This window comes from Microbacterium sp. A93 (genome assembly GCF_051842835.1).
The window spans coordinates 286,272-343,126 of sequence record NZ_JBPXMT010000008.1; the positions used below are offsets into that span (position 1 = coordinate 286,272).

Below are 56,855 nucleotides of genomic sequence, written 5' to 3' on the forward strand. Positions count from 1 at the left end.
GCTGCCGCCACCCCAGACCCCCGGAAGGCCCGTCAGGGCTGACCGGTATCCCCACCACCCGACCAACCCGACCGACACGACCGAGCAACCAACCCTGTAGGAGAACGTGATGACGGAAACCACCCCGCACGCCACCGGTTCCACCACCCAGGCCGGCATCCCCGCCGTCAGCGACCGCAACTCGCTGACCGTGGGCGCCAACGGCCCCATCGTCCTGCACGACCATCACCTGGTGGAGACCCTCGCGCACTTTAACCGGATGAACGTCCCGGAGCGCCGTCCGCACGCCAAGGGCGCCGGCGCCTTCGGCACCTTCGAGGTCACCGAGGACATCTCGCAGTACACCAAGGCGGACTTCCTGCAGCCCGGCAAGAAGACCGAGATGCTGACCCGCTTCTCCACCGTGGCCGGCGAGCTGGGCTCCCCGGACACCTGGCGTGACGTGCGTGGCTTCTCGATGAAGTTCTACACCGAAGAGGGCAACTTCGACCTCGTCGGCAACAACACCCCCGTCTTCTTCCTGCGCGATCCGATGAAGTTCCCGCACTTCATCCGCTCGCAGAAGCGCCTGCCGGACTCCGGCCTGCGTGACGGCACCATGCAGTGGGACTTCTGGACTCAGAACCCCGAGTCCGCCCACCAGGTGACCTACGTGATGGGCCAGCGCGGCCTGCCCAAGACCTGGCGCCACATGAACGGCTACTCCTCCCACACCTACTCCTTGGTCAACGCCGCCGGCGAGCGCTTCTGGGTCAAGTGGTCCTTCCAGACCAACCAGGGCATGGAGCACCTCACGAACGAGGAGGCTGAGCGTCTGGCCGGCGCCAACGCGGAGTACCACCGTCAGGACCTCTTCGAGGCCATCAAGCGCGGCGAGCACCCCTCCTGGGACGCCTACATCCAGGTCATGCCCTACGAGGACGCCAAGACCTACCGCTTCAACCCCTTCGACCTGACCAAGGTCTGGCCGAAGGCCGACTACCCGCGCATCAAGGTCGGCACCATGACCCTGAACCGCAACCCGGAGAACTTCTTCGCCCAGATCGAGCAGGCCGCCTTCTCCCCGGCCAACATGGTCCCGGGCACCGGTAACTCCCCGGACAAGATGCTGCTGGGCCGCAACTTCGCCTACGCGGACGCCCAGCGCTACCGCATCGGCACCAACTTCCAGCAGCTGCCGGTCAACCGGCCGATCAACCCGGTGCACTCCTACAACTTCGAGGGCAACATGTGGTACGAGCATTCCGGTGCCCGCAGCTACTACGCCCCGAACTCCTTCGGTGACTCCTGGTCGGATGAGACCGGCCCGGTGGACAACGGCTGGGAGGCCGACGGCGAGCTGGTGCGCAGCTCCTATGATCTGCGTGCCGAGGACGACGACTTCGGCCAGCCCGGCACCCTGGTCCGCGAGGTGTTCTCCGACGCCCAGCGCGACGAGTTCGTCCAGACCGTCTCCGGTGCCCTGGACGGCGTCCAGGAGCCGGTGCTCTCCAACGCCTTCCAGTACTGGAAGAACGTGGACGCCACCATCGGCCAGCGGATCGAGGACGCCGTGCGCGCCAACATGGACGGCACAACCGTCCCGGGTATGGGCGTCGACAGCGACCAGTAGTCTGCGGTAGCCCCCGGTTGACACACCACGGGCCCCGTTCCTGCCACGGCAGGAACGGGGCCCGTGGTGTGTCGGGACGGGTGAGAGCTCAGAGACGCCGGCGGAGTCGGTCGATGAGCCCGTCTCCATCCTTGCCGTCTTCATCTCGGCCGTCAGCGTCTGCGGGCTCGGCACGGTCAACGGGCCGGTCATCGCCAGGTCCCGGCTCCACCGGATGAGCCTCCACCGGATGAGAATCGGCCGGGTGGGAGCCGGCCGGGTGGGAGCCAGCAGGCCTGGAATCAGCCGACTGGGAATCAGCTGGCTGGGGGTCAGCCGGCCGCGAGTGGGCCAACCGCTCCTCGGGAGACGGGGAGCCGGACGCGTCGGGTGCGTCGGGCGTGACCGGCGCGGCGTGCCGACCCGAACCGGAGCCGGTGTCGGTGCTGCTACTGATGCTGGAACCGCGACCGGCCTGCGGATCAGCGACCCGGCCGGCATCGGGTTGCCCCAGGTCTTCACGGATGACGTCCTCGCGGGCCTCGACCCTCCGTGTTTCGGGGCGCTCATCGCGCCGGCCGGCCGGGGCGTGCTCACCCGCAGCAGGAGATCCTTCGTGGCCGGTCTCGGCGTGCGGCGCCGGCTGGGCCGGCTGAACGGGCTGGACCGGCCGGGCCGGCTGGACCTCGTCCACCCGGGCCGTCTGCGTGGCTTCCTCACGGTCCGGCTGAGAACCGCTACGACGAGCGCCGTCGGGGCCGTCAGGGCGGTCAAAGCCATCGGAACCGTCGGAGCCGTCGGAGCCGCGGCCGGTGCGATCCGCGGTCAACCGGGCGTCCGGGTCATCGACCGTTTCGGCATGCTCCTTTCGGCGCCCGGTACGATCTGTCGGCACCTTCGGATCCAACCGATCGGCCTCGCGCAACTGGGTGTCCAGGGCACTGCGGGAATCGCCGGCGGAACGCTCACGTTCCTCTGCCTCGGCGCGCAGCTGTTGGGCTTCCTCCTCCGCGGCCCGGGCCTCCAGGCGCGCGGCGGCCGCCTGCTCCTCCTCGGCGCGTGTCCGTTCCTGCTGCCGGGCGGCGTCGTCGCGGAGCTTCTCCGCCTCACGGTGGTCAGCCTCCCGGCGCTTGGAACGCCGCCTTCTCCCTACGGCGACGGCAACCGCAATGATGATGAGGAGCACCACCACGCCGATCACCAACCACAGAATCTGCTGGTCATTCATCGCGTGTCCTTTGCTGTAGCGGGCAACGTTCGGGCCGGCCGGTCGCCGACCCGTTGGTTCCGCCCACTGTGCCACAGGGCAACGCTGAGACCGAGGGCTCCGGCCCGCGACTCTGATGGTCTCCGTGGCGCCAGTCGCCCCAGCCGGGCCAGCGGTGCCCGAGAGCAACCCTCTGTGGCCAACGGTGCCCCACAGCAACCAATTCGGCGCCGGGTGATACTAATCACTATGGAGATAGGTATGCTTGAGCCATGAACGTTCCTGCCACCCCCTCAGCCACCGCGTCCCCGGCCGTCTCGCAGTCCCCGGCCGGCCCCACCGGCAACGCCATGGTGTTGTCCCTGTCCTGCACGAACAGCAAGGGAATCGTGCACGCCGTCTCCGGCGCCCTGCTCTCGATCCAGGGCGATATCACCGAGTCCAAGCAGTTCGACTCCCCGGACACCGGGACCTTCTTCATGCGCGTGGAGTTCAACACCCCGGAGGACCTGAAGGCCGTCGAGGCCGCCCTGGCTCCCGTCCGGGACGAGTTCTCCATGGAGCTGGGACTCTGGGAGGCCTCGCGCAAGACCCGGACCCTCGTGATGTGTTCCAAGGACGGCCGGACCCTGAACGACCTGCTCTACCAGCAGCGCGCCGGCACCCTGGCCGTGGAGATCCCCGTGATCGTCTCCAACCACCTGGAACTGCAGCCGATGGCGTTCTTCTACGGCATCCCCTTCATCCACATCCCCGTCGCCACGAACGCCGAGGGCAAGTCCAACAAGGACGAGGCCGAGGCCAAGCTGCTCGACCTCGTCAAGGAATACGACATCGAGCTGGTCGTCCTCGCCCGTTACATGCAGATCCTCTCGGATGACCTGTGCCGCAAGCTCGAGGGCAAGGCGATCAACATCCACCACTCGTTCCTGCCGTCCTTCAAGGGTGCCAGGCCCTACCACCAGGCCCACGACCGAGGCGTCAAGCTGATCGGCGCCACCGCCCACTACGTCACGGCAGACCTGGACGAGGGGCCGATCATCGAGCAGTCGGTCCAGCGTGTCACCCACGCCCAGACGGCCCGCGAGTTCGTCATCCGGGGACGCGAGGTGGAGGGCTCCACCCTGTCCCGCGCCGTGAAGTGGCACGCCGAGCACCGAGTACTGCTGGACGGCAAGCGCACCGTCGTCTTCGACTGACGCTCATCGGTGCGTGGTGGTGCCCGCTGGATCCGGCGGGCACCACGTACGCTGGGGCCATGGCACACCTGATCACGATCGCCGGTGCGACGCCGGCCGCCCACGAGTCCTGCTTCCTCGCCCCGACCGCCACCCTGTCCGGTGATGTCGCCCTCGGTGCGGACTCCTCCGCCTTCTACGGAGTCTCCGCCCGAGGGGACTCCGCCCCGATCCGGGTCGGGGAACGCACCAACCTGCAGGACAACGTGGTGTTGCACGCGGACGCCGGATTCCCCTGCACCCTCGGCAGTGACGTCTCCGTGGGCCACGCCGCAGTGGTCCATGGGGCCACCGTGGAGGACGGCTGCCTGATCGGGATGTCCGCCACCGTCATGAACGGGGCCGTCATCGGCGCCCGGTCACTGGTGGCAGCCGGCGCCCTGGTCCTGGAGGGCACCGTGGTCCCGCCCCACTCCCTCGTCGCCGGCGTCCCCGCCAAGGTCCGCCGCGAGCTTACCGAGGAGGAACTGGCCTCCCTCGCGCAGAACTCGGCCACCTATGTCCGGCTCGCCGCAACCCATCGCGAGGCGACCGCCTGAGCCGAGCGGCCGCCGTCGCCCCCCTCCCTGGGTCTTGAGGGCAGCGTTCAGGCGTCCTTGGCGGCGGCGAGCTCGATCTCCCGCTCCCGCTCCTCCGTGGCCATCCGTGTCAGCTCGGCGCCGGCCTCGGCGTCCCGCGTGAGGTTCTCCCCGGACTCCGGATCGAAGATATGGACGCGCGAGGTGTCCACCCACAGCTCCGTGGGCTGACCGGGCCGCACCCGGGACTCCGCGGACAGGGTCGTCACCACCTGCGGCCGCAGTTCATCCGCGTCCATCTCCGCCGCGAGGTCGGCCAGCAGGCGGCGGACCTTCTCATCCGGCTCGAACTCGATGTAGCCGTACTGCTCATGGCCCAGCCACTCCAGGTGGGACAGTTCTGCGGTGAAGACCGAGCCCTTGGACATCTTGGCCTCGTCCACCAGCTTGGCGTCCTCGAAGAACTCGGGCCGCAGGCCGATCATGAGCAGTTCCCTGCCCTCGGCCACGGCCGCCTTCTCCGCCGAGATGGGGATGTCCCCGATCGGGGAGGACAGCACCGCGCCCCCGGCACCTGAACCGGAGTCCTTGAGCGTGGCCGGCAGGAAGTTCATGGAGGGGGAGCCGATGAACCCGGCCACGAACAGGTTGACGGGCTGCTCATAGAGCTCGCGCGGGCTGGCCACCTGCTGGAGGATGCCCTTCTTCAACACGGCCACCCGGTCGCCCAGGGTCATGGCCTCGGTCTGGTCGTGGGTCACGTAGACGCTGGTGACGCCGAGCCGCCGCTGCAGCTGGGCGATCTCGGCGCGCATCTGCCCGCGCAGTTTGGCATCCAGGTTGGACAGCGGCTCATCGAACAGGAACGCGTCCGCCTCACGCACGATCGCCCTCCCCATGGCCACCCGCTGGCGCTGGCCGCCGGAGAGGTTGGCGGGCTTGCGGTCCAGGTGTTCGGTCAACTCGAGCAGGTCCGCGGCCTTGCGGACCCGGTCGTCCACCGATCCTCCCCCGACCCCGCCACCGGAACCACCGTTCTTGTCCTTGGCCAGACGCAGCGGGAAGGCAATGTTCTCGTAGACCGTCAGGTGCGGGTACAGCGCGTAGTTCTGGAACACCATGGCCAGGTTGCGGTCCTTCGGGGCGGCCTCGTTCATCCGGTTCCCGTCGATCTGCAGCTCCCCGGAGGTGATGTCCTCCAGCCCCACGATCATCCGCAACAGGGTCGATTTGCCGCAGCCCGAGGGGCCGACCAGGATGACGAACTCGCCGTCGGCGATATCCAGGGACACGTTGTTCACGGCCGGGAAGCCGTCATCGTACTTCTTGACGATGTTGTTCAGGGTGATGGTGGCCATCGGTGCTCCCTTTCCTTGGTTCTCGCTGACTGGTGCTGGCTGCCTAGCCCTTGACCGCGCCCGAGGTCAGGCCGGCGACGATTTGCTTCTGGAAGAACATGACCAGCAGCACGATGGGGATGGTCACGATGATCGCTGCGGCCGAGATCGCTCCGGTGGGTGATTCGAACTGGGAGGCGCCACTGAAGAACGCCAGGGCGGCAGGCACCGGTCTCGCCGCCTCGGTGGAGGTCAGCGAGATGCCGTAGACGAAGTCGTTCCAGGCGATGAAGAAGGCGATGATCGCCGTGGTGAACACTCCCGGCAGCGCCAACGGGACGATCGCCTTGCGAAACGCCTGCAGCGGGGTGGCCCCGTCCACCTGGGCGGCCTGTTCCAGTTCCCACGGGATCTGCTGGAAGAACGCTGTCAGCGTCCAGATGGAGATCGGCAGGGTCAGGGACAGGTACGGGATGATGAGGCCGGGCCAGGTGTCATACAGCCCCAGGGTCCGCCACATGTTGAACAGTGGCGTGACCAGGGAGATCACGGGGAACATGGAGACCATCAGCGAGACGGTCAGCACGACCCTCTTGCCCGGGAAGTCCAGCCGCGCGATCGCGTAGGCGCACAGGGTGGCCAGCACCACGGCGATCGCGGTGGCGATCACGGAGATGCCGATCGAGTTCCACAGAGCCGTCAGGAACAACTCCCGGGAGTCGCCGACGAGGATCTCCGAGTAGTTCACCCCGGACCACTCGGTGGGCAGGAACTGACCGTTGGACAGGTCCCCCGGCGTCTTGAAGCTGGTCGCCAGGATCGAGGCCACGGGGAACAGGCACCACACGGCCACGACGACGGTGAGCACCCACCAGCCGAGGGTCGTGTTCCGCTGGGCCCGGCGGGCCTTCCGCTGACCCTCGCGCTCCTGCTCGGTCAGCTCCTCGTCGTGCGGGGCACGGGAGGCCCGGCTGTCGTTCGACGCGTCGATACTCATTTGCGTCCTCCCTTTCCACCGGCCAAGTCGACGTTGAAGACCTTGATCGCCGTGAACGCGATCAGGGCCACGCACAGGAACAGCACCACGGAGATGGCCGAGCCGAGCCCGATCTCCAACCGGCCGATCGAGGTGCGGTAGGCCAGCAAGGAGAGCACCTCGGTCCCGTAGGCGCCGTTGGTCATGATGAAGATCGAGTCGAACACCCTGAAGGCGTCCAGGGCCCGGAACAGCACGGCCACCATGATGGCCGCCTTCATGTTCGGCAGGACCACCTTGCTGAGCCGTTGCCACCAGCCGGCGCCGTCCACGGCCGCCGCCTCGGAGAGGTCCTCCGGGACCTGGGCCAGCCCTGCGAGCAGGAGCAGTGAGATGAAGGGTGTGGTCTTCCAGATCTCGGAGAACATGATGACCACCAGTGAGGTCCCGCCCTGCGCGAACCAGTTCATCTCGTCGTTGAACCCGGGCAGCCAGCTGAACCAGTTGTTCACGTACCCGGAGTCGATCGAGAACATGTAGTACCAGGCGTAGGCGGAGACCACGGTGATGATGCCGTAGGGCACCAGGATCACGGTGCGGACCAGGCCACGGGTGGACTTGATGGCCTTGTGCATGATCATCGCCAGGATGAAACCGAGGATGAGCTCCACGAACACGGTCACCACGGTGATCAGGGCTGTGACGCCGAGGGCACTCCAGAACACCCCGTCCGTCATGATCGTCCCGTAGTTCTGCAGCCCGATGAACTCCCGGTCGGCCGGAGCCGTCAGGCGGTAGCTGAACAGGGAGTCCCAGACCGCTTGGGCGACGGGATAGAAGATGACGGCCACCATGAGGACGAAAGCCGGCCCGGCGAGCCACCAGCCGAGTCGTGCCTCGGCACGGGCCCGCTCAGACCTCGGGGCCTTGCGGCGGCCGCGGGACCGTCCCGGCGAGGCGGCATCCCGGTCGGGGGCCTCCGGGTCGACCGCGGGGACATTCGTTGGGACGGCACTCACAGCAGCGACTCCCCTCGCAGGACTTCCATGATGAATTGGCCGGTCTCGGCCGGTGTGGTCTCCGGGTTGACAGCGCCCGGCGGGGTGAACCGCTGCTGGACCGCCGTGGAGACCTCGTTGTAGTAGGGCGTCTGGGGCCTCGGCGCCGCCAGTTCAAGGGATTCGCGGATGGCGGGGGCCATCGGGAACTGCTCCTCCACCTCCGGATCCTCGAAGGCGCCCGCACTGGAGGGCGGGTTGCCGTTCGTCACGAAGTACTGGGTCTGATGCTCGGGGGTGACGATGCACTGGATCGCCTCCCAGGCCAGCTCGGGGTGTTCGGACTGCGCCCCGACCCCCAGATTGATGCCGCCGAGCGGCGGTGCCTGCTCCTGGTCCTCGAAGACCCGTGGGTACAGCGTCCAGCCGATGTCCTCCGACAGGTCCTCCGGCAGCGACCCGTCCTCCACCGCGGCGTTGGTGGCCGGCCAGACGAACGGCCAGTTCACCATGAAGGAGCCGGTGTCCCCCTGGAAGAGCAGCATGGCCTCGTTCTCCTGCTGGGTCGCCAGACCGGGCCCTCCGAGCCCTTCCTTGCCGATGGTGGAGATGATCTCCGCGGCCTTGATGCCGGCCTCCGAGTCGAGCCCGGTCCTCACGTCCACGGCGGAGGCCTCCGGGTTCTCGAGGATGTGTCCACCGCCGGACTCCACCAGGGCGTTGAGCCACACGGTCATCGACTCGGCGCGGGCCCCCTGGACGCCCAGGTTCTTGTCCTGGTCCCGGGCCACCTCGATCAGCTGATCCCAGGTGACGGGCTCGTCCATGTCCAGCCCGGCCTCCTCCGCCACGGACTTGCGGTACCAGAGCAGCTGGGTGTTGGCCCAGAACGGGACCGTGACCAGGTTGTCCTTCCAGGTGGCTCCGGCCAGGGCGCCCTCCAGGGTGTCCTGCGTGGTGGCGTCCGCCACCTCCGCCGGGACCGGCGCGAGGAATCCCGGCTCCGCAAGTTCGGGGATGAACGGCGGGTCCAGGGACATGATGTCCATCGAGGTGTCCCCGGCGGCCAGCCGCCGGGTGAGCTGCTCACGCTGGGAGGCCGCGTCATTGGGAAGGACGGAGGTCTCGATCCGGTAGGCGCCGTCCGCCGCCTCCGTGCACTGCTGTGCGATCGTGGCCTGGCCGCCGTCGTCCGGGTTGGTGTACCAGGTGAGCACCGGCACGTCCTCGGCAGGGCCGCAGCCGGCGAGCACGAGGGCCGCGGTGACCACCACCGTCGCGCCGGCCAGGCGGCGGGAGCGCCGCGGCGAGGCGTTGGCTCGGGAATCCGACATCAGGTGCGTACCTCCGGTCCGTGTCCCAACAGGCCTCGCCGCGAACAGACGCGTGAGGCAGATCACTGTGACGTGAGCCTATGCGCGCCGGAAGTGTTTGACCAAGAGCTCCGCCCCGACGGGTCGGATGCCCTACGCTTCAATCCATGGGCACCGAGGTCGAGTCGAGCACCTATTCCCGTTCCGAGCGAACGCGCTACCGAGAACGCCTGGAGTCCTCCCTGCAGGAGTTGAAGGCGTACTTGGCCGACCATGAGTTCGCGCCGGCAGGACGTATCGGCCTGGAGCTGGAGTTGAACCTCGTGGACGGCCAGTCGCAGCCGGCCCCCCTGAACCGGGAGGTGCTGGCGGCGATCGACAACCCTGCGTTCCAGACCGAGCTGGGCCGGTACAACATCGAGCTGAACCACCCCTCCTTGACCATCCGCGGCCGAGGGTTGACCGAGCTCGAGGAATCGCTCAAGGCCGAACTGGACCGCGCGGATGAGCGGGCGGTCCGCGCCGGCGCACACCTGTACGCCGTGGGGATCCTGCCGACCATCAGCGGGGAGGACCTGGCCGGGGAGGGGTGGATCAGCGAGGGCAACCGCTACACCGCCCTGAACGCGGCCATCCTCGAGGCCCGCGGGGAGGACATCCTCATCGACATCACCGGACCCGAGCACCTCTCCTACTACGCCCGGGACATCGCCCCGGAGTCCACCTGCACCTCCATGCAGTTGCACCTGGAGGTCGGCCGCGAACAGTTCGGCCCGGTGTGGAACGCCGCCCAGGCCATCGCGGGCCCCCAGGTGGCGCTGGCGGCCAACTCGCCGCTGTTCCTCGGCAGCCGGTTGTGGGCCGAGACGCGGATCCCCGTGTTCCAGCAGTCCACGGACACCCGCGGCCCGGAGCTCGCCCGCCAGGGGGTACGGCCCCGCGTCTGGTTCGGCGAGCGGTGGATCGATGGGATCGAGGACCTGTTCGAGGAGAACATCACCTTCTTCCCGGCCCTGCTGCCCGAGCTGTCCAGTGCCGGCTCCAGCACCGCCGCCGGCGCGCCGCGGCTGGCCGAGCTGCTCCTGCACAACGGCACGGTCTACCGCTGGAACCGGCCCATCTATGATCCCGGCAAGGACGAGAAGACGGACGACGGCGGCACCTCACCGGCGCTTGCGGCCAGCCCGGCCAATCTGCGCGTGGAGAACCGGCTACTGCCGGCCGGCCCCACGGTGGTGGACATGGTGGCCAACGCGGCGTTCTTCTTCGGCCTGGTCAAATACCTCGTGGAGACCGAGGAGAACCCCTGGGAGCGGATGTCCTTCGCGGTGGCCCGCACCAACTTCTACGAGTGCGCCCGGCAGGGGCTGAACGCCTCCGTGTACTGGCCGGGTTACGGGGACCTACCCGTCACCGAGCTGCTGGACCGGCACCTGCTGCCGGCAGCCCGCCACGGCCTGGAGCTGCTGGAGGTGGAGGACGAGGTGGCCGAGCGCTACCTGTCCGTGCTCACCGGGCGCACCCGGACCGGTCAGAACGGCGCCACCTGGATGACGCGCTCCCTGGCCCGTTTCGAGGAGTCCGGGCTGGACCGCGGGCGGGCCCTGGCCCGGCTGGTGGACACCTACGGGGGGCACATGCGCGACGGCGAGCCGGTGCACACCTGGGCGCTGCCCTAGGGCCCGACCACAGATTGATTGTGGTTTACAAATATTGAGAATTGCATATGATCGTCCTATGACTTCCGTTGCGCTGCCCCGCCCGATCTTCGATGACTCCCACGACGAGTTCCGGGACGTCGTCAGACGCTTCGTGGAGCGGGAGGTCACGCCACACCTCGAAGCCTGGGCTGCCGCGGGCCGGGTAGACCGCAGCCTGTTCCAGAAGGCTGCCCAGACCGGGCTGATCGGCATCAATGTGCCGGAGGAGTTCGGGGGTGGCGGTGTCGAGGACTTCCGCTTCAACGCCATCGTCATCGAGGAATTCGCCCGCGCCGGTGCCAGCGACGTCTCGATGTCGATCAGCGGGGAGAACGACCTCGTCGCGCCATACTTCTCCGCCTTCGGCACCCCCGAGCAGAACGAGCGCTGGCTCACCCCGATGATCGAGGGTGAGAAGGTCGGCGCGATCGCGATGACCGAGCCCGGCACCGGCTCAGACCTCGCCGCCATCACCACAACAGCTATCCCCCAAGGCGATGACTTCATCGTCAACGGCTCCAAGACCTTCATCTCCAACGGCCTGCTCGCCGACTTCTTCATCGTCGCTGTCCGCACCGATCCGGACGCGGGCCGGCAGGGCATCAGCCTGCTGGTCATCGACGCCGACGCCCCCGGGTTCACCCGGACCGGCCCGCTGAAGAAGATCGGCCTGCCCGCGCAGGATACGGCTGAGTTGTCCTTCGCAGACGCCCGAGTGCCACGTGCGAATGTGCTCGGCGGCGAGGGCAAGGGCTTCCTCAACATGCGTCGGAACCTCGCCATCGAACGTCTCAGCATCGCAGTGACCTCCATGGCGCGCATGCGCGCGACCTTCGAGCAGGCCCTCGACTACTCGAAGGAGCGCCACGCCTTCGGTCAGCGCATCGCCGACTTCCAGGCCAACCGTTTCTATCTGGCAGAGCTGGCGACGGAGATCGAAGTCACCCAGACCTTCATCGACCGCTGCATCCTCGACGCCTCGAGTCACCAGCTCGACGAAGTCACCGCGGCCATGGCCAAGTGGTGGGCGACCGAACTGCACCAGCGGGTGATCCAGCGCTCCCTCCAGCTCCACGGTGGTTACGGCTTCATGCGTGAGTACCCCGTGGCGCATGACTACATGGACTCCCGCGTCGCGACCATCTTCGGCGGTACCACCGAGATCATGAAGGAGATCATCGGCCGGCGGCTCACCCGCTGAGAGCCCGGTGCCGCGGTGCCGCGAGATGATGCTCAGAGTCCGGCGGTCAGTTCCCGCAGGGCCGCCACATGCGCGGTGAAGGCAGTGCGCCCCCCGTCCGAGAGGGCCAGCCAGGTGCGTGGACGCTTGCCGACGTAGCCCTTGCGGATGCGAACGTGGCCGGCCGCCTCGAGCGCCGTGGAGTGCTTGGACAGGGCCGAGTCGCTGATGTCGAGGACCTCCTTCAGGCCTTTGAAGTCGATCTCGTCGACTCCGGCCAGGGTCGCCATCAGGGACAGCCGGATGGGGTTCGTGAACTGGTCGTTGAGGCCCTCGCGTGCCGTGGCGCTCATGTCCGACGCCACCACCCGGCGATCACCAGCGGGGCGGCGATGACGAGCCCGACCAGGATCGCTGCCGGCCAGGTTTCCCGGCCCATCAAGGCCATCGATGCGGCATACAGCACGAAGGTGGCCGCCAGCCCGATCACATAGCGGCGCCCGCCGCCCAGCGGGGTGGCGGTGCGCGTGCGCAAGTACCACCACGTCAGACCCAGGACGGCCACCACGTAGACGCCCATGGCCGTGAGGAATGCCGGCAGCGATTCGTCCGGCCGGAACACCGACGGGATCACGTGGGCCGCACCGATCATCAGGGCCAGGGCGGTGCAGAACCAGGCGAGGCGGCGGCGGGCCCGGTGCTGGACTCCAGCCAGCCGGGCTGCGGGTACGTCCAGCGCGGACAGCTGCGCGGCCGGGTCCAGAGGCCCCTCGGGCTGCCCGCTCACCGCAACGACTTCCGGTGGACGGAGTAGGCCGAGACGATCGAGACTCCCCCGGCGAGCGCCGCCATCGAGGCGACGAGGACGAGGCCGGGCTGGTCCGTCAGCGCACCCGCCGCGATCATGACGAGACCGATCAGCGGGACCATGACGGCGGAGACCGCCAGCCAGAAGCGGGAATGGCGGGCTTTGATCGAGTCCCGGCCGACGGCCACCCCGGTGTGGGGGTCGACTGCGGTGGGGCTGGCGAGGATGGCGACCTGGGGATTCATGATGACCTCCGGTGGGTGTTGGTGCTTCTGGGGGATTGTCCTGAGTCCAGCATGGCACATACTTTCCACTTTGGAAAGTAGTTTCTTTCCGCCAAGGCTCGTTGAGCGCTCCGCCTGTCAGGCAGGATGAGCGCATGGACCCTGACATCCACCGCGGGCAGCTGTCTCCCTCCGAGGTCTACCGCCGTTTCGCCAGGATCGAGGCGCGCGGCAGTTCCTCCACCTATGAGGAGTGGTCCGAGGGCCTCTCCGAGGATCCGGCGGCCCTGCGCCTCGTCGCCGGCCTCCCCCGCCCCAAACGGCAGCCGAACCTCGTGTTCGCCGCCGCCCGGCTCCACGGCGCTGCGGGCTCGTACGCCTCATTCCGCGGCACCCTTGTGGAACGCTGGGACGCGATCCGGCAGACCATCATGGCCCGCTCCACCCAGACCAACGAGGCCGCCCGCTGCGCCGTGCTGCTTCCGTTCCTGGCGGAACTCCCGCAGCCGATCGCCCTGATCGAGGTGGGCGCCTCGGCCGGCCTGTGCCTGCTGCCGGACCGTTTCTCCTACCGGTACGGTGACGGCGCGCGCCTTGACCCCGAGGAGGGACCGTCCGAGGTGGTCATCGAGTGTGGACTGGGGCCGGGTCTGACCGCGCCGGACGCCCTGCCACAGGTGTCCTGGCGGGCGGGGATCGACCTGACCCCCGTGGACGTCCGGGACCAGGAGGCCACCGACTGGCTGGAGGCACTCATCTGGCCGGAACACCGGGACCGCCGGGAACGGCTGCGCTCGGCCTTGGACATCGCCCGGCGGGATCCGCCGCGCCTCGTGGCCGGCGACCTCAATGAGGCGTTGCCGGCCTTGGCCGCCGAGGCTCCCGCTGACGCCACCCTGGTCGTCTTCCACACCGCCGTCCTGGCCTATCTCGACCCGGAGGACCGCTCCGTCTTCGTCGGGACCGTCAGCAGTCTGCCGGGCCACTGGATCAGCAACGAGGGACGCGGGGTGGTTCCCCTCTCCTGCCCCGGTCCACCGGCGGCCGCAGATGATGCGTCCGCGGACGGCCGGTTCCTGGTGGCTGTGGACGGTGTTCCACGCGCCCTGGCCGATCCCCACGGCCGTTCGGTCACCGGCCTCCCCGGAGACTAGGTCGTGGGATCACGGTGCCAGCTGCCTCTCGGGGGCATCTTCCCTTGCCACCCGGCCACCGACGGCGTACGTATGGACCATGGACACTCCCCACGACGATTTGAACCGCGACGAGCTGCAGGACTACCTCAACCACCATCTGTTGGGCTCCAAGAGTGGTGTCCGCCTGTTCCAGGCCGCCGCCAGCACCTGGAACGGCACCGAGTACGAGCAGGAGTTCCTGGAGATCTCCCGGCAGGTCAGCGAGGAACAGGACGAGCTCCAGCAGCTCATCGACCGGCTCGACCTGCGTCAGTCCGTGGTGGAGAACGCCATGGGTCTGGCCGCTGAGGCTGCCGGTCGGCTCAACCCGGTGAACTTCACCCGGTCGAAGTCCGAGGGGATGACCCAGGTGGAGATGGACATCCTGCAGAGTGCCCTGCAGGGCAAGGCCGGTATGTACGCGGTGCTGGCCAAACTGGCGGAACGCTTTCCCCACGCCGGTCTGGACGGCCAGCGGATGTCGGACCTCTACCAGCAGGCGCAAGACCAGCAGGCCCGAGTCCGTCGCATCAGTGATGAAACGATGGACACCCGGTTCGTGGCTCCTGACGATGGGCAGGGAAACGGGGCCTCGACATGACCAGCCGGGACCGGATCGCTGAGCCCTGGGGAACCCGCACCCCCTACGCCGCCGGGGGCACCTGGCCGGCGCGGGTGGACACCCACCTGGAGGAGGGACTGGATCCGGATGCCGTGGACCGGTGGGTCCAGACCGCCTCCATCCTGCACTCCAACGGCGACGCCCTGGACATCGCCGTGAAGGACGGGCGGATCGCCGGGGTGCGGGGCCGGGCCGGGGACCGGGTCAACCACGGTCGGCTGGGCGTGAAGGACCTCTACGGCTGGCAGGCCAACGCCTCGCCGGACCGGCTGACACGACCTCTGGTCCGAGAGGACGGGGAGCTGGTGGAGACGGACTGGGACACGGCCATGGACCGGATCGTCACCCGCACCCAGGAGCTGCTCGAGGAACAGGGGGCCAGCGCGCTCGGCTTCTACACCACCGGGCAGCTGTTCGCCGAGGAGTACTACACCCTCGGGTTGATCGCCCATGGCGGTCTGGGCACCAATCACGTGGACGGCAACACCCGGCTGTGCACGGCCACGGCGGCCGCCGCCCTCAAGGAGTCCTTCGCCTGTGACGGCCAGCCTGGCAGTTACACCGACATCGACCACGCGGACGTCATCGCCCTCTACGGGCACAACATGGCCGAGACCCAGTCGGTGCTGTGGATGCGGATCCTGGACCGCCTCGCCGGCCCCAACCCTCCGCAGCTGATCTGCGTGGACCCGCGCCCCACCCAGGTGGCCCGTCACGCCGCCGTGCACCTGGCCCCGAAGCCGGGCACCAACGTGGCGCTGATGAACGGGCTGCTGCACGAGCTCATCGCCCACGGCCACATCGACCAGGATTACATCGACGCTCACACGGTGGGCTACGCGGAGCTCGAGCAACGGGTCCAGGAATACACGCCCGAACACGCGGGACAGATCTGTGACGTGCCGGCCGAGCAGATCCGTGAGGCAGCCCGCATCATCGGCGGTTCCGAGCGGCTGCTCTCCACCGTGCTGCAGGGCTTCTACCAGTCCCATCAGGCCACGGCGGCCTCGGTGCAGGTCAACAATGTGCACCTGATCCGCGGCATGCTCGGCCGCCCGGGCTGCGGGATCCTGCAGATGAACGGCCAGCCGACGGCCCAGAACACCCGTGAGTGCGGCGGGGACGGTGACCTGCCGGGCTTCCGCAACTGGTCCAACGACGCCCACGTGGCGGACCTGGCCAGAGTCTGGAACGTGGAGCCCTCCAGGATCCCGCACTACGGCCCACCCACCCACGTGATGCAGATGATGCGCTACGCCGAGGACGGCTCCATCCGCCTGATGTGGGTCAGCGGCACCAACCCGGCCGTGTCCCTGCCGGAGCTGGGCCGGATCCGCTCCATCCTCGAACAGGACCGGTTGTTCCTGGTGGTCCAGGACCTGTACCTGACGGAGACGGCCCAGCTGGCCGACGTCGTGCTTCCCGCCGCCACCTGGGGTGAGAAGACGGGGACCTTCACCAATGTGGACCGCACGGTGCACCTGTCCGAGAAGGCCGTGGACCCACCGGGCGAGGCGCGGCCGGACCTGGACATCTTCCTGGACTACGCCCGCCGTCTGGACCTGCGGGACAAGGATGGTGATCCGTTGGTGACGTGGCATGATCCGGAGTCGGCGTTCGAGGCATGGAAGGAGTGCACGCGGGGCCGTCCCTGTGACTACACGGGCCTGAGCTATGACAAGCTCCGCGGGGCCTCGGGCATCCAGTGGCCCTGCAACGAGGAGCATCCGGAGGGCACCGAACGGCTCTACGAGGGCGGGGCCTTCTGGAGCGACGCCGCCTACTGCGAGAGCTACGGAAAGGACCTGGTCACCGGTGCCCCGCTCGAGCCGGAGGAGTACAAGGCGATGAACCCGGATGCCAAGGCCGTCCTCAAGGCGGCGGCGTACCTGCCTCCACACGAGCAGCCCAGCGAGGACTTCCCGCTGCAGCTCATCACCGGGCGGACGCTGTACCACTTCCACACCCGCACCAAGACTGCCCGCGCCCCGCAACTGCAGCGGGCCGCCCCGGAGGTCTGGGTCGAGCTCAGCGGCAAGGACGCCGACGCGCTCGGAATCAGCGAGGGCGACCTCACCGAGGTGACCACACCGCGGGGCACCGTTCACGCCCAGGCACGGATCACCGGCATCCGCCCGGGGGTCCTGTTCCTGCCGTTCCACTACGGCTACTGGGACACCGGTGGTGGTTATGCCCCGGTCGATGGCGGCCGGGCCGCCAACGAGCTGACCATCACCGACTGGGACCCGGCCTCCAAACAGCCGATCTTCAAGACGGCCGCCGCCCAGATCCGGCGGCTTGCGGCAGGACAGGGACCGGCACCGGCACCCACGACGACGGCCTCGGCCCCCACCGGGGACATCGGGTTCCGCACGGTGGGAGACCACACCGCACAGGCCGACGAGCAGATGTCCGTGGGCGGAGCCACCGGTCCCGAGGGGAGTGCATCATGAAGATCGGCCTGGTCCTGCACGAGTTGCACCGCTCCGAGAACGACCTCGCCCAGGAACTCCTGCACGCCTCCGAACGCCACCAGGTGGACCATTCGATCTACCACCTGGGCCGGGACCTGGCCGAGTGGTCCCGTCAGCACGTGCGCCAGATCGCGGACCTCGCCGGCGACTACGGCCAGGACCTGGACCGGGAGCCGAAGTCCGAGCTGGCGATCGGCCGGCGGATCCGGGAGCGCGGCAGCGAACTGCTGGGACGCAAGGGCTTCCCCGAACTGGCCCTGCTGCACGACCTGAGGGAGATCTACACCCAGGCCTGCGGCGTCTCGGCCGACTGGGAGATGCTCGCCCAGGCGGCCCAGGGCATCCAGCACCTGGACCTGCTCGCCCTGGCCCAGCGCTGCCACCCGGACACCCTGCGGCAGATGAAGTGGGCCAACGCGGCCATCAAGGAGAACTCCACCCAGATCCTGGTGAGCTGACGGGCGCCGGTGGCTACTCCAGTGGCGAGTGCGATCGGTGTCCCGCGTTGCCGAGGCCTTCGGTGCCGTCGAAACGGTCCAGCAGGGCCCGAACGGCCTGCTGGGACGTAATGCTTTCCCGCCATCCGGTGGCCTCGCGCAGCTTGGTGGTGTCCATGATCGGCACGGTTTCGGCCATGTCCACCCAACCGGGGTCCGTGGGCTGTAGTCGGGCCGCATAGGTGGCGGCCGCCAGCGCCTTGAACACCTGCACAGGTAATTCCAGGTAGCGGCGGGCGCCGAGCAGCTGGCCCATGGTCTGGGCGTCGAGGACGGGTTCGGCGGCCACGTTGAAGGCACCGGGCGTCTTCTGCCGCACCACCTGCCAGTAGGCCTCCGCCACGTCCACGGCCGCCACCGCCTGGAACCGGATGCCGGCCGGGAACGGGAGCACGGGCAGCCGGCCCAGCGCCAGGAGCCAGGTCAGCAGCTTCGCCGGGACGAGGTCCCCGATGAAGTAGTCCTTGATCTCCGGCGCCGGTACCGCCCCGAAGATCAGTCCCGGCCGCAGGCGGGTGACCAGCACCCCGGGGTTCTCGGCTTCGAACACGTCCAGCAGGGATTCCACCTCTGCTTTCTGCGCCCCGTAGTGGGAGGTCGGGGTGCCGGTGGTGGGGTGGGACTCGTCCACGGGGACGGTCTTGGAGCCCTGGCCGTAGGCGCCGATCGAGGAGGCGTAGACCAGGTGCGGGACCCCGGCGTGGGCGGCCGCCTGGAACACCGTGCGGTTGCCGTCCACGTTGACCGCCCGCAAGAAACTTCGGTCCCGGTTGGGGCGGATCACCCACACCAGGTCCACCACCGCGTCGGCCCCACGCATCGCCGTCTCCAGCCGTGGTCCGGCATCGGGATCCGTGACGTCGATCTTCAGCCATTCCACGCCCTCGAAGGGCGGACCCGGACGGTCCGGACCGCGCCGGGACACCCCGACGATCGAGTCCACCTCACCGGCGGCCTTCGCGGCCTGGAGTCGGTGCAGCAGGGCGGTGCCCGCATTGCCGGTGGCCCCCAGGACCACCACACGCATCAGAGTTCACCTCCGGTTGCCACCACGGGCACGTCGGAGGTCACGGGGGCGATCTCGGGTTTGAGGATGACCTTGATGCAGCCGTCCTGTTTCTTCTGGAAGGTCTCGTACATCTCCGGGGCGCGGTCCAGTGGCACCCGGTGGGTGGCCAGGTCCAGGACGCCCAGGGGGTCGGAGGGGTCCTCGACCAGCGGCATCAGGTCATCGATCCAGTGCTTGACGTTGCATTGGCCCATGTGCAGGGCGATCTGCTTGTCGAACAGGGTCAGCATCGGCAACGGGTCGGCCGTGCCGCCGTAGACCCCGGACAGGGAGATCGTCCCGCCGCGCCGGACGGCCTCGATCGCGGTGTGCAGGGCGGCCAGGCGGTCCACGCCCGCGGCCTGCATGGCCTTGCGGCCCAGGGCATCCGGCAGCATGCCGACGACCTGGTGCGCTACGCCCGCCACCGGGGAACCGTGGGCTTCCATGCCCACGGCGTCCAGCACCGCGTCCGGGCCGCGACCGTCCGTGGCCAGTCGCAGGCGCTCCACCAGATGCTCGTCCTGCTCCGCGGTCTCGATGCCGTGACGCTCAGCCATGCCCCGACGCTCAGCCACCGGGTCCACCCCGATCACCCGGTAACCCAGGTGCTTGCCGATCCGGGCGGCGAACTGACCGACCGGACCCAGGCCCAGGACCGCCAGCGAGCCACCCTCGGGCACCTGGGCGTACTGCACGCCCTGCCAGGCGGTGGGCAGGATGTCCGAGAGGTAGAGCCACTGCTCGTCCTCACCGGTATGTGGGACCTTGATGGGCCCGTAATCCGCGTTCGGCACCCGCAGGTACTCCGCCTGCCCACCGGGGACGGAGCCGTAGAGCCGGGAGTAGCCGAACATCGCGGTGCCGGAGCCCTGGGACCGGACCTGGTTGGTCTCGCACTGGGACTGCAGGCCCCGCTCGCACATCCAGCAGTGCCCGCAGGAGATGTTGAAGGGGATGACCACCCGGTCCCCCACGGAGAGGTTGCCCACCTCCGATCCGACCTCCTCCACGATGCCCATGGGCTCGTGGCCGATCACGTCGTCCCGGTCCATGAACGGGCCCAGGACCTCGTAGAGGTGCAGGTCCGAACCACAGATCGCCGAGGACGTCACCCGGATGATGGCGTCCGTGGGTTTCTGGATCACCGGATCCGGGACGGTCTCGACGGTGACGTGTCTTTTGCCTTGCCAGGTGAGTGCCTTCATGCCCGCCACGCTATGGGGTGGGACGGGATGGTGTGAAGGGGCTGGCGATGACGAAAGCCGCACTCGGCGAGGCCTCACCGTGAACCGGTGGAGTGCCGCCGTCGGTAGGCCCGGGCGGGCCGGGGGTGCAAAGATGGCCGCATGGGACCCATGAGACGAAGGTTGATGGTCGGTACCGTGGCGACGGCGGCCTTGGTCCTGTCGGGATGCACGTCCTCGGGGTACCCGGCCGATCCGGACGGGACCTTTGACGACGTCTCCGGCGGGACCCTCTCGGTGGGGCTGGTCCACCACCCGCCCTACGTGGACGCCACCGGCGAGGAGCCGTCCGGCAGCGAGGTCGACCTCGTCCGGGCCTTCGCCGAGCAGCTTGACGCGGACATCGAATGGACGGCCTCGGGTGGGGAGGCGCTGATGACCGCCCTGGAATCCGGAGACGTGGACCTGGTGGCCGGTGGCCTGACGGACCAGTCCCCGTGGAGTTCGAAGGCCTCGCTGACCCGCTCCTACGCAGAGGACGCCGGGCCGGATGGCCAGACCGTCCACCTGGTGCTCGCCGTCCCCCTGGGCGAGAACCAGTTCCTCAGCGAGCTCGAACGGTTCCTGGACGACCACCACGAGGGGGCCACCCCGTGAAGAGGACGACTCGTCGCTTCGGGCGCTGAGCTCACCGGCGAGGTTTCGTCCTCGCCGTGGCCGGGGCGCTCCACGGGTCATCGGGCCACGGATGCTTGGGGTACCTTCCCCGCATCTCCGCCCGGACCTGGGCGTACGGTCCGGACCAGAAGGAGGCCAGGTCTGCCGTCACCGCGAGCGGACGGCCCGCCGGGGACAACAGGTGGAAGACCACCGGTACCCGGCCTCCCACCAGCCGCGGGGTCTCGGCCAGCCCGAAGCACTCCTGGAGTTTGACCGCCACCACCGGTGCCCCGACGTCGCCCCCCGACCCTCCCCCGGCACCGGCCTCCGGGTAGTCGATCCGCGCGGTGCGGCCGCTGGGCACCGGCAGCCGTTCCGGCGCCAGCTCGTCGAGGCGCGAGGCCTCAGGCCACGGCAACAGCCTGCGCAGGGCCGAGGCCAGGTCCAGCGACCCCGCCCTCGCCCCGCCGGCCAGCTTCTCAACCTCGGGCGCGAGCCACTGTTCCCAGTTCCCGGCGAGCGCGGCGGAGGAGACGTCCGGCCACGGGTCCCCCAGCACGCGGTGCAGCAGGTCCAGCCGGCGGCGCAACGCATCCGCGCCCGGGGCGGCCTCGGGGCCCAGCCCGATCTCCTCCGGCCCGCGCTCGGCCAGCAGGCGCACGACGGCGGCCCGGCCGGCCCCGCGCTCGGGCGCCACCGGCGTCTCGGTCAGGAGGACGGCGCCGAGGACGCGCCGCGAGCGGCCGACCACGCGGCCACCCTGCCGGTCCGCCTGCCAGTGTGCCGTGGACTCCTCGCGGTACAGCGGCCCCGCCAGCCGCACCGCCAGTTCCTCGGTCACGGGTGCGGCGGCCCGGATCACGGCACCGGTGCCCGCGGCCGCCGGGCCCTCCACACGGGACACCTCGGCCACCGCCAGCCAGTCGGCCCCGACCAGCGGGCTGCCCGTCGGCAGTGCCGCGCGCGTCCCGGAGGCCAGCAGGTACACCCCGCCACCCCGGTGCCGGGCCAGCCGTTCGGGCCACGCGAGCCCGACGACGGCCCCCACCTCGGCTTCCCGCGGCACCGCGCCCCGGGCTGTCCCGTGCCCCTGGCTCTGTCTCTGGCCGTGCCCCCGGCCGCGCGTCTGGCCCCCGGCCAGCCGCTCGAAGCGTTGGGCCTCCCGGCGCCACCGCGCCTCAGCCTCATGACCCCCCTGACGCAGCCGCGACAGGGCCGCCGTCAGATCGGCTCCTTCGGGCCGCACCTCCCCGGAGACCAGGGCGACCACCTCGGCGGCGGCCCGGGCACCCACCAGCCGGCCGCCGTCGAGCAGCGCGCGGGCGAGCCGCGGCTCGGCGGGGATGGCCGCCAGGCGGCGCCCGTGGTCGGTGGCCCGCCCCTCAGGGTTGATCGCCTCCAGGGCCGTGAGCGTCTGCAGGGCCTCCGCCAACGCCGCCTGCGGCAACGGCTCCGGCAACACCAGTCCCGCGCCACCCGGTGCGCCCCAGCAGGCCAGCACGAGCGCGGCACCGGTGAGGTCGGCGACGGCGGCCGCGGCCGTCGGGTGCGCCGGCGCGGTCCCGTAGGTGGTGCGGTCATAACAGCGCACCACCGTGCCGGGGCCGAGTCGCCCGGCGCGGCCGGCCCGCTGCTCGGCGGACGCCTGGGCACAGGCCACCGTGACCAGCCCCGTCATGCCGCGGGCGGCGTCCCGCCGGGGCTCGCGGGCCAGTCCTGAGTCGATCACGAGCCGCACCCCGGGCACCGTCAGCGAGGACTCTGCCAGGGACGTGGACACGATGATCCGAGGCGACGAGTCCGGCCCCGGCCGGCCGCCGATCGCCCGGTCCTGCTCGGCCGGCGGCAACTGGCCGTGGAGGGGCAGGACCTGGGTGTCCGGGACCAGGGACCGCAACCGGGACGCCACCTCGGTGACCTCGCGGGCCCCGGGCACGAAGACCAGGGCGTCCGTGTCCGGTGCGGTCGCCAGCACCTCGGTGTGGGCCTGCGCCGCGCTGCGCGCCACGTGGTCCAGGAACTCACGGGTCACACCGCGCAGGTCCTGTCGGCGGCCGGTGGCCGGGCGGTACCGGACCTCGACGGGGTGCAGGGCGGAGGGGCAGTCCACCACCGTGGCGGGCCCCGGCCGGCCGGTGCCCTCGCCCAGCCGGGCGGCGAACTGCTCGGCGTCCAGGGTCGCGGACATGGCCACCAGCAGCAGTTCGGGCCTCAGCTGGGCGACCTCCCCGAGCATGCCGAAGAGCAGGTCGGTCTCCAGGTCCCGTTCGTGCACCTCGTCCAGGATCACGGCGCCCGTGCCGGTCAGCCCCGGATCGGAGAGCAGCCGGTTGACGAGCACCCCGGGTGTCACGAACTCCACGAGCGTCTGCGGCCCGGTCTTGTGCTCCCCCCGCACCACATAGCCGGAGCGCGCACCCACCTCGGAACCGTCCAGGGCCGCAAGCCGGCGGGCGGCCGCGCGGGCCGCCACCCGGCGAGGCTGGGTGACCACGACCTTGCCGCCCGCGCCGCCCGTCTCGTCCCCGGAGGCCAGCAGGTTCGCGGCCACCGGGGGGACCAGCGTGGTCTTGCCGGTGCCGGGCGGGGCCTGCACCACGGCCAGGCGCTCGGCGGAGAGCGTCCGGCGCAGTTCCGGCACCGAGGAGGCGAAGACCAGCCCGGCGCCCAACCGGTCGAGGTCGAAGGGGCCGGTCCCGTCACCGGGCCTGACGGAGGAAGTCATCCCTCCATTGTGGCCCGTGTGCCGGGGCTCAGGGTGTGGCGCTCACGGTGTGGGCGTCCCCCCGTTGGCGTTGAGGGTGTCACCGGAGATGTAGCTGGATTCCCCCGAGGCCAGGAACACGTAGGCCGGGGCCATCTCGACCGGCTGGCCGGCCCGGCCCAGCGGGGTGTTGTGCCCGAAGACCGGCAGCTTCCCCTTGGGCTGGCCCTCCGAGACCTGCAGGACCGTCCAGACGGGACCGGGCGCCACGGCGTTGACCCGGATCCCCCGCGAAGCCACCTGTTGGGCCAGCCCCTTGGTGAAATTGTTGATCGCCGCCTTGGTGGCCGCATAATCGAGGATCATCGGGTTCGGCTCATATGCCTGGACCGAGGTGGTGTTGACGATCGTCGAGCCGGGGCCCATGTGCCTCAGGGCGGCACGGGAGAGCGTGAACATTGATTTGATGTTGATCTGGAAGGTCTCGTCGATCTGCTCGTCGCTCAGTTCCTCCAGCGTCTCGTTGATCACCTGCTTGCCGGCGTTGTTGACCAGGATGTCCAGGCCGCCGAGCTCAGCTGCCGCCGCATCCACGACCCCTGCCCGGTAGTCCCGGTCCATCAGGTCCCCGGGCAGCGCGACCGCGGTGCGGCCGGCCTCCTCGATGGCCGTGACCACGCGCCGGGCGTCCTCCTCCTCGGCGGGCAGATACGCGATGGCCACATCCGCGCCCTCCCGGGCGAACGCGATCGCCACGGCGGCACCGATGCCGGAGTCCCCGCCCGTCACTAGCGCCTTGCGGCCCCGGAGCCGGCCGAGTCCCACATAGGACTCCAGGCCGATGTCCGGCACCGGCTCCGTCTTCACGTCCAGCCCGGGCTCCGGCTGGTCCTGTTCGGGCGGTGAGACCTTCGGATGCCGGGTGGTCGGGTCGTCGGCGGCGAGTTGAGCGGTGAGTCGAGCGGCGTCAGGGGAGGTGCCCTGTGAGTTGTTGTCCATGCCCCCGACCCTAGAAAACCCGCGGGGCGGACAACAAGGGGTGAGGTCCGCGCCGCCCGGTGAACACAGATTGTGACAGCATGACTGGCATGACTGATGCGACGCAACGCCCCGACCGGGTGCTCTTCTACCCGCCGGCCGATACCCGCGCCGACGGCCCCTACCGCGAGGCCCACACCGAACCGGCCCGGGCGACGGCCGACGTCGGCGGCGTGGTGGTGCCGAACGATGCCCAGACCCCCTACGGGGACGGCAGCGCCACCGCCCTGGTGATGGTGTTCCCCGTCGCGGTGGACGAGGTGCGTGCCCTGCTGGCGGCCAACCCGGGAATCAGCTGGGTGCAGCTGCCGTTCGCGGGGATCGAGCGCTACGTCCCCATGATGCGGGAGCACCGGGAGATCACCTGGACCTCGGCGAAGGGCGTGTACGCCCCACCCGTGGCGGAGCACGCCCTGACCCTGACCCTGGCCCTGCTCCGGAACCTGCCCGAACGCGTGCGCGCCACCAGTTGGGGCGCCGGGGGCGGGACCACCCTCAACGGCCTGCACGCCGTGGTGCTCGGCGGGGGCGGGATCGCCCGGGAGTACCTGCGGCTGCTGAAGACCTGGAACACCACGGTCACCATGGTGCGGCGCTCCGACGGCGAGGTGCCCGGGGCGGACCGCACCGTCACCCAGGACCGGCTGGACGAGGTCCTGCCCGGGGCGGACGTGGTGATGGTCGCCGCCGCGGCCACGGATGAGACCCGCGGGATGATCGGTGCACGGCAGCTGGAGCTGATGCCCGAACGCGCGATCCTGGTGAACATCGCCCGCGGCACCCTGGTGGACACGGACGCCCTGGTGCAGGCGCTGGCGGCCGGGTCCATCCGCGCCGCCGGGCTGGACGTCACCGACCCGGAGCCGCTGCCGGAGGGCCATCCACTCTGGGCCGAGCCGCGCTGCCTGATCACGCCCCACACCGCCGACACCCCCGAGATGTGCATCCCGCTGATCAACGCCCGGACGGTGCGCAACCTCTCCGCCCGGGCCGCCGGAGAAACCCTGGAGGGACAGGTGGACGCGGACGCCGGGTACTGAGCAGGACCGGCCGCCCGGTCCCCTTAGGCTGAGGGTATGAGATCCCCCGTGCAGGAGTACCTCGACCGTCTGGTCGAGCAGATCCGCCCCGTCGACGAGGGCACCACCTATCAGGCCGTGCCCTCGGCCGCCGCCATGGACCGCTCCCTGTTCGGCCTGGCCCTGACCACGGTGGAGGGACATTGCTACGCGGCCGGGGACGCGGACCATTCCTTCTCCCTGCAATCGATCTCCAAGGCCTTCACCTACGGGATGGCCCTGGAGGACCTCGGGCCGGAGAAGGTGCAGGAGAAGATCGACGTGGAGCCCTCCGGGGACCCGTTCAACGAGGTCTCCCTGCAGGCCGGGACGGGCCGCCCGGACAACCCGATGATCAATGCCGGGGCCATCGCCACCACCTCCCTCATCAAGGGCCGGGGTGGCCGCGACCGGATCGGCCGGATCGTCAACACCTTCTCCGACGCCGCCGGACGGGATCTCAAGGTCTCCGACGCCGTGTTCAAGGCCGAGGACAAGGCCGGGCACCGCAACCGGGCCCTGGCCTGGCTGCTGCGGTCCTTCGGGATCCTGGAGACCGACCCCGAGCCCTCCGTGCAGGACTACTTCCGCCAGTGCTCCATCCTGGTCACGGCGAAGGACCTCTCCATGATGGCTGCCACCCTGGCCAACCAGGGTGTCAACCCGGCCACCGAGGAGCGCGTCTTCTCCCCCCGGGTGGTCCGCTGGGTGTTGTCCGTCATGTCCACCTGCGGCATGTATGACGACGCCGGCACCTGGGCCATCGAGATCGGCCTGCCGGCCAAGTCCGGCGTGGGCGGTGGCCTGCTCGTGGTGGTCCCCGGCCAGATGGGCGTGGGCGTGTTCTCCCCACCCCTGGACGAGCACGGCACCTCCGTGCGCGGCAGCCTGGCCATCGCGCAGATCACCCAGGACTTCGGACTGCACTACGGTGACGTCCCGCCGCTGGGCCGGTCCACCGTGCGGGCCCGCTATGACCTCTCCGAGGTCCCCTCCTCCGTGCCCCGCAGCGTGGAGGCACTGCAGGTCCTGGAGAAGCACGGCCACGAGTGCCGCATCATCGAGGTGGGCGGGGACATCGGCTTCGCCGAGGCCGAGACCCTGACGCGCGCCGCCGTGGAGCTGGACGACTCCGTCCGCACGCTCGTGGTGGACGTACGCAAGGTGGACGACTTCGGCACGGCCGCCGCCCGGCTGCTCACCCCCGTGGTGCGTGGATTCCTGCGCACCGGCCGGGACGTGCTCCTGTTGGACGACGACGAGGCCCTGACCCGCTCCCTGCTGGCCCACGCCGCCGAGTCCGAGGAGGGGGCCCTGCCGGACCCGTTGCCGGAGACCTCCACCTGGCCCTCCTCCGGCCCCACGCCGGACGGATCGCCCACCGCGGATGACGCACACACCCGGGATGCCGCGGTCTATGACCTGGCCCCCGCCGAACCGCACCTGACCGATGTGGAGGCGGCCGACGTCGGGCCCGACTTCCGGTTGTTCCTCTCCCGGTCCCTCGCGCTGGAGTGGATTGAACAGCGGCTGCTGGCGCACCACGCCCCCGAGCTGGTGCCCACGGGCAGCCAGGAGCCCACCCGCTCCCCGGTGCTGGAGATGTTCAGCGATGAAGACGCGGACACCCTGGCGGCGTTCATGGAGACCCGCAGCTACCGGGCCGGACAGGTCATCCGCCGCACGGGCCAGCCCTTCGGCGGGATCTACTTCATCACCGCCGGTCAGGTCGAACTCATGGGACAGGGATCCGGCGGACGCCGCTACCGGCAGTCGTACCTGTCCCCCGGCATGATCTTCGGCGAGATCGCGCTGGGGCAGGCCGGGCGCCAGGTCACCACCGTCCGAGCGGTCGGTCCGGTGACCACGCGGGTGCTGACCGCCCAGGTGATCTCCGCGCTGGAGGAATCCGACCCGCAGCTGGCCATCAAACTCTGGTCAGCACTGGCCCGGGACGCCTACACCTCCGTGGAGCAGATGAGCCGGGAGTCCGGCGCCCGCTACGAGTAGGGCATTGACCCCGTCCGGCGGCCGGGGCCAGACTGCCCACCATGAGCACCTCTGACACGGACGTCCACCACGCCCCACCAGACGGCGGGGACGGGGAACTCAAACGCGTCCTCGGACCCAAGCTGCTGCTGCTGTTCATCGTGGGCGACGTGCTCGGGGCAGGGATCTACGCCGTCACCGGCGAGATGGCGGGCATGGTGGGTGGCATCCTCTGGCTGCCCTTCCTGCTGGCGTTCACCGTGGCCACCATGACGGCGTTCTCCTACCTCGAGCTCGTCACGCACTACCCCCAGGCCGCCGGGGCGGCGCTCTACACGCACAAGGCCTTCGGCATCCACTTCGTCACGTTCCTGGTGGCCTTCGCCGTGGTCTGTTCCGGCATCACCAGCGCGTCCACCTCCGCCAACGTCCTGGCCCAGAACTTCTTCGGAGGGCTGGATGTCAACGGCTGGATCGGGCCGGTGGACCAGGGAGCCGTGACGGCCGTGGCCCTGGGCTTCATGGTCCTGCTCGCCTTGATCAACCTGCGGGGTGTGGGCGAGAGCATCAAGTTCAACGTCTTCCTGACCCTGGTGGAGGTCGTCGCCCTGTGCATCGTGATCGGCGTGGGCTTCTTCGCCATGGCCCAGGACGGCTCGGACCTGAGCCAGATCTTCGTCTTCCAGGACAACAACGAGAAGGGCCTGTTCCTGGCGGTCACGGCGGCCACATCGATCGCGTTCTTCGCCATGGTGGGCTTCGAGGACTCGGTGAACATGGTCGAGGAGACCAAGGACCCGGTGCGCATCTTCCCCCGGACCATGCTGACCGGCCTGGGGATCGCGGTGACCTTCTACATGCTGGTGGCCGTCTCAGCCGTGGCCGTGCTCTCCCCCACCGAGCTCGCCCGGATCGGTGAGGCTGAGGGCCGGGCCTTGCTGGAGGTCGTGGCGAAGGGCTCGCCGGACTTCCCGGTGGACCGGGTCTTCCCGTTCCTGGCGGTCTTCGCCGTGGCCAACACCGCCCTGATCAACATGCTGATGGCCAGTCGGCTGGTCTACGGCATGGCCAAGCAGAACGTGCTGCCGCGGACCCTCGGCAAGGTGTTGCCGCACCGCCGCACGCCCTGGGTCGCCATCATCTTCACGACCCTGCTGGCCCTGTTCCTGATCTGGTACGTCACCAGTGATCCGGAGAGCAACATCGTCACCAACCTCTCCAGCACCACCGCACTGCTGCTGTTGTGCGTCTTCACCGTGGTGAACGTGGCGTGCATCGTGCTGAGGCGCCGCCGTGGCCCGGACCCCGAGTCCGGCAAGGCCTTCAACTCGCCCCGGCTGCTGCCCTACCTGGCCGCAGTCCTCGCCCTGTTCCTCGTGGGCCCCTGGGTGGACCGGGACCCCATGGTCTACCAGATCGCCGGCGGTCTCATGGTGCTCGGCGTGGTGCTGTGGGTCCTCACCTACTTCATCAACCGGGCCGCGCACCGCGACCAGGGGACGCCGGTGGGCGACTTCAAGATCGGCGAGGACGACCACCTTCCGCCCCGGCCGCCGGGGCGCTGACGGTGCGGGAGTCCCTCCGGGTCAGCGCGCGGTGAGCTCGGCGCGGGCCTGCCCAGAACGGTCCTGCAGGTCGGCGAAGTCCCGCATCTCGTGCCGCCCGCCGCGCATGGCACGCAGCGAGTTGGCAATGGCCACCACGTCCACGACCTCCTGCAACAGGGCACCGACGATCGCCGGGATGACCCCGAAGGCCGCAGTCACCATCAGCACCAGGGACAGGGCGATGCCGACCCAGATGGATTCCTTCGCCACGCGCAGCGTGCGCTGGCCCACGGAGACGGCCACGGCGGCCCGGGAGATGTCGTCCCGGATGATGACGACGTCTGCCGTCTCCGAGGCTGCCGTCGATCCCCTCGCCCCCATCGCGACCCCGACGTCGGCGACGGCCAGCACCGGCGCGTCGTTGACACCGTCGCCGACCATCATCACCGGGCCGGGCTCCACGCCGCGGACCCACCGGACCTTGTCCTCGGGCAGCAGCTCGGCATAGATGCCCGTGATCCCCGCCTGGGCGGCCACGTGACGGGCCGTGGCCTCGGCATCCCCGGTGAGCATCACGCGCTGGGTGACACCCAACCGGTCCAGTTCCTCCAGCGTGGCGGCGGCGTTGGCCCGCAGCTGGTCGGAGAGGATCAGGGTGCCGGCGAAGACGCCCCCCACCCCGACGTAGACGGCGGACTCCCCCGGCCGCAGCTCTGTGAGCCTGAAACCGGTGGTGTGCTCACGGACGTAGGCGGACTTGCCCACGATGACGAGACGGCCCTCCAACTCGGCCGTGACGCCGTGGGTCGCCTCCTCCCTGGCCTCGGTGGCGGTGATCAGCTCGAGGCCCCGGTCCACGGCGGCCTGTCGGATGGAATCGGCCAGCACGTGGACCGAGTACTGCTCGGCGGACGCGGCCAGCCTCAGCAGCTCACCCGCATCGAGCCCCGCACCTGACGCTGGGGCGGGTTCCGGGCGGACATCCAGCAGCTCGGGGTGGCCGTAGGTCAGGGTCCCGGTCTTGTCGAAGGCCGCCGCGCGGACGGTGCCGAGCGTCTCGAGGGTGCCCCCAGACTTCACGATGACGCCGTTCTTGGCGGCCCGGGACATCCCGCCGAGGAAGGCCACCGGTGCGGCGATCAGCAGGGGGCAGGGGGTGGCCACCACGAGGACTTCGGCGAAGCGGACCGGATCCCCGGACAGCCACCAGGCGATCCCGCCGATGAGGTAGGCGATGAGCGTGAAGGGGACCGCATACCGGTCGGCCAGGCGCACCAAGGGGGACCGGGACTCGGAGGCCTCCCGCACCAGGTCCAGGATCCGCGCGTACTGGGAGTCCTCCGGTCGCGTGGTGACCTCCAGCACGAGGGCCTGCTGGCCGTTCAGCGCCCCGGAGAGCACCGGGTCCCCGGACCGTCTGGTCACCGGCAGGGACTCACCGGTGAGGGACGATTCGTCGAAGTCGGCGACCACGTCCGTCCCTGCCAGGACTCCGTCCACGGGGACGACCTCGGCCGGTCGCAGCAGCAGTCGGTCACCGACGACCACCTCGGCCACGGGGATGTCCACGGTGCTTCCGTCCTCCTGCAACCGGTGTGCGATGTGTGGGGCCCGCTCCAGCAGAGCGGTCAGGCTGCGCTTGGCCCGGCCTTCCGCGTAGACCTCGAGGGCCTCCCCGCCGGTGAGCATCAGGCAGACCAGGAGGGCGGCAAGGTACTCCCCCACCAGCAGCGTGGCCGCGATCGCGGTCACGGCCAGGATGTCGATGCCCCAGTGTCCCGCCAGCAGATCCCGCACCATGCCGACGGCGGTGTAGAGGGCGACCCCCAAGCCGAAGGCCGTGGCCACCCAGCGGGCCGGCCCCTGCAGGGAGGAGGACTCCAGCACCAGGGTGGCCACCAGGGCCAGAAGCGTCGCCACCACCCAGGGTGAGGACCGCACCACAGACCAGAACTTCATCTCTCTCCTCGCGCCCAGCCGTCGCCGCGGGGCTACAGCCCGTGGTGGATGATCTTCACCTAGTGACGATGTTCTCCGATCTGGCGCGGGTTTTCCAGACGGGCGGGACTCACCTCACGCCCCAGCCGCCGGAGCGCCGACCCGAACGGAGAACTGGAAGCCGCCGGATGACCCTGATCCCCGGACATTCCGGGAATCGGGTCACCTGGCGACCTCCAGTTGGGTGGGATCAGTGGTGTGGTGCGTCCGGGTTACTTGACCAGCTTGGCCACGATCGCGTTGAGGGTGGCCGAGGGGCGCATGGCCTCGAAGACCCGGTCCTTGGACGGGTAGTAGTAGCCCTTGATGTCCACCGGAGCCCCCTGGACGGTGTTGAGCTCGTCCAGGATCTGCTGCTCGTTCTCGGTCAGGTCCGCGGCGATCTCGGTGTACTTGGAGGCCAGCTCCGCGTCCTCGGTCTGCCGCGCCAGCTCCTGGGCCCAGTACATGGCCAGGTAGAAGTGCGAACCCCGGTTGTCGAGCTCGCCGACCTTGCGGGACGGGCTGCGCCCCTCCTCGAGGAACGTGCCGGTGGCGCGGTCCAGGGTGTCTGCCAACACCTGGGCGCGCGCGTTGCCGTGGGAGACGGCCTCGTGCTCGAAGGAGACGGCCAGGGCCAGGAACTCACCGAGGGAGTCCCACCGCAGGTGGTTCTCCTCCACGAACTGCTGCACGTGCTTCGGGGCGGAGCCGCCGGCACCGGTCTCGAAGAGGCCACCGCCGTTGATCAGCGGGACGATCGAGAGCATCTTGGCGGAGGTGCCGAGCTCGAGGATCGGGAACAGGTCCGTCAGGTAGTCGCGCAGGACGTTGCCGGAGACGGAGATGGTGTCCTCGCCGCGGCGGATCCGCTCCAGGGTGAAGGCCGTGGCGGCCTCCGGGGCCATGATCTCCAGCTGCAGGCCTTCGGTGTCATGGTCTTCGAGGTACTCGTTGATCTTGGCGATCAGGTTGGCGTCATGCGCGCGGTGCTCGTCCAGCCAGAACACGGCCGGCGTCTGGGAGGCGCGGGCGCGGGTCACGGCCAGCTTGACCCAGTCGCGCACCGGCACGTCCTTGGTCTGGCAGGCGCGCCAGATGTCCCCGGCCTGAACCGCGTGCTCGATCAGCACGGCACCGGAGCCGTCCACCACCTGGACGGTGCCGGCGGTCTCGAGGATGAAGGTCTTGTCATGGGAGCCGTATTCCTCGGCCTTCTGCGCCATCAGCCCCACGTTCGGGACGGTGCCCATGGTGGTCGGATCGAAGGCTCCGTTGGCCCGGCAGTCATCGATGACCACCTGGTACACGCCGGCGTAGGCGGGATCCGGGAGCACGGCCAGGGTGTCCTGCTCCTGGTCATCCTTGTTCCACATGTGCCCGGAGGTGCGGATCATGGCCGGCATGGAGGCGTCCACGATCACGTCCGAGGGGACGTGCAGGTTGGTGATGCCCTTGTGGGAGTTCACCATGGCCAGGTCCGGGCCGTTCGCGTAACCGGCCTCGATCTCTGCCTTGACGCCCTCGGCGACCTCCGCGTCCAGGGTGTCCAGCCCGGAGAGGATGGCGGCCAGCCCGTTGTTCGCCGACAGCCCGGCGGCGTCCAGCTGGGCGCCATAGGTGGCGAACAGGGACGGGAAGTAGGCCTTGACCACGTGACCGAAGATCACCGGGTCGGAGACCTTCATCATGGTGGCCTTGAGGTGGGCGGAGAACAGGATGCCCTCCTCCTTGGCCCGGGCGATCTGGGCGGTCAGGAACTCGTCCAGGGCCTTCGCGGACATGAAGGTGCCATCCACGATCTCCCCGGCGAGCACCGGGAAGTCGTCCTTGAGCACGGTCGTCTCACCGGAGTCGTCCACGAGCTGGATGCGGATGGTGCCGTCCTCCGGGATGACCACGGACTTCTCGTTGTGGAAGAAGGAGTCGGCGTCCATGGCGGCCACGTTGGTCTTGGAGTCGGCAGACCAGGCACCCATCGAGTGCGGGTGCTTCCTGGCGAAGTTCTTCACGGCCTTCGGTGCGCGGCGGTCCGAGTTGCCCTCGCGCAGGACGGGGTTCACGGCCGAGCCCTTGACGGAGTCGTAGCGGGCTCGGGCGTCCTTCTCCTCGGCGGTCTTCGGCTCGTCCGGGTAGGCCGGGAGTGCGAAGCCGTCCGCCTGCAGCTCGGCCACGGCGGCCTTCAGCTGGGGCACGGAGGCCGAGATGTTCGGCAGTTTGATGACGTTGGCATCGTCAGACTTCACCAGCTCACCGAGCTCGGCCAGGGCGTCGTTGACCCTCTGGTCAGCCGGCAGCACCTCGTTGAAGGCCGCCAGGATGCGGTTGGCCAGGGAGATGTCCCGGGTCTCCATCCCCACACCGGCCGTCGAGGCGAAGGCCTCCACGAGCGGTAGCAGGGAGCCGGTGGCCAGCATGGGAGCCTCGTCGGTATAGGTGTAGATGATCTTCGACATGAAGCGTGCGTCTCCTCGCAGGGCGCGCCGGTGGGCACGGCCCGAGTCGTGGTGATGGGTCAATCGGCCCCTAATCTACCGGAGGCGGCGGCCCGGACTCCCATCGTGTCCGGACCGGGCCACCGCACGGGCCGCGCTCAGAGTCCCAGCACGGCGCGGGCGATGAGGAAGTAGACGATCAGCCCCAACGCATCCACCACGGTGGAGATGAACGGATTGGAGAAGACGGCCGGGTCCACCCCGATCCGCCGGGCGATGATGGGCATCAACGATCCCACCGAGGCCGCCAGGGTGCAGATCGTCATCAGCGTCAGGCCGATGACGATCCCGATGGACCAGGCGTAGACGAGCCCGGCCACCACCAGCCCGAGCGTGCCCAGCAGGGCGCCCAGGCTCAGTCCGACCGCAAACTCGCGCCGCACCACCCGCAGGGTGTCCCCTGGTCTCACATCCCCCAGGGCCAGGGCCCGGGTGACGGTGGTGGCTGCCTGGTTTCCGGTGTTGCCGCCGGTGCCGATGAGCAGGGGGACGAAGACGGAGAGGACCACCATCTGCTCGAGGGTCGCCTCGAAGACCTCCAGCACCTGGACGGTCAGGGTCGCCCCCACGGCCAGGACCAACAGCCACACCATGCGCGAGCGCACGAGGCTCCGCACGGAGGTGGAGAGGTAGGGCTGGGACAACGGTTCCGAACCACCCGAGCGCGCGGCGTCCTCCGTCTCCTCCTCCGCCAGGATCCGGGTCGCGTCCGCCAGGGTCAGCACACCCACGATCCGTGCGCCCTCATCGAGCACCGGCAGGGCGAGCAGGTCCTCGTCCAGGAGCCGGCGGGCTGACACCTCGTCGTCCTCGGTGGTCCCCACGGTCTCCAGGGCCGTCCCCATCAGATCGGCGACGGCGGCCCCCTCGGCCGCGCTGGCCAGGACCGTCAGCTCCACCATCCCGAGCAGCCGGTGCCCGGGCCCGACCACCGGCAGGCTCACCAGCCGGCGCTGGCGCCGCCGGGGCACCCCGGATTCCCGGAGGGCCCGCAACGCCTCACCGGCGGTCATGCCCGGGCGCAGTTCGACGAGCACGGGCCCCATCCGGCGGCCCACCGACCCGGGCGGGTATCCCAGGACCCGGCCGGCGGCCTCCCGCTGAGCATGGCCCAGCGTGCCCAGCAACCGTTGGGCCACCTCCGCCGGCACCTCGTCGAGCAAGCGCGCCTGCCCGGAGGCCTGCAGCTGGCCGAACATGTCCTGGACGTCCTCATCCTGCAGTCCGTTGATCAGCTGTGACTGCTGGCGCGGCTCCAGCGCGGCGAAGACCTCGACAGCCGCGTTCTTCTCCAGTAGTCGGAAGACCACGGCCAGACCGCTGGGCTCCGTGCGGCCGAGCAGACGTCCGGCCTTGGCCGGTGACAACTCACGCAGGCCGTCTCGCGCCGCCTCCAGGTCGCCTTGGCGCAGGTCACCACGGATCTCCGCCTCCAGGCGATGGGCCGGATCACGGTCAGAGGATATCGACGTCATCTCGTCCCGCGACTAGCCGTGGAAGAAGTGGCGGGCCCCGGTGAAGTACATGGTGATCCCGGCTGCGTCGGCGGCCTTCACCACGTCCTCGTCCCGGATGGAGCCACCCGGCTGGACCACGGCCCGCACGCCGGCGTCCAGGAGGATCTGCAGGCCGTCGGCGAACGGGAAGAAGGCATCGGAAGCGGCGACCGCACCGCGGGCCCGCTCGGGTGCACCGTCGCCGGTGACGTTCTCGGCTCCACCGGCAGTGGTGATGTCAGCGGTGGTGAGGCCGGCACCCACCTCCTGGGCGCCGGTGGCCGCGGCACCGAGGGTGTTGGCGCGTTCCACGGCCAGCCGGCAGGAGTCCAGGCGGTTGACCTGGCCCATGCCGATGCCGACCGTCGCACCGCCGGAGGCCAGCAGCACGGCGTTGGACTTCGGCGCCCGCACGGCCCGCCAGGCGAAGGCGAGGTCCGCCAGGGTCGCCGGATCGGCGGCCTCACCGGCGGCCAGGGTCCAGGTCTCGGGATCGTCCCCGGCCGCGTCCACCGCGTCGCGGGCCTGCAGCAGCATGCCACCGGAGACCTGTTTGAACTCAATACTGTCGCCTCCGGCGGCCTGGCCGTAGCCCTCCGGCAGGCGCAGCAGGCGGATGTTCTTCTTGGCGGAGAGGATCTCCAGGGCCTCTGCGGCGAAGGACGGGGCGATGACCACCTCGGTGAAGATGTCCTTGACCGCCGTGGCCATGCCCGCCGTCACCTCGCGGTTGGCCGCGATCACGCCACCGAAGGCGGACACCGGGTCGCAGGCATGGGCCTTGCGGTGAGCGGTGGCGATCGCGTCCGCGGCACCGTCGTCACCCACGGCCACGCCGCAGGGGTTGGCGTGCTTGACGATGGCCACCGCAGGCGCCTCGAAGTCGAAGGCGGCGCGCAGGGCCGCATCGGCATCGGCGTAGTTGTTGTAGCTCATCGGCTTGCCGTGCAGCAGCTCGGCCTGGGCGATCCCCGGGGCGGCCCCGTCCTCCACGTAGAGCGCGGCCTTCTGGTGTGGGTTCTCGCCGTAGCGCAAGGTCTCGGCGCGCTGGAGGGTGACACCCGCGTAGGGCGGGAAGATGTTGGCCTCCGGGGTGCCCGCACCGTCGGCGGACTCCTCGTCGGGCTCGAACTGGGCGGCAGTCCAGGCCGCCACCGCGTTGTCATACGCCGCGGTGTGGGCGAAGGCCAAGGCCGCGAGCCGGCGTCGCGCCTTCAGGTCGAAGCCGCCCTGCCCGGCGGCGGAGACCACGTCGCCGTACTTGGCCGGGTCCACGACGACGGCCACGGACGGGTGGTTCTTGGCGGCGGCGCGCACCATGGACGGCCCACCGATGTCGATCTGCTCGACGACCTCGTCCTGGCCCGCCCCGGAGCGGACGGTGTCCACGAAGGGGTAGAGGTTCACCACCACGAGGTCGAAGGGTTGGATGTGCATCTGCTCCAGCTGGGCCACGTGGTCCTCGCGCCGTCGGTCGGCCAGGATCCCGGCATGGACCAGCGGGTGCAGGGTCTTCACGCGGCCGTCCAGGCACTCCTGGAAGCCCGTCACCTCGGACACCTCGGTCACCGGCACCCCGGCCCCCGCGATCCGCTTCGCCGTGGATCCCGTGGAGACGATCTGCACGCCGGCGGCGTGCAGCCCCGTGGCCAACTCCTCCAGACCGGTCTTGTCGTAGACGGAGATCAGGGCCCGCTTGAGCGGGACACGGTCGAGTTGGATGGTCACGTCAGGTACTCCTGGGGTCGAGGACGGGGTCGAGGACGGGGACGGGGTCGAGGACGGGGACGGGGTCGACGCCGGCCCGGCGCCTGCATCAGTCTAGGCCCGATCAGCTCCCCGGCCGCCCGCCAGCTGCGCCACCAGGGCCTCCGCCTCGGCCTCGGTCCGGCTCTGGCGGGCGAACTCGGCGGAGAAGAGCACGCCATAGCCGAAGGTGTCCTCGCCCCGGGTGGCGGCGGCCCTCGAGGTGGCCAGCACGTGTGCCTGGAACATCACCGAGTCCCGGTGCTCCCCCAGGGCCGCCTGCAGTCCCTTCGCGGTCTGCATGCGCTCCACCAGTTCGGCGCCGAACCCCAGGCCGGTGGCCTCCTGCACCGCGGTGACCGCGTAGCGCAGCCGCTTGGCCTCCTTCCGGACCTCGTGCATCAGCTCGAGGCGCGTCTCGTGGTCCTGCCCGGCGCCCACCGTGGCGGCGAGCGCCAGCACGGCGTCCACCTGGCCGGCGGCCAGCGGGACCATCGCCTCGACGGCATCTGCCTCGTCCTGTGCGGGCAAGTCCGCATGGAGCGGCACCTCGAGGGCGAGGGCGTCCAACCGGTTCAGGACCTCGGCGTACCAGGTGCCGCGCATCCGCTTGAGCTGCCGGGCATGCGCCGCATCGTACGTCGTGGCCTGGGAGCGTTGCAGCCGCTTGACCGTGCGGCCCGGGATCAGCCCCGCCACCGGGCCCCCACCTCCGCCGGGCAGTGCCTCGATCCGCTGCGCCACCAGGTCCCGCACCACCTCGGCGTCCCGGGCCACGGACAGCAGCCGGCCCAGCGTCTTCAGGTCCCGGACCACGGCCCCGGTGACCTCGCGATCCAGCAGCGGCGCATAGGTCTGCAGGAGGGAACGCAGGGTGCGGCAGGAGACCCGGTATTGGTGCACCGAGTCCTCCACATCGCACCGCACCAACGGATCCCAGTCTTTGAGGACTGCCAGCTGGGCCCGCACCGTGGCGGTCAGGACCGAGCGCACACCGAGGGGGCCGCCGTCGTGCCCTGCGGTGTTCCCGTGCCCAGCCAGTGGGGCCTGCGGATCCAGCGGATCCGCCGTGGCGCCGACCACCCGCTCCACCGTGGCCCCGGCCGTGGAGGCCCGCGCGCCGGCGGCCTGGAGCACCGACCCCACGCCGTCCAGGAGTCCCTGGGAGCCGGGCTCGCTCACCTCGACCACCCACTCGCGCCAGTGCTGGACGCTGGATTCGGCGGGGAGGCCCACGGCCCGGGCGGCCACCTGGTCGTCACGGACCTCCGCGAGCAGGTGACCCTGAGAGTCCAGCAGGTCCACCGTGGAGCGCAGGGTGTCCAGCCGGGCGATCTGTGTCAGGGCCTTGCCGCGGACATGGACGTGGACGAGATCCCGGATGCGCCGCGGCACGGTCAGGTCCTCGGAGCCCGGGGGTGAGCGCATCTCGATCCGGCGCTCGCCCCGGCCGATCACCACGTGCCAGCCGGCATCAGCGCCTCCGGTGCGGCGCCGCAGGGTGACGTGGTGGGCGGACAGGTCCCGGTCCGCCGTGTCGAAGTAGACGGCCTCGAGGGCCGTCGGCGGATGGTGGCGCACCCGGGCCACACCGTCCACCCCGGTCAGGCGCGGCAGGCGTGCCGGCCCGTCGATGTCGTACGTCCGCTCGAGCTCCTCCTGGGCTGGGTCCGTCATGCCTCCATGGTCCCAGAGCCCGGCCCCGCGGCGGCCGGTGGAACAATGGCGGGGTGAGCCAGCACCCCAGCACCGTCAGCCCGCCCACGGGCGAGGAGATCGTCCAGAGCCTGCCCTGGCGGTGGAACACCCAGGGCCGGGTGTTCATTATCGGCGGACTCGGCTTCATGTTCGACGCCTGGGACGTCTCCCTGAACGGTGTGCTCATCCCCCTGTTGCGCGAGGAGTGGTCCCTGAGCGTGGGCCAGGCCGCCTGGATCGGCACGGCCAACCTGATAGGGATGGCCGTGGGCGCCTTCGTCTGGGGCACCGTCGCGGACCGGATCGGGCGCAAGAAGGCCTTCACGGCCACCCTGCTGATGTTCTCCCTGTTCACCCTGGCCGGGGTCCTGACCGGGGACGTCCTCTGGTTCGTGCTCTTCCGATTCCTGGCCGGCTTCGGCCTGGGTGGGTGCATCCCCGTGGACTACGCGCTCGTGGGAGAGTTCACCCCGCGGAAGCACCGTGGCACCGTGCTCACGGCGATGGACGGCTGGTGGCCGGTCGGCGCCGCGGCCTGCGGATTCCTCTCCGCCTGGCTGGTGGCAGAGTTCGGTGACTGGCGGCTGCCGATGCTGGCCATGATCCTGCCCGCCCTGCTGGTGTTCTTCGTCCGGCTGCACGTGCCCGAGTCGCCGTTGTTCCTCATCCAACAGGGCCGCGAGGCCGAGGCCCGGGGTGTCATCGATGAGATGGTGCGCCGCACGGGGGCCGCGCCGCGCGAGTACGTGATGCCGGTGGTGCCGGCGCCGAAACCGCTGACCGTGGGGGCCCTCGGTGAGCAGCTGGCGGAGTTGTGGCGGCACTCCTGGCGCATCACGACCGTGGCCTGGGCCCTGTTCTTCACCCTCATGCTCGTCTACTACCTCGCCCTGCAGTGGCTGCCCACCTTCCTCATCGAGGCCGGGTACGAGCAGTCGCGGGCGTTCATCATGACCGGTGCCATGGCCGCCGTCGGACTCCTGGGTGTGGTGGTGGCCGCCTGGCTCGTGGAGAAGACCGGCCGCAAGTGGCTGCTGGCGGTCACCGCCGTGGTGGCGTCCTTCCTGCTGGTCGCGCTGGCCGCGCTACTCCAGGTCCCCACGGCGGTGCTCCCGTTGGTCCTGGGGTTCGGCTTCGTGGTGCAGATCGCCATCCCCGTGCTGTACGCCTACGTCTCCGAGCTGTACCCCACCGAGCTTCGGGGCTCCGGGTTCGGCTGGGCCTCGGCGGTCTCCCGCATCGCGGCCGGCGTGGGTCCCTTGGTGTTCGTGGCCTACCTCGTGCCGGCCATCGGGCTGGCCTGGTCCTTCGTGGTGACCGGCGCGCTCGTGGTGGTGGCCGTCGTCGTGATGATGCTGATGGCACCGGAGACCAAAGGACGCGACCTGGAGGTGACGGAGGTCCCGTGACGGACAGTAGGCTCCCCTCATGAACGCCACGCCGACCGCTGTTGTCCTCATCGATCTGCAGGAGGGATTCTTCGAGTTCCCGGACCTCGCCGACCATCGTGAGTTGATGATCCGCGAGGCCAATTGGCTGGCCGGGGTGGCCCGGGCCGGCGGGCACCCGGTCCTCGTGGTGAACACCATGCATCAGCGGGACCGGTCCACCTGGACGTTGAAGATGCTCGAGGACGGCCAGGGCTTCAACTTCGAGGGCAGCAGCCAGGCCGCGCCCCTGACGGGTCTGGACCTGCGTCCCACCGCGGTCCTGACGAAGACCCGGGACAGTGCCTTCTTCGGCACGGGACTGGCCGATCGTCTCCGGGCGCACGGCCTCCGGCGGCTGATCCTGGCCGGGGTGACCGCCGAGTCCTGCGTCTCGGCCACGGGGCGGGACGCCTTCGCCCATGATTTCGAGGTCGTCTACGCGCGGCTGGCGATCGCGTCCTCGGATGCCGACCGGGGGTGGCGTGACCTGGAGAACCTCGGCGCGGACTTCCGCCAGCCGATCCTCAACCGCCCCGACCTGGAGCGGCTGCTGGCCGGGAAGTAGTCAGCCCCGCGGCGCCCGGTTGGCCTCGATGTCCGCACCGCGCAGCATCCAGAGCGCCACGGTGGCGATCAGCACCACCACGGCCACCCCGATGTAGACCGCCTGCGGGGTCCAACCGCCGTCCAGGAGGCCGCCGGTGGCCAGCGGGGCCAGGATGGCGCCCGCCCGGCCGATGCCGATGGCCCAGCCCGCCCCGGTGCTGCGCATCGAGGACGGGTAGGCCTGCGGGGTGAGCACGTAGAGTCCGGCGATGCAGCCGTTGATCAGCATGCCCACCACGATCCCCAGGGCGAAGACGGCCCAGACGACGGCCGTCGAGGAGATGAACGCCACGATGGCCACCGCGGAACCGATGGTGAACCAGAACAGCGTGGACCGGGTGGACCAGCGCGACGTCAGGAAACCGAACAGCAGCGAGCCGATGGTCCCGCCCAGGGTCAGCATGATGCCCGCGACCACGCTCTGGTTCTGGGTCAGCCCGGACTCGTTGAGCAGGCGCGGGGTCCAGGAGTTGACGAAGTAGAAGCCGAACATCACGGCGAAGAAGGACACCCAGACCAGCACCGTGACCTTCCGGTGGTTCCGGTTGAAGAGCGCGCCGATGCCACGGTCGCCCTCCCCGGCCGCCTCGGATCCGGTGCCCGACGCCGGCCCCGCGGCCCGGGTGCCCGCGTGCGGTCCCGACAGGGCCGGCAAGGCCGACACCGGTGCCTGGCCCACCTTGCGGGCGATGCGGTTGATCTTCTGCAGGGCGTCCGCCGGCCGGCGGTTGTACAGGAAGGCCGCCGACTCCGGCAGCAGGATCAACACCAGGACCAGGGCCACCACGGTCAGCGCGCCACCGAGGGTGTACACCGAGCGCCAGCCGTACTCGCCCATCATCCACACCGCGGCGGTGCCACCGAGGGACGCGCCCACACCGTAGCCGGCCGCGTAGATGCTCACAGCCAGTCCGCGGCGGGCGCGGTTGGCGTACTCGGAGGAGATGACGTTGGTCCCCACCAGGATGCCGCCGATCCCGAGACCGGTGACGATGCGCCAGACGCCCAGCTCCGCGGCGTTGGCGGACGTGGCCGAGAGGAAGAGTCCGGCCGCGTTGACGACGATCGCCAGGATGGTCATGTTCCGCCGGCCGATCCGGTCCGCCACCGGGCCGAGGGTCAGGGAGCCCACGGCCATCCCCAGCAGGCCGGCGCTGAGCAGGAAGCCCAGCTCGGCACCGCTCAGCCCGAACTCCTCCGTGACGGGGGTCGCCGTGAAGGCCATGGCAAGCACGTCATAGCCGTCCAGGGCGTTGAGGAAGGTGCAGATGCCGATGATGAGCCACTGGTAGGCACCCATGGGTGAGTGTTCGATGCGTTGGCGCAGATCGCCGCTGTGCTGGTCCTGGACCGAAGCCATGAAAATACCTATCTCGATAGTGAGTTAGTTTGCACACAGACTATCGGTGAGCCTGCTCACACGCAATCAGATGACGCACCGACCGCCTGGATGGCCGCCCGGACCCGCCGCGACACCCGGCCCGGCAACGTCACCGCCACGATGGAGTTCGGAGTGATGTCATCCGCGACCGGCCGATAGACCACCGACTCCCCCGTGTACGTCGCACCGGTGGCGGGGATGCTGTTGGCGAAGGAGAATCCGTGCCCACCGGCCACGAGCGAACGGATCGTCTCCATGTTCGAGCTGGTCCACCGCACGTCCATCGCCAGCCCCACCGACTCCACGATGGCCGTGAGCCGCTGGATCGTGGGCGGCACGTCCAGGAGGATGGCCGGCTCCGGCACCACCTCCCGCAACCAGACCCGCTCCTCGCCCGCGAGCCGATGACCGACCGGCAGGATCACGTGCAGCTGCACGGGGACGAGGTCCGTGACCGTCAGCGACGTCCCGGCCTGCTGACGGTAGAGGAAGGCGACGTCGATCCGCCCGCCGAGCACCTGCTCCTCCAGTGCACGGGGCGCCCCCTCCACGAACTGGAGATCCAACTGGGCCTGGTCCGCGGCGAGGGAGGCGACGAGTCGCGGCACCAGCTGCGGGGAGAGCGTCACGCCCACCCCGATGCGCACGGCCCCGCGCAGTGCGGTCAGGCTCTCCGAGACGGCGTCACCCGCCTCCTCCGCGGCTTCCAGTACCCGGCGGGCATGGAGCAGGAATTCCCGGCCGGCCGGCGTCGGGACCACGGCGCGCACTCCGCCCCGCGCCAACAGGGGCGCGCCCACGACCCTCTCCAACTGCCCGATCGCCGCCGAGGCCGCCCCCTGGGAGACGTGGCACCGCTGGGCCGCGGCCGTGATCGATCCGGTCTCAACGGCAGCCACGAAGTACTGCATCTGACGCAGTGTGAAATCCACCATCGTTTCTCCTCATGCCGCCCATAGAATCTATTGGCTTCCCACATTAGGTGAGAAACACCACACTTGAGGAAGTCAACCAATTGAGAGGTGGGTCACGTCATACCGGCCCGTGCAGCTCGGGAGGCCGCGAACCTCGTCAGCCGCTGAACCACCACGTCTCACCACGTCATCACCAGGAGTTCTCCGTGAGTATCTCAACCCGACACCAGCAGACCGAGCCTCAGCTCCCGCCGCCCGGTGACACGCCCCAGGACTCCATCAACACCAAGGACATGCGGCGCATCCTGGCCTCCAGCTTCATCGGCAGCGCCATCGAGTACTACGACTTCATCCTCTACGCGACGGCCGCCGCGCTGGTCTTCAACCACGTCTTCTTCGCCGACCTCGACGCCGGCGTCGCCCTCTTCGCCTCGTTCGCCACCCTGGCCGTCGGTTATGTGGCCCGGCCCTTCGGCGGCATCGTCTTCGGCCACTTCGGGGACCGTCTCGGCCGCAAGAAGATGCTCGTGCTCTCCATGCTCATCATGGGTGCGGGCACCGTGCTGATCGGTCTGCTGCCCACCACCGCGCAGATCGGCATCGGCGCCCCGATAGCGCTCGTCCTGCTGCGTGTGGTCCAGGGCGTGGCAGTCGGCGGCGAATGGGGCGGAGCGGCGCTCATGGCGCTGGAGCACGCCCCACAGAAGCACCGTGGATTCGCCACGGCCTTCGCCAATGGGGGCAGCCCCGCCGGCGCCATCCTGGCCACCCTCGTGGTCTCCGCGACCTCGGCCCTCACGGGTGACGCCTTCCTCGAGTGGGGGTGGCGCATCCCCTTCCTGCTCTCGGCTGCCCTGATCGTGGTCGGCATGGTCATCCGTCTCAAGGTCGCGGAGACCCCCTCCTTCCAGCGGCTGGACCAGGAGGCCGAGAAGACCCGCGAGCGCCTGCCGCTCCTGGACGTCCTGCGCAACCACCCCCGGGCCGTGGTCCTCTCGCTGTTCGCCGCCATGAGCTTCTACGCCTGCCAGACCATCCTGACCATGTGGGGTGTCTCCGCGGCCGTCAGCAACGGTGTGGACCAGGAGGGTGTGTTGAACGTGAAGGCGGCGGGCGCCTTCGTGACCCTGATCGTGACGTTCTGGTCCGCCCGGCTCTCCGACCGCATCGGCCGCCGCCGCACGCTGGCCATAGGCGGGGTGCTGGGGATCATCCTGGCCTACCCCTTCGTCCTGCTCCTGAACAACGGCACCCTCTGGGGCTTCGCCCTCGCCATCCTGCTGGGCAACGGCGTGGTGCAGGCCATGCTGTACGGCCCGATCGGAGCCTTCATCGCCGAGCAGTTCCCCGCCCGGGTCCGCTACACGGGGGCCTCGCTGGCCTACCAGGGCGCCTCGACCCTGGGTGCCGGTTTCACCCCGATGATCGCCACGGGCCTCATGCTGGTGGGCGGCACCCTGGCGGTGGCCGGGTTCTGGATCGCCATCCTGGTCGCGGGACTGATCGCCGTGCTGCTGACGAGCGAGGGCACCCGCCGGGTCATCGACTGAACCGGTGGGGGTTCAGGCGGGCCGGTAGTCCCCCGGGGTCTTCCCGGCGGCCAACTCCGCGAGCACCACGAGCAGCAGGTTCCGTTCCTGGACCTTGATCCGCTCGTGCAGGGTCTGCTCCGTGTCCGTGTCCAGCACGGGCACGGCGGCCTGCGCCAGGATCGGGCCGGTGTCCACGCCCGCGTCCGCCACGTGCACGGTGCAGCCGGTGACCTTGACCCCGTACCGCAGGGCGTCCCGGACCCCGTGGGCGCCGGGGAACGCGGGCAGCAGCGCCGGGTGGGTGTTGAGGTACCGGCCGTCGAAGGCCTCGATGAACTCCGGCCCCGCGATCCGCATGAATCCGCTGGAGAGCACGTAGTCCGGGGCGTAGGCGGCCGTCTTCACGGTCAGCGCGTGGTTCCAGGCGGCCCGGTCGTCGAACCGCGCGAAGTCCACCACGAAGGTCTCGATCCCGGCGGCCGCAGCGCGGGCCAGCGCGCCGGCGTCGGGCGTGTCCGATCCCACCGCGGCGATCTGGACGTCCAGGGTGCCGGAGGCCACGGCGTCCAGCACCGCCTGCAGGTTGGATCCGGAACCGGAGGCGAGGGCCACGATGCGCATGGGATCATCCTAAGTCGGCCCACGTCCGCGTAGGGTCATCCCATGATCTCGTATGGATCCGTCAGCAAGCGCTTCCGCGATGGCACCCTGGCCGTGGATGACTTCTCCCTCGAGGTACCCCAGGGGTCTCTGACCGTCCTGGCCGGTTCCTCCGGATGCGGCAAGACCACGCTGCTGAGGATGGTCAACCGGATGGTGGACCCCACCGCCGGCCGGGTCGAGGTGGACGGTCAGGACGTGGCCGGCCAGGACCCCGTGGCCTTGAGGCGGCGGATCGGCTACGTCATGCAGAATGCGGGGCTGCTCCCCCACCGCACGGTGGGACAGAACATCGCCACCGTCCCCCGGCTGAACGGCATGGACCGGGCCGCGGCACGGCGCAAGACCGCGGACATGATGGACCTCGTGGGCCTGGCCCCGAACCTGGCGGACCGCTACCCGGCCCAGCTCTCCGGCGGACAGCAGCAGCGCGTGGGCGTGGCCCGCGGGCTGGCCGCCGATCCGGAGCTCTTGCTGATGGACGAGCCCTTCGGCGCCGTGGACCCCCTGGTGCGCGGCGAGCTGCAGCGCCAGCTCCTGGAGCTGCACCGCCAGCTCGGCACGACCATCCTGTTCATCACGCATGACATGGACGAGGCCCTGAGCCTCGGCGACCACATCGTGCTGCTCGAGGCCGGCGCGCAGGTCGCCCAGCAGGGTACCCCGCGGGACTTCGTCTCCGCCCCGGCCAGCGACTTCGTGCGGACCTTCCTCGGCCTGGAGCGCGGCCAGCGCACCCTGCACCGCGAGACGGCGGCGGACGGCTCCGTGCTCGTGGTGGATCCCCACGGCCGTCCCGCCGGGGTGTTGGCGGAGTGACGGTGCCCGCCCCATGAACTGGATCCTCGGCAACCTCCCGCTGATCGGCGAGCGACTGTGGGCGCACCTCGCCACCTCCCTGCCGGCCATCCTGCTGGCCCTGCTGATCTCCCTGCCCCTGGGATGGCTCGCGCACCGCGTCCGCATCCTGAACGGGACGGTGCTGACCGGGGCCGGGCTGATGTACGCGATCCCGTCCCTGCCGCTGTTCATCGTGCTGCCCGTGCTGCTCGGCACCGGCGTACGGGACGTGGTGAACGTGGTGGTGGCCCTGACCCTCTACGGCGTCGCCCTGCTGGTCCGCAGCGTGGCGGACGGCCTGGACTCCATCCCCCCGGAGGCCCGCAATGCCGCCCTGGCCCTGGGCTACCGGCCGTTGCGGAGGTTCCTGGCCGTGGACCTGCCGCTGGCCGGGCCGGTCATCCTCTCGGGCCTGCGCGTGGTGGCGGTCTCCACGGTGTCCCTGTGCACCGTCGGGGCCGTGCTGGGCATCCCGTCCCTGGGCCTGCTCTTCACGGACGGCTTCCAGCGCGGCATCCTCGCCCAGGTCCTCACCGGGATCCTGCTCACCGTGGCCCTGGCCCTGACCCTGGACCGGCTACTCGTGCTGCTGGGCCGGCTGCTGATGCCCTGGACGCGCCGCCCCTCCCGGAGAGCCCAGGGGGCGCGCGGATGAACCAGATCTGGGAGGCCTTCCGCTGGTGCCTCGACCCCTCGAACTGGGACGGGCCCTCCGGCCTCGGCGCCCGCTCGTTGGAACACCTCGGCTACACGGCCCTGGCCCTGCTCATCGCCTCGGCGATCGCTGTGCCGGTGGGCTGGTGGGTGGGACACACCGGTCGGGGCCGCGGGGTGGCCGTCGCCGTGTCCGGTGCGGCCCGCGCCCTGCCGACCCTGGGCGTGGTGACCCTGATGGGCCTGCTGCTGGGCATCGGGCTCACCGGGCCCATGACGGCCTTCGTCATCCTCGCCGTGCCCTCCATCCTGGCCGCGGCCTACGCGGGCTTCGAGGCCGTGGACCGCAAGGTCATCGACGCCGCCGTGGCCCAGGGCCTGACCGGAGCCCAGGTGCTGTGGCGCATCGAGGTGCCGCTCGGGCTGCCGCTGCTGATCGGCGGGCTGCGCTCGGCGGCCCTGCAGGTCATCGCCACCGCCACGCTCGCCGCCTACGTGGGCGCCGGCGGGCTCGGCCGGTTCCTCTTCCTGGGGCTGAAGACGCAGGACTACGCGATGATGCTCGGCGGCTCGCTGATCGTGGTGGCGCTCGCCATCGTCCTGGACCTGGCCTTCGCCGCCGCCGGCCGCGCCACGGTGCCCCGCGGGGTCCGGGTGGCGCGCCGGGTCCACGCCACGTAGGTTCAATCCATGACCTCACGCCTTCGCCCTCCCCACGCCGCCCGCCGCTCCCTGCTCGCCGTGGCCGCCGTCTCCGCGCTCGCCCTGACCGGCTGCGGCAGTTCAGATCCGCTCGGGGGCGGGGAGAGTACCGGCAACGACGGCGGCGGCTCGGCCGAGGCGATCGTGATCGGCTCCCAGCAGTATTACTCCAACGAGATCATCGCGGAGCTCTACGCGCAGGCCCTCGAGGCCGGTGGATACACCGTGGAGCGCGAATACCAGATCGGCCAGCGCGAGGTGTACCTGCCGGAACTCGAGTCCGGGGCGATCGACTTGCTGCCCGAGTACGGCGGCAACCTGCTGCAGTACTATGACGCGGAGTCCACCGCCACCACGCCGGACGAGATCCAGGACGCGCTCGGTGAGGCGCTGCCGGAGGGGCTGCGAGCCCTGCCCCAGGCGGAGGCGACGGACCAGGACTCCTACAACGTCACCCGCGCCTTCGCCGAGGAGCACTCGCTGGTCTCCCTGGCCGACCTGCAGTCCGTGGACGGGGCACTGAGCGTGGCCGCCAACTCCGAGTTCGAGACCCGTCCCTACGGCCCGGAGGGCCTCAGCGAGGCCTATGGCGTGGACGTCACCGTGGTTCCCGTGGAGGACTCCGGCGGCCCGCTGACCGTCAAGGCCCTCGTGGACGGGGACGTGCAGTTGGCCGACATCTACTCGGCGGACCCCTCCATCGAGACTGAGGACCTCGTCACCCTCGAGGACCCGGAGAACCTGATCCTGCCGCAGCACGTCACCCCGATCGCCTCGGAGGATGTGGACGAGGAGGCTGCCGCCGTGATCGACCAGGTCAACGCGAAGCTGACGGCGGACGAGCTGATCGGGCTGAACCGCCAGTCGGTGCAGGACCAGGCCTCCAGCGCGGACCTCGCGGCCGCCTGGCTCACGGAGCAGGGACTAGTCTGACCCGGTGAGCCAGACCGAGTCCCCCAGCACTGATCCCGATCTGAAGAAGTACCGCTCCCTGCGGGATGCGCTGCTCTGGGTGGCCGGGATGCTGCTGCTCACCTACCTCTCCTCGGTGCTGACCCTGCCGTGGAAGTCCGTGGCCCTGCTCTTCGCGCTGGCGGGTCTCGTCTGGGGGGTGGTGGCCCTGGTGCGCACCGCCCACGTGAAGTCCCCCTGGCTTCTGCGGTTCGCCACCGCGGCCGCGATGGTCGGGTGCGCCGTGTTCGGTTTCGTGGCCTCGGCCCAGATCCTGTTCTGGGACGCCACCGAGCAGTTCGAGCAGTGCACCTCCTCCGCCCTGACGGAACGTTCCCTGAAGAACTGCACCGGTACCTACACCGAACAGCTCGGCGGCCTCCGGTGACCTCCACCGTCCACCTGGGCGAGTCCGGCGAGCAGGCCCGGATCGTCCCGGATGAGCACGATGACGGCTGGGTGCTGGAGATCGGCGGTGCCGTCCAGTCGCACGTCGATCTGGCGAACCCCCGCCGGATCCGCTTCGAATACCTGCGCCGGATGGCCAACGTCCTCGACGCCGCCTGGCCGGCCGACCGACCGATCCGCATCCTCCACCTGGGGGCGGGCGCACTCACCCTCCCCCGGTACGTGCAGGCCAAGCGTCCCGGCTCCGCCCAGACCGTGGTGGACCTGGACCGGGAGCTGCCCTCCTTCGTCCTCTCCGCGTTGCCGTTGCCCGCGGGGACGGACCTGACCGTGATGATCGGGGACGCCCGCGAGGAACTGAGGAGTCTGGCCGGGCCGCACTTCGACGCCGTCGTGCTGGACATCTACACCGGGGTGGACGTGGCCGAGCACCTCACGGGTCAGGACTTCTACGGCGAGCTGCTGGCATCCCTCACCCGGGACGGCGTGCTGCTGGTGAACATCGGGGACGACGCCGGCCTCCACTTCCTCGGCCCGCAGGCCTCCGCGCTGGAGCTGGCCTGCGCCGGGTCGGGCCTGTCCGGCGCCTGGGCGCTGGCGGACGCGACCCTGCTGGAGCGGGCACAGACCGGCAACGTGGTCCTGGCCGCCGGTGGTGCGCTGGCCACCGATGATCCCGAGGCACTGCGCTCGGCCCTGCTGGCCGCCGGGCCGCACCCGGCCGCCGTCCTGGACCCGGCACAGACTGCGGCACTGGCCGCCCGCCTGGGTTAGTCAGCCGTCCCGGGCCGCGCGGCCGCCGTCGTGGTCCTCGCCGTCAGACTCCTGGTCCCAGGCTTCCGGCAGGACCAGCTCGTATCCTTCCCAGAGCGGGGAGACGAGGTATCCGAACATGGCGCCGAGCCCCACGAGCCCGCCGAGCATGAGGGCCGCCAGCCAGGCCTCCGGCCCCAGCTCGACGAGCCGGCCCACCCCGAGCGAACCGGTCGAGAGCCAGAAGGGCACCACGGCGAGCGCCGCCGTCGCCATCGCCACGAACACGCCGAGGGCGAGGGTGGACAGCGTCATGGAGGCCCAGCGGGCCGGGATCTTCAGGGACAGCCACTCGTCGAAGTGGTTCTCGCCCTCACGCAGCAGCCACCAGCCGGCCAGGAAGCCGGCGAGCACGGGCAGCAGCAGGAACACCCAGGACCACGCCGGCTCCAGCCCCACGGGCAGGGCGGTGAGCACCGGGATGGCGGGCTGGGGGCCCACGGCGGTCTGCAGCGGGGCCACCACGGAGCCGCTGCCGAGACTGAACCCGGCGCCGGAGGTCCAGGCCAGGGTCCACATGGCCAGGTTCGGCATGACGCCGAGCTGGGCCACGGTGACCACGAGCCCGCCCCAGATCCCGGCGCCGAGCTCCTGGTAGACCTGCGCCACATCGGCCCAGTGCAGGCCGATCTGCACGGCCATCAGTGCCGCGGCCAGGCCGAAGGCGGCCACCAGCCCCACGGCGCCGGCCCGCACCACGGACCACACGTAGGACCCCGCCCAGCGCGAGTGCTGGGAGAGCCGCTCGATCCGATCGGCCAGGTCGACGCCGATCAGCCGGCCCCAGGATCCGGCCTCACGCCGGGCACCGGCCAGCAGGGCACAGACCATGACGAGGGTCGGGAGGAGCGTGCCCCACAGCGGGTTGATGGAGACCATCCCGTTCGGCACCAGCAGCGAGGTCATCAGCCCCACCAGGGCGTAGGTGCCCGCCCCGCCGGCCAGGGGCTGCCAGATCTGGTCCCGGTAGGAGGCCCGGGCCAACCGGCGGCCGGCACGCCAGCCCAGGAACAGCGGCAGCAGCAGCAGCCCCCAGGGCAGGAACCAGAAGGTGCCGACCTGGGTGTCGGCCGAGGTGGTGGCCGACTCGATGGTCAGGTGCAGCGGCACCCCGTGGATCCCCAGCCAGACCTGCCCGCCCATCCGCGCGATGAAATCGATCCCGGTGGCGGCGAACCCGCCCCCGGACCAGATGACCACCAGGGGGATCAGCACGAGCATCGCCGAGATCACCGCGGCGATGAGTACCTCGATCGCACCCTGCACCCACAGGGGCAGGGGCAGGGGCTTCAGGGCACGGCTGTTTCGGGCGTTCATATCATCGTCTATGGTGCCACCCGGCCGGCGGGCGCCCCGGGAACGGCGTGGCGTGCCGGGAGGCGTACCGAGAGTTCACCCGGCCGACATGTGACTGCCACCGCCTCGCGTGGCGGACGTCGAACGGAGCCGGTAATCCTGAGACCGTGAGAGTAGCCGTGGTCGCTGAATCCTTCCTGCCGCACATGAACGGTGTCACCCACTCCATCCTCCAGGTGCTGCGCCATCTGAGGAGTAGGGGGGACGACGTCCTGGTGATCGCCCCCTCGTCCTCCTGGATGGACGATGAGGCACCCGCCGAGGTGGAGGGCTACCCCGTCCACCGCCTGCCCTCCATCCCCCTGCAGGGTTACACCAACGTCCGGGTGGCCGCCGGAACCGTCAACCGGGTCCGCCGGATCCTCGAACAGTTCGAGCCCGACGTCGTCCACATCGCCTCCCCCTTCATCCTCGGCTGGCGCGCGGTGCAGGCCGCAAACGCCCTGGGGCTGCCCAGCGTGTGCATCTACCAGACCGAGGTCCCCAACTATGCGGCCCGCTATGGGTTCCCCTGGCTGGAGGACGTCCTCTGGCAGCACGTCGAGCGCATCCACGATCAGGCCACGCTCACCGTGGCACCCTCCAGCTTCTGTGTGGACCAGTTGCACGGGCGCGGTGTCCAGCGCGTGCACCTCTGGCGCCGCGGGGTGGACACCGCCCGGTTCCACCCCTCCAAGCGGGATACGGCCCTGCGTGCGGAACTGGCCCCGAACGGCGAGCGGCTCATCGGCTTCGTCGGCCGGCTGGCTTCCGAGAAGCAGGTGGCGGACCTCGCCGTGTTGAGCGACCTACCGGGGACCCGGCTGGTGATCGTCGGCTCCGGACCGCTGAAGGACTCGCTGAAGAAGAAGCTGCCCGGTGCCCACTTCGCCGGTTTCCAGGGTGGGGAGGACCTGGCCCGCCACGTGGCCAGCTTCGACCTGTTCGTGCACCCCGGAGAGTCCGAGACGTTCTGCCAGACCATCCAGGAGGCCATGGCCTCGGGCGTACCCGTGGTCGCCGTGGGCCGCGGCGGTCCCCTCGACCTCGTGGACGCCTCCCGCACCGGATGGCTCTACGGCCCTGGGGACCTGGTCGAACTCCGCGAGCGCGTCAAGGACCTGGTCTACGACGACGTCAAACGCCGCGCCTTCGCCGAGACCGCCTTCCAGACGGTGCAGGGGCGGACGTGGCCGGTGCTGTGCGAACAGCTGGTCGGCTACTACGAACGGGCCATCCGCGTGCGGAACCGCCAGAACGACGTGTACGTGCGCACCTACCTGGAGCAGAGCTCCGGTTGGGATGGGTGGCTGCTGCCCCGCTGACCTGAGCCGGTGCTGTGCCCGTGGTCCGTGCCGGTGCCGGATGGTCAGGCGGCCTGCCCCGGCTCCGGCCCCCACCGCCGCTCGGGTGGTGCGAACGGCCGCACCGGCATGGCATAGACGTGGCCGGTGGGCGTGCGGACCTCCAGTCCGTCAGGGCCGGGCCGGTGGTTCCACCCCGGCTGCTCCTTCATGAAGTTGCAGCGGGCGCAGAGTCCCGAGCCGTTCTCCCAGCTCGTGGGTCCGCCCTCCCGGTGGGGCACGGCGTGGTCCACGTGCCGGATCGGCGCATCGCAGTAGGGCGTCCGGCAGAGGTCGTCCCGCAGCAGCACCATCCGTCTCAGCAGTTCCGGGAACGTCCGCTGCTTCGAGTCCATGGCCACCAGGTTCTTGGTCTCCGGCGCCAGGTACAGACGCCGCAGGTAGATCTCAGCCTCCGTACGGCCCAGGATCTGGCGGGCGTACTCGGCCGGAACCGGCCCGTGCCCCGGCAGCCATGCGGGGGTGTCCTCCCCGTCCAACAGGGCGGCATCCGTCATGACGAGCTGGATCTCCACCGAGATGTCCGCGGCCCGTTCCTGCCCGCTGAGGCGCTCCACCATGGCATCCGCCATGATCTGGTGCGGGGTGCGGCCCGCTGCCTCCCCGGCTGCTGTCACGGAGGCCGCGTGCTGCATGAGAGCTCGCCGGCAGGCCACCGCCTGTTCCAGGGGTAGCAATGCTGTCAGGTACCCCATGCCGTCCTTGGCCGGCTGGACAGTGACGTGCCGGGACTCGGCGGCACGGTCGAAGTGCTCGGTGGCGGCCACGGGATCCTGGCGGATCGCCTCCTGCCGCACCTCGTTGATCAGGTGGCGGTCCCCCAGGAACGGCATCCGTTCGGCCAGGGCCTCGTCCACCCGGCGGCGGGCTGCCGGAGGGAGCCAATGGGTCTCCCGCTCCAGGACGGCGGCCCGGTCCTCGCTGATCTGCCCGGAGGTCAGGGCCGCCAGGGCGTGCGGCATGTCCTGCACGAGGTGGCGTGCCAGCCGCAGCCGTGAGCGTCCACGATGCGGGGATTCGCGACGGGCCAGGCCGACCTCGCCGCTCACGCCTCGGCCGAAATCACCCTTCGCCCGCCCGTGGGCCGCGTCCTCCCACTGGCGGTGCTCGTTGAGCACCACGGTCTCCCGCGCCTGGGCCGCGGCGCAGGCGGCCTTCAGCTCCTCCAGCACGCGGATCCGGTCCACGGCCTCGGCCGGATCGACTGCCGGCTCCATGGCGCCCAGGGCCTCGCGGATCCGGATCAGGTCGACGGCATCCCGGGGTGGGCTGGGCGACTCGGGCACCTGGGGCGCCCCCGGTGGCTCGGGTGGGCTGGGCGGCTCGGGTGGGCTGGGTGGCTCGGGTGGGCTGGGCGGCTCGGGTGGGCTGGGCGGCTCGGGTGGGCTGGGCGGCTCGGGTGCCCCCGGGGGGTGATCTTCGAACATGTCTTCGACTCTAGGTGTGACCTCAGACACGATAGCGTCCGGCCGCGTGCAGCGCCTCTTCCGGTGGGCGACACGGCGTCCCGGGACACCTGTGCAGTACGGCGCCTGCCCCGTGACATGCCCCGTGACCTGTCCTGCCCTACCCTCAGAGCATGAGCTCCGCCCGCCGCACCGACCTCCCCCCGCACCTCACCACTCACCTCACCACAGATCTCTCCACGCCCCGCGCCCTCGCCGGACGCACCGTACGTCCGGTGGGCCTCGGCTGCATGAACCTCAACCACGGGTACTCGGACTTCCCCACGGAAGAGGACGCCACGGCCCTGATCCACACAGCCCTGGACGCCGGTGTGGACCACTTCGACACCGCCACCCTCTACGGCAGCGGACGCAACGAGGAGCTCGTGGGCCGCGCCCTGGGCACGCACCGGAAGGAGGTCTTCCTGGCCTCCAAGGGTGGACTGACCGGCGCCACCCGGGAGAAGGCAGGCGGCGTCGACGGCCGGCCGGAGACTCTGAAGCTCCAGGTCGAGGACTCCCTGCGTCGCCTCGGCACAGACTTCATCGACCTCTACTACCTGCACCGGCTTGACCGACAGGTCCCCGTGGAGGACAGCGCCGGCGCCCTGGCCGAGCTGATCCAGTCCGGGAAGATCGGCGCCTACGGCCTCTCCGAGGTCTCCGCCGCCACTTTGGAACGGGCCCACGCCGTGCACCCCGTGGCCGCCGTCCAGAACGAGTACTCCCTGTGGACGCGCAACCCCGAATGGGGACTGCTGGACGCCTGCCGCCGCACCGGCACCACCCTCGTGGCCTTCTCCCCCGTGGGGCGCGCGTTCCTCACCGGCGCCCTGCAGGACCCGGCCGCACTGCCCGCCGGTGACATGCGCCACCGCATGCCGCGCTTCTCCGCCGAGCACTACCCGGCCAACCGCGCCCTGCTGGAGCCCCTCCGAGCCGAGGCCGAACGCCTGGGTGCCACGCCGGCGTCGTTGTCCATCGCCTGGCTGCTCGCCCAGGGACCGGAGGTCCTCGCCATCCCGGGCACGACGTCGGCCGCGCACCTGGCCGAGGACCGTGCCGCCGAGCAGGTGGTCCTGTCGGTCCGGGACGTGGCGCGGGTCGGCGCGATCATCAACCACGCCACGGTGCACGGTCACCGGTACGCGGAATCGCAGCGCGCGACCATCGACACGGAGGACGCCCCGGCGCACGAATGAGGCACCGTCACGCTTTCTGCTGTTGACGGACGGGCCGGTACAGTAGTCCCGGCCGCACCCTGTCAGGGGATGCCCGCCCGTCAAGGGAGGCCACCGAGGAAAGCGAGGACGGACATGGAACAGGGTCTGGAAAACCTACGGAACGAAGTGTTCCGCCGCAACCCCGGCGAAAGCGAATTCCACCAGGCCGTGACCGAGGTCTTCGAAGCCCTCGGCCCCGTGGTCAACCGCCATCCCGAATACGTTGAATCCGGCATCCTGCGCCGCATGTGCGAGCCTGAGCGCCAGATCATCTTCCGCGTCGCCTGGGTGGATGACAACGGTTCCGTGCAGATCAACCGAGGCTTCCGCGTGGAGTTCAACTCAGCCCTCGGCCCCTTCAAGGGCGGCCTGCGGTTCCACCCCTCCGTGTACCTGGGCATCGTCAAGTTCCTCGGTTTCGAACAGATCTTCAAGAACGCCCTGACCGGCATGCCGATCGGTGGCGGCAAGGGCGGCTCGGACTTCAATCCGGCCGGACGCTCGGACGCGGAAATCATGCGCTTCTGCCAGTCCTTCATGACCGAGCTCTACCGCCACATCGGCGAGTACACGGATGTCCCCGCCGGGGACATCGGCGTGGGCTCCCGGGAGATCGGCTACCTGTTCGGCCAGTACAAGCGCATCACCAACCGCTTCGAGTCCGGGGTGCTCACCGGCAAGGGCATGTCCTGGGGCGGCTCGCTGGTCCGCCCGGAGGCCACCGGCTACGGCGCCGTGATGTTCGCGGACCAGATGCTGCGCACCAAGGGCCAGACCATGGACGGCCAGACCGTCCTCGTCTCCGGCTCCGGCAACGTGGCCCTCAACGCGATCGCCAAGTCCCAGCAGCTCGGGGCCAAGGCCATCACCGCCTCGGACTCCTCCGGTTATGTGGTGGATGAGGACGGCATCGACCTTGACCTGCTGCGGGAGATCAAGGAGATCAGGCGCGGCCGCATCGCCGAGTACGCCGAGCAGCGCGGCAGCAGGGCCCGCTTCGTCGCGGACGGCAGCGTCTGGGATGTCCCGGGCACCGTGGCCGTGCCCTCGGCCACCCAGAACGAGCTGGATGACCGGGCCGCGAAGACCCTCATCGAGAACGGCCTGGTCGCCCTGGCCGAGGGGGCCAACATGCCCTCCACCCAGAAGGCCACCGAGCTGTTCATCGAGGCCGACGTGCTGTTCGGCCCCGGCAAGGCCGCCAACGCCGGCGGCGTGGCCACCTCGGCCCTGGAGATGCAGCAGAACGCCTCCCGGGACACCTGGAGCTTCGATCACACCCACGACAAGCTCGAGCAGATCATGACCGACCTGCACGCCCGCTGCCTCGAGACGGCGGACAAGTACGGCACCCCGGGCAACTACGTGGTGGGTGCCAACATCGCCGGGTTCGTCAAGGTCGCCGACGCCATGCTGGCCCAGGGCGTCATCTGACTCAGCCCCCGATGTGGTTGAGGGTGTCCCGCTGGGACGCGCTCAGCCGCACGGGCCGGCCGGTGGCCGAGTCCACGAAGACCATGGTGGTGGTGGCGGTGACGCATTCCGTCTCGTCCACGCCGTCCCGGAGGGAATAGGCCACCTCGATCGAGGCCCCCTTCACGGCGGCCACCCACACCCACACCCGGACCGGGACCGTCCGGTACTCCAGGGGCCGCCGGTAGCGGATCCGGTGTTCGGCGATCAGCGTCTGCACCGTGTCCGGCACCCCGTCCAGCAGGGACACCGGTGCCGGCGGCCCGGCCGCACCCGTTCCCGCGGGCACGCCGAAGGCGTGGACGCGGGCCTCCTCCAGGATCGCGGCGATCCGCACGTTGTTCACGTGGCCGTAGGCATCCATGTCCCCCCAGCGCAGGGGGACGTCCACGCGGACCCCTGGCCCGCCGCCGTCGGGCCGGGCCTCGAGGGTCCCACTCACTCCGGCACCACCACGGGCAGCTGGGAGGTCATCGGCCAGCTCTGTGGTCTCGCCTCGCCGCGGCCGGTCTCCAGGATGCCGAGTCCTTCGAGCTGGCCGGCCAGGTTGGCGCCGTCCGGCCCGTAGCACCAGGGCACCCCCGGCGTGCTGTCCCGGGGATCCTCAGCACGGCCACCGGCGA

Annotated in this window: 50 protein-coding genes (2 of these 50 cut by a window edge); 26 read left to right on the forward strand and 24 right to left on the reverse strand. The window is 70.1% G+C overall.

Going from position 1 to position 56,855, the window contains the following annotated elements:
• Together ACSU1G_RS20685 and ACSU1G_RS20690 are read left to right on the forward strand one after the other, a co-directional pair.
• Window positions 1–42 carry the end of a Fur family transcriptional regulator gene (locus tag ACSU1G_RS20685; protein ID WP_439281879.1) on the forward strand. It extends 450 nt beyond the left edge of the window, so 42 of the gene's 492 nt are visible here — the last part of the coding sequence; its start codon lies off the left edge, out of view; it ends in the stop codon at window positions 40–42.
• Window positions 43–109: 67 nt separating this feature from the next.
• A complete protein-coding gene (locus ACSU1G_RS20690) occupies window positions 110–1,612 on the forward strand; it encodes a catalase (protein ID WP_439281881.1) in 1,503 nt (500 codons plus the stop codon).
• Window positions 1,613–1,700: 88 nt separating this feature from the next.
• Here ACSU1G_RS20690 and ACSU1G_RS20695 read toward each other — a convergent pair whose 3' ends face one another.
• The gene (locus tag ACSU1G_RS20695; protein ID WP_439281882.1) at window positions 1,701–2,819 is read right to left on the reverse strand and encodes a hypothetical protein; all 1,119 of its coding nucleotides are present in this window, start codon (window positions 2,817–2,819) and stop codon (window positions 1,701–1,703) included.
• 329 nt (window positions 2,820–3,148) lie between these two features.
• Here ACSU1G_RS20695 and purU point away from each other — a divergent pair, with 329 nt between their 5' ends.
• Together purU and ACSU1G_RS20705 are read left to right on the forward strand one after the other, a co-directional pair.
• Window positions 3,149–3,997, forward strand: coding sequence for a formyltetrahydrofolate deformylase (gene purU / locus ACSU1G_RS20700; RefSeq protein WP_439282010.1), 849 nt, complete (start codon window positions 3,149–3,151; stop codon window positions 3,995–3,997).
• 59 nt (window positions 3,998–4,056) lie between these two features.
• The gene (locus ACSU1G_RS20705) at window positions 4,057–4,575 is read left to right on the forward strand and encodes a gamma carbonic anhydrase family protein (protein ID WP_439281883.1); all 519 of its coding nucleotides are present in this window, start codon (window positions 4,057–4,059) and stop codon (window positions 4,573–4,575) included.
• 47 nt (window positions 4,576–4,622) lie between these two features.
• Here ACSU1G_RS20705 and ACSU1G_RS20710 read toward each other — a convergent pair whose 3' ends face one another.
• The 4 genes from ACSU1G_RS20710 to ACSU1G_RS20725 are packed head-to-tail and all read right to left on the reverse strand — an operon-like array spanning window position 4,623 to window position 9,199.
• Entirely contained in the window at window positions 4,623–5,912 is a 1,290-nt protein-coding gene (locus ACSU1G_RS20710) for an ABC transporter ATP-binding protein (protein ID WP_439281884.1), read from the reverse strand.
• Window positions 5,913–5,955: 43 nt separating this feature from the next.
• Complete coding sequence (locus ACSU1G_RS20715) at window positions 5,956–6,888, reverse strand: carbohydrate ABC transporter permease (protein ID WP_439281885.1); 933 nt, start codon at window positions 6,886–6,888, stop codon at window positions 5,956–5,958.
• On the reverse strand, window positions 6,885–7,886 hold the full coding sequence (locus ACSU1G_RS20720; RefSeq protein WP_439281886.1) for a carbohydrate ABC transporter permease: 1,002 nt from the start codon (window positions 7,884–7,886) through the stop codon (window positions 6,885–6,887). The genes ACSU1G_RS20715 and ACSU1G_RS20720 overlap by 4 nt, the downstream gene beginning before the upstream one ends.
• Entirely contained in the window at window positions 7,883–9,199 is a 1,317-nt protein-coding gene (locus tag ACSU1G_RS20725) for an extracellular solute-binding protein (protein ID WP_439281887.1), read from the reverse strand. Before ACSU1G_RS20725 ends, ACSU1G_RS20720 begins: the two co-directional genes overlap by 4 nt.
• Before the next feature lie 146 nt (window positions 9,200–9,345).
• Between ACSU1G_RS20725 and ACSU1G_RS20730 the strand changes: the two genes are divergently transcribed.
• Entirely contained in the window at window positions 9,346–10,857 is a 1,512-nt protein-coding gene (locus tag ACSU1G_RS20730) for a glutamate--cysteine ligase (protein WP_439281888.1), read from the forward strand.
• A 58-nt stretch (window positions 10,858–10,915) separates the two neighbouring features.
• A complete protein-coding gene (locus tag ACSU1G_RS20735; protein ID WP_439281890.1) occupies window positions 10,916–12,079 on the forward strand; it encodes an acyl-CoA dehydrogenase family protein in 1,164 nt (387 codons plus the stop codon).
• 32 nt (window positions 12,080–12,111) lie between these two features.
• Here the strand turns inward: ACSU1G_RS20735 and ACSU1G_RS20740 are convergent, their stop codons facing one another.
• From ACSU1G_RS20740 to ACSU1G_RS20750, 3 genes are read right to left on the reverse strand one after another with little or no spacing between them, the layout of a single operon-like run.
• A complete protein-coding gene (locus ACSU1G_RS20740) occupies window positions 12,112–12,411 on the reverse strand; it encodes a winged helix-turn-helix domain-containing protein (RefSeq protein ID WP_439281891.1) in 300 nt (99 codons plus the stop codon).
• Window positions 12,408–12,845, reverse strand: a complete 438-nt coding sequence (locus tag ACSU1G_RS20745) for a hypothetical protein (protein ID WP_439281892.1) — start codon at window positions 12,843–12,845, stop codon at window positions 12,408–12,410. Before ACSU1G_RS20745 ends, ACSU1G_RS20740 begins: the two co-directional genes overlap by 4 nt.
• Entirely contained in the window at window positions 12,842–13,111 is a 270-nt protein-coding gene (locus tag ACSU1G_RS20750; RefSeq protein ID WP_439281893.1) for a hypothetical protein, read from the reverse strand. The genes ACSU1G_RS20745 and ACSU1G_RS20750 overlap by 4 nt, the downstream gene beginning before the upstream one ends.
• 134 nt (window positions 13,112–13,245) lie before the next feature.
• On the opposite strand from ACSU1G_RS20750, the gene ACSU1G_RS20755 reads away from it, so the two are divergent.
• The 4 genes from ACSU1G_RS20755 to ACSU1G_RS20770 all read left to right on the forward strand — a co-directional run bounded on the left by ACSU1G_RS20755 (window position 13,246) and on the right by ACSU1G_RS20770 (window position 17,819).
• Window positions 13,246–14,244: a DUF2332 domain-containing protein gene (locus ACSU1G_RS20755; protein WP_439281894.1), complete on the forward strand. Its 999-nt coding sequence runs from the start codon at window positions 13,246–13,248 to the stop codon at window positions 14,242–14,244.
• A 79-nt stretch (window positions 14,245–14,323) separates the two neighbouring features.
• Entirely contained in the window at window positions 14,324–14,866 is a 543-nt protein-coding gene (locus ACSU1G_RS20760; RefSeq protein WP_439281895.1) for a hypothetical protein, read from the forward strand.
• Window positions 14,863–17,340, forward strand: coding sequence for a molybdopterin oxidoreductase family protein (locus ACSU1G_RS20765; protein ID WP_439281896.1), 2,478 nt, complete (start codon window positions 14,863–14,865; stop codon window positions 17,338–17,340). Before ACSU1G_RS20760 ends, ACSU1G_RS20765 begins: the two co-directional genes overlap by 4 nt.
• A complete protein-coding gene (locus tag ACSU1G_RS20770; RefSeq protein WP_439281897.1) occupies window positions 17,337–17,819 on the forward strand; it encodes a hypothetical protein in 483 nt (160 codons plus the stop codon). The genes ACSU1G_RS20765 and ACSU1G_RS20770 overlap by 4 nt, the downstream gene beginning before the upstream one ends.
• 13 nt (window positions 17,820–17,832) lie before the next feature.
• On the opposite strand, the gene ACSU1G_RS20775 is transcribed toward ACSU1G_RS20770, so the two are convergent.
• Entirely contained in the window at window positions 17,833–18,885 is a 1,053-nt protein-coding gene (locus ACSU1G_RS20775; protein ID WP_439281898.1) for an NAD-dependent epimerase/dehydratase family protein, read from the reverse strand.
• A complete protein-coding gene (locus ACSU1G_RS20780; RefSeq protein ID WP_439281899.1) occupies window positions 18,885–20,114 on the reverse strand; it encodes a zinc-dependent alcohol dehydrogenase in 1,230 nt (409 codons plus the stop codon). Before ACSU1G_RS20780 ends, ACSU1G_RS20775 begins: the two co-directional genes overlap by 1 nt.
• Before the next feature lie 165 nt (window positions 20,115–20,279).
• Between ACSU1G_RS20780 and ACSU1G_RS20785 the strand changes: the two genes are divergently transcribed.
• Entirely contained in the window at window positions 20,280–20,750 is a 471-nt protein-coding gene (locus tag ACSU1G_RS20785; RefSeq protein WP_439281900.1) for a transporter substrate-binding domain-containing protein, read from the forward strand.
• A gap of 31 nt (window positions 20,751–20,781) precedes the next feature.
• On the opposite strand, the gene hrpB is transcribed toward ACSU1G_RS20785, so the two are convergent.
• Both hrpB and ACSU1G_RS20795 read right to left on the reverse strand, forming a co-directional pair.
• On the reverse strand, window positions 20,782–23,478 hold the full coding sequence (hrpB, locus tag ACSU1G_RS20790) for an ATP-dependent helicase HrpB (protein WP_439281901.1): 2,697 nt from the start codon (window positions 23,476–23,478) through the stop codon (window positions 20,782–20,784).
• A gap of 42 nt (window positions 23,479–23,520) precedes the next feature.
• Entirely contained in the window at window positions 23,521–24,456 is a 936-nt protein-coding gene (locus ACSU1G_RS20795) for an SDR family oxidoreductase (RefSeq protein ID WP_439281902.1), read from the reverse strand.
• 89 nt (window positions 24,457–24,545) lie between these two features.
• On the opposite strand from ACSU1G_RS20795, the gene ACSU1G_RS20800 reads away from it, so the two are divergent.
• The 3 genes from ACSU1G_RS20800 to ACSU1G_RS20810 are packed head-to-tail and all read left to right on the forward strand — an operon-like array spanning window position 24,546 to window position 29,107.
• Window positions 24,546–25,535, forward strand: coding sequence for an NAD(P)-dependent oxidoreductase (locus tag ACSU1G_RS20800; protein ID WP_439281903.1), 990 nt, complete (start codon window positions 24,546–24,548; stop codon window positions 25,533–25,535).
• Between the two features lie 36 nt (window positions 25,536–25,571).
• A complete protein-coding gene (gene glsA, locus ACSU1G_RS20805) occupies window positions 25,572–27,563 on the forward strand; it encodes a glutaminase A (RefSeq protein ID WP_439281905.1) in 1,992 nt (663 codons plus the stop codon).
• 41 nt (window positions 27,564–27,604) lie between these two features.
• Window positions 27,605–29,107: an APC family permease gene (locus ACSU1G_RS20810; protein WP_439281906.1), complete on the forward strand. Its 1,503-nt coding sequence runs from the start codon at window positions 27,605–27,607 to the stop codon at window positions 29,105–29,107.
• Between the two features lie 21 nt (window positions 29,108–29,128).
• Here the strand turns inward: ACSU1G_RS20810 and ACSU1G_RS20815 are convergent, their stop codons facing one another.
• The 5 genes from ACSU1G_RS20815 to ACSU1G_RS20835 all read right to left on the reverse strand — a co-directional run bounded on the left by ACSU1G_RS20815 (window position 29,129) and on the right by ACSU1G_RS20835 (window position 38,480).
• Window positions 29,129–31,048 carry a heavy metal translocating P-type ATPase gene (locus ACSU1G_RS20815; protein ID WP_439281907.1) on the reverse strand — a complete coding sequence of 640 codons (1,920 nt, stop codon included), beginning with the start codon at window positions 31,046–31,048 and terminating at the stop codon, window positions 29,129–29,131.
• A gap of 251 nt (window positions 31,049–31,299) precedes the next feature.
• Complete coding sequence (locus tag ACSU1G_RS20820) at window positions 31,300–33,522, reverse strand: NADP-dependent isocitrate dehydrogenase (protein ID WP_439281908.1); 2,223 nt, start codon at window positions 33,520–33,522, stop codon at window positions 31,300–31,302.
• 137 nt (window positions 33,523–33,659) lie between these two features.
• Complete coding sequence (mgtE, locus tag ACSU1G_RS20825) at window positions 33,660–35,036, reverse strand: magnesium transporter (protein ID WP_439281909.1); 1,377 nt, start codon at window positions 35,034–35,036, stop codon at window positions 33,660–33,662.
• 12 nt (window positions 35,037–35,048) lie between these two features.
• The gene (gene purH, locus ACSU1G_RS20830) at window positions 35,049–36,785 is read right to left on the reverse strand and encodes a bifunctional phosphoribosylaminoimidazolecarboxamide formyltransferase/IMP cyclohydrolase (RefSeq protein WP_439281911.1); all 1,737 of its coding nucleotides are present in this window, start codon (window positions 36,783–36,785) and stop codon (window positions 35,049–35,051) included.
• 93 nt (window positions 36,786–36,878) lie between these two features.
• On the reverse strand, window positions 36,879–38,480 hold the full coding sequence (locus ACSU1G_RS20835) for a CYTH and CHAD domain-containing protein (protein ID WP_439281912.1): 1,602 nt from the start codon (window positions 38,478–38,480) through the stop codon (window positions 36,879–36,881).
• Between the two features lie 53 nt (window positions 38,481–38,533).
• Between ACSU1G_RS20835 and ACSU1G_RS20840 the strand changes: the two genes are divergently transcribed.
• Together ACSU1G_RS20840 and ACSU1G_RS20845 are read left to right on the forward strand one after the other, a co-directional pair.
• Window positions 38,534–39,910, forward strand: a complete 1,377-nt coding sequence (locus ACSU1G_RS20840) for an MFS transporter (protein WP_439281913.1) — start codon at window positions 38,534–38,536, stop codon at window positions 39,908–39,910.
• 19 nt (window positions 39,911–39,929) lie between these two features.
• On the forward strand, window positions 39,930–40,496 hold the full coding sequence (locus ACSU1G_RS20845) for a cysteine hydrolase family protein (RefSeq protein WP_439281914.1): 567 nt from the start codon (window positions 39,930–39,932) through the stop codon (window positions 40,494–40,496).
• Here the strand turns inward: ACSU1G_RS20845 and ACSU1G_RS20850 are convergent, their stop codons facing one another.
• Both ACSU1G_RS20850 and ACSU1G_RS20855 read right to left on the reverse strand, forming a co-directional pair.
• Window positions 40,497–41,897 (reverse strand): MFS transporter, encoded by a 1,401-nt coding sequence (locus ACSU1G_RS20850; RefSeq protein WP_439281915.1) that lies wholly within the window; start codon window positions 41,895–41,897, stop codon window positions 40,497–40,499. It abuts the gene before it with no gap.
• Between the two features lie 56 nt (window positions 41,898–41,953).
• Window positions 41,954–42,853 carry a LysR family transcriptional regulator gene (locus ACSU1G_RS20855; RefSeq protein ID WP_439281916.1) on the reverse strand — a complete coding sequence of 300 codons (900 nt, stop codon included), beginning with the start codon at window positions 42,851–42,853 and terminating at the stop codon, window positions 41,954–41,956.
• Window positions 42,854–43,038: 185 nt separating this feature from the next.
• Between ACSU1G_RS20855 and ACSU1G_RS20860 the strand changes: the two genes are divergently transcribed.
• A complete protein-coding gene (locus ACSU1G_RS20860) occupies window positions 43,039–44,382 on the forward strand; it encodes an MFS transporter (protein WP_439281917.1) in 1,344 nt (447 codons plus the stop codon).
• 12 nt (window positions 44,383–44,394) lie between these two features.
• On the opposite strand, the gene purN is transcribed toward ACSU1G_RS20860, so the two are convergent.
• Window positions 44,395–44,985, reverse strand: coding sequence for a phosphoribosylglycinamide formyltransferase (purN, locus tag ACSU1G_RS20865; RefSeq protein WP_439281918.1), 591 nt, complete (start codon window positions 44,983–44,985; stop codon window positions 44,395–44,397).
• A 42-nt stretch (window positions 44,986–45,027) separates the two neighbouring features.
• Here purN and ACSU1G_RS20870 point away from each other — a divergent pair, with 42 nt between their 5' ends.
• The 6 genes from ACSU1G_RS20870 to ACSU1G_RS20895 are packed head-to-tail and all read left to right on the forward strand — an operon-like array spanning window position 45,028 to window position 49,353.
• A complete protein-coding gene (locus ACSU1G_RS20870) occupies window positions 45,028–45,843 on the forward strand; it encodes an ABC transporter ATP-binding protein (protein ID WP_439281919.1) in 816 nt (271 codons plus the stop codon).
• 13 nt (window positions 45,844–45,856) lie between these two features.
• On the forward strand, window positions 45,857–46,519 hold the full coding sequence (locus ACSU1G_RS20875; RefSeq protein WP_439281920.1) for an ABC transporter permease: 663 nt from the start codon (window positions 45,857–45,859) through the stop codon (window positions 46,517–46,519).
• A complete protein-coding gene (locus ACSU1G_RS20880; RefSeq protein WP_439281921.1) occupies window positions 46,516–47,199 on the forward strand; it encodes an ABC transporter permease in 684 nt (227 codons plus the stop codon). The genes ACSU1G_RS20875 and ACSU1G_RS20880 overlap by 4 nt, the downstream gene beginning before the upstream one ends.
• 9 nt (window positions 47,200–47,208) lie before the next feature.
• Complete coding sequence (locus ACSU1G_RS20885) at window positions 47,209–48,153, forward strand: ABC transporter substrate-binding protein (protein ID WP_439281922.1); 945 nt, start codon at window positions 47,209–47,211, stop codon at window positions 48,151–48,153.
• A 4-nt stretch (window positions 48,154–48,157) separates the two neighbouring features.
• A complete protein-coding gene (locus ACSU1G_RS20890; RefSeq protein ID WP_439281923.1) occupies window positions 48,158–48,559 on the forward strand; it encodes a hypothetical protein in 402 nt (133 codons plus the stop codon).
• Window positions 48,556–49,353, forward strand: a complete 798-nt coding sequence (locus ACSU1G_RS20895) for a spermidine synthase (RefSeq protein ID WP_439281924.1) — start codon at window positions 48,556–48,558, stop codon at window positions 49,351–49,353. Before ACSU1G_RS20890 ends, ACSU1G_RS20895 begins: the two co-directional genes overlap by 4 nt.
• On the opposite strand, the gene ACSU1G_RS20900 is transcribed toward ACSU1G_RS20895, so the two are convergent.
• Window positions 49,354–50,709, reverse strand: coding sequence for a cell division protein PerM (locus ACSU1G_RS20900; RefSeq protein WP_439281925.1), 1,356 nt, complete (start codon window positions 50,707–50,709; stop codon window positions 49,354–49,356). It abuts the gene before it with no gap.
• Window positions 50,710–50,855: 146 nt separating this feature from the next.
• Between ACSU1G_RS20900 and ACSU1G_RS20905 the strand changes: the two genes are divergently transcribed.
• Entirely contained in the window at window positions 50,856–52,052 is a 1,197-nt protein-coding gene (locus tag ACSU1G_RS20905) for a glycosyltransferase family 4 protein (protein WP_439281926.1), read from the forward strand.
• 44 nt (window positions 52,053–52,096) lie between these two features.
• On the opposite strand, the gene ACSU1G_RS20910 is transcribed toward ACSU1G_RS20905, so the two are convergent.
• Window positions 52,097–53,518, reverse strand: a complete 1,422-nt coding sequence (locus ACSU1G_RS20910) for a DUF222 domain-containing protein (RefSeq protein ID WP_439281927.1) — start codon at window positions 53,516–53,518, stop codon at window positions 52,097–52,099.
• Between the two features lie 152 nt (window positions 53,519–53,670).
• Between ACSU1G_RS20910 and ACSU1G_RS20915 the strand changes: the two genes are divergently transcribed.
• Window positions 53,671–54,738: an aldo/keto reductase gene (locus tag ACSU1G_RS20915; RefSeq protein ID WP_439281928.1), complete on the forward strand. Its 1,068-nt coding sequence runs from the start codon at window positions 53,671–53,673 to the stop codon at window positions 54,736–54,738.
• 114 nt (window positions 54,739–54,852) lie between these two features.
• On the forward strand, window positions 54,853–56,193 hold the full coding sequence (gene gdhA, locus ACSU1G_RS20920) for an NADP-specific glutamate dehydrogenase (RefSeq protein WP_439281929.1): 1,341 nt from the start codon (window positions 54,853–54,855) through the stop codon (window positions 56,191–56,193).
• Window position 56,194: 1 nt separating this feature from the next.
• On the opposite strand, the gene ACSU1G_RS20925 is transcribed toward gdhA, so the two are convergent.
• Window positions 56,195–56,596 (reverse strand): acyl-CoA thioesterase, encoded by a 402-nt coding sequence (locus ACSU1G_RS20925; protein WP_439282011.1) that lies wholly within the window; start codon window positions 56,594–56,596, stop codon window positions 56,195–56,197.
• A gap of 74 nt (window positions 56,597–56,670) precedes the next feature.
• Window positions 56,671–56,855, reverse strand: the final stretch of a protein-coding gene (locus ACSU1G_RS20930) for an App1 family protein (protein ID WP_439281930.1). The gene runs 985 nt beyond the window's last position; only the last 185 of its 1,170 coding nucleotides appear in the window; its start codon lies beyond the right edge, outside the window — the gene reads right to left on this strand; it ends in the stop codon at window positions 56,671–56,673.

Bases quoted from the DNA above. Each gene is read 5' to 3' on its own strand.
- purN (WP_439281918.1), bottom strand. From the start codon at position 44,985: ATGCGCATCGTGGCCCTCGCCTCCGGTTCCGGATCCAACCTGCAGGCG.
- ACSU1G_RS20880 (WP_439281921.1), top strand. From the start codon at position 46,516: ATGAACCAGATCTGGGAGGCCTTCCGCTGGTGCCTCGACCCCTCGAAC.
- mgtE (WP_439281909.1), bottom strand. From the start codon at position 35,036: ATGACGTCGATATCCTCTGACCGTGATCCGGCCCATCGCCTGGAGGCG.
- ACSU1G_RS20715 (WP_439281885.1), bottom strand. From the start codon at position 6,888: ATGAGTATCGACGCGTCGAACGACAGCCGGGCCTCCCGTGCCCCGCAC.
- ACSU1G_RS20710 (WP_439281884.1), bottom strand. From the start codon at position 5,912: ATGGCCACCATCACCCTGAACAACATCGTCAAGAAGTACGATGACGGC.
- ACSU1G_RS20765 (WP_439281896.1), top strand. From the start codon at position 14,863: ATGACCAGCCGGGACCGGATCGCTGAGCCCTGGGGAACCCGCACCCCC.
- ACSU1G_RS20740 (WP_439281891.1), bottom strand. From the start codon at position 12,411: ATGAGCGCCACGGCACGCGAGGGCCTCAACGACCAGTTCACGAACCCC.
- hrpB (WP_439281901.1), bottom strand. From the start codon at position 23,478: ATGACTTCCTCCGTCAGGCCCGGTGACGGGACCGGCCCCTTCGACCTC.
- ACSU1G_RS20795 (WP_439281902.1), bottom strand. From the start codon at position 24,456: ATGGACAACAACTCACAGGGCACCTCCCCTGACGCCGCTCGACTCACC.
- ACSU1G_RS20730 (WP_439281888.1), top strand. From the start codon at position 9,346: ATGGGCACCGAGGTCGAGTCGAGCACCTATTCCCGTTCCGAGCGAACG.
- ACSU1G_RS20915 (WP_439281928.1), top strand. From the start codon at position 53,671: ATGAGCTCCGCCCGCCGCACCGACCTCCCCCCGCACCTCACCACTCAC.
- ACSU1G_RS20725 (WP_439281887.1), bottom strand. From the start codon at position 9,199: ATGTCGGATTCCCGAGCCAACGCCTCGCCGCGGCGCTCCCGCCGCCTG.
- ACSU1G_RS20785 (WP_439281900.1), top strand. From the start codon at position 20,280: ATGGTCGGTACCGTGGCGACGGCGGCCTTGGTCCTGTCGGGATGCACG.
- ACSU1G_RS20835 (WP_439281912.1), bottom strand. From the start codon at position 38,480: ATGACGGACCCAGCCCAGGAGGAGCTCGAGCGGACGTACGACATCGAC.
- ACSU1G_RS20755 (WP_439281894.1), top strand. From the start codon at position 13,246: ATGGACCCTGACATCCACCGCGGGCAGCTGTCTCCCTCCGAGGTCTAC.
- ACSU1G_RS20775 (WP_439281898.1), bottom strand. From the start codon at position 18,885: ATGCGTGTGGTGGTCCTGGGGGCCACCGGCAATGCGGGCACCGCCCTG.
- ACSU1G_RS20885 (WP_439281922.1), top strand. From the start codon at position 47,209: ATGACCTCACGCCTTCGCCCTCCCCACGCCGCCCGCCGCTCCCTGCTC.
- ACSU1G_RS20925 (WP_439282011.1), bottom strand. From the start codon at position 56,596: ATGGATGCCTACGGCCACGTGAACAACGTGCGGATCGCCGCGATCCTG.
- ACSU1G_RS20690 (WP_439281881.1), top strand. From the start codon at position 110: ATGACGGAAACCACCCCGCACGCCACCGGTTCCACCACCCAGGCCGGC.
- purU (WP_439282010.1), top strand. From the start codon at position 3,149: ATGGTGTTGTCCCTGTCCTGCACGAACAGCAAGGGAATCGTGCACGCC.
- ACSU1G_RS20875 (WP_439281920.1), top strand. From the start codon at position 45,857: ATGAACTGGATCCTCGGCAACCTCCCGCTGATCGGCGAGCGACTGTGG.
- ACSU1G_RS20750 (WP_439281893.1), bottom strand. From the start codon at position 13,111: ATGAATCCCCAGGTCGCCATCCTCGCCAGCCCCACCGCAGTCGACCCC.
- ACSU1G_RS20800 (WP_439281903.1), top strand. From the start codon at position 24,546: ATGACTGATGCGACGCAACGCCCCGACCGGGTGCTCTTCTACCCGCCG.
- ACSU1G_RS20695 (WP_439281882.1), bottom strand. From the start codon at position 2,819: ATGAATGACCAGCAGATTCTGTGGTTGGTGATCGGCGTGGTGGTGCTC.
- ACSU1G_RS20910 (WP_439281927.1), bottom strand. From the start codon at position 53,518: ATGTTCGAAGATCACCCCCCGGGGGCACCCGAGCCGCCCAGCCCACCC.
- ACSU1G_RS20770 (WP_439281897.1), top strand. From the start codon at position 17,337: ATGAAGATCGGCCTGGTCCTGCACGAGTTGCACCGCTCCGAGAACGAC.
- ACSU1G_RS20845 (WP_439281914.1), top strand. From the start codon at position 39,930: ATGAACGCCACGCCGACCGCTGTTGTCCTCATCGATCTGCAGGAGGGA.
- ACSU1G_RS20735 (WP_439281890.1), top strand. From the start codon at position 10,916: ATGACTTCCGTTGCGCTGCCCCGCCCGATCTTCGATGACTCCCACGAC.
- gdhA (WP_439281929.1), top strand. From the start codon at position 54,853: ATGGAACAGGGTCTGGAAAACCTACGGAACGAAGTGTTCCGCCGCAAC.
- ACSU1G_RS20820 (WP_439281908.1), bottom strand. From the start codon at position 33,522: ATGTCGAAGATCATCTACACCTATACCGACGAGGCTCCCATGCTGGCC.
- ACSU1G_RS20870 (WP_439281919.1), top strand. From the start codon at position 45,028: ATGATCTCGTATGGATCCGTCAGCAAGCGCTTCCGCGATGGCACCCTG.
- ACSU1G_RS20810 (WP_439281906.1), top strand. From the start codon at position 27,605: ATGAGCACCTCTGACACGGACGTCCACCACGCCCCACCAGACGGCGGG.
- glsA (WP_439281905.1), top strand. From the start codon at position 25,572: ATGAGATCCCCCGTGCAGGAGTACCTCGACCGTCTGGTCGAGCAGATC.
- ACSU1G_RS20780 (WP_439281899.1), bottom strand. From the start codon at position 20,114: ATGAAGGCACTCACCTGGCAAGGCAAAAGACACGTCACCGTCGAGACC.
- ACSU1G_RS20705 (WP_439281883.1), top strand. From the start codon at position 4,057: ATGGCACACCTGATCACGATCGCCGGTGCGACGCCGGCCGCCCACGAG.
- ACSU1G_RS20850 (WP_439281915.1), bottom strand. From the start codon at position 41,897: ATGGCTTCGGTCCAGGACCAGCACAGCGGCGATCTGCGCCAACGCATC.
- ACSU1G_RS20760 (WP_439281895.1), top strand. From the start codon at position 14,324: ATGGACACTCCCCACGACGATTTGAACCGCGACGAGCTGCAGGACTAC.
- ACSU1G_RS20815 (WP_439281907.1), bottom strand. From the start codon at position 31,048: ATGAAGTTCTGGTCTGTGGTGCGGTCCTCACCCTGGGTGGTGGCGACG.
- ACSU1G_RS20900 (WP_439281925.1), bottom strand. From the start codon at position 50,709: ATGAACGCCCGAAACAGCCGTGCCCTGAAGCCCCTGCCCCTGCCCCTG.
- ACSU1G_RS20855 (WP_439281916.1), bottom strand. From the start codon at position 42,853: ATGGTGGATTTCACACTGCGTCAGATGCAGTACTTCGTGGCTGCCGTT.